55 protein-coding genes and 1 pseudogene (2 of these 56 cut by a window edge) are annotated in these 57146 nt (G+C 69.5%); 30 read left to right on the top strand and 26 right to left on the bottom strand.

What is annotated here, in order from left to right:
- The 3 genes in view from IE302_RS18325 to IE302_RS18315 are tightly spaced (each overlapping or abutting the next) and all read right to left on the bottom strand, a layout consistent with a single transcriptional unit that may run on beyond the window.
- A protein-coding gene (locus tag IE302_RS18325) for a response regulator (RefSeq protein WP_191255748.1) crosses the window boundary here: on the bottom strand, positions 1-5 show its start. Its footprint begins 658 nt before the window's first position; 5 of the gene's 663 nt are visible here — the first part of the coding sequence; it begins with the start codon at positions 3-5; the stop codon falls past the left edge of the window.
- Complete coding sequence (gene macS, locus IE302_RS18320; protein ID WP_191255747.1) at positions 2-1168, bottom strand: MacS family sensor histidine kinase; 1167 nt, start codon at positions 1166-1168, stop codon at positions 2-4. Before macS ends, IE302_RS18325 begins: the two co-directional genes overlap by 4 nt.
- Entirely contained in the window at positions 1165-2367 is a 1203-nt protein-coding gene (locus IE302_RS18315; RefSeq protein ID WP_191255746.1) for an AI-2E family transporter, read from the bottom strand. The genes macS and IE302_RS18315 overlap by 4 nt, the downstream gene beginning before the upstream one ends.
- A 279-nt stretch (positions 2368-2646) precedes the next feature.
- Between IE302_RS18315 and IE302_RS18310 the strand changes: the two genes are divergently transcribed.
- Positions 2647-3666 carry a hypothetical protein gene (locus IE302_RS18310; RefSeq protein WP_191255745.1) on the top strand — a complete coding sequence of 340 codons (1020 nt, stop codon included), beginning with the start codon at positions 2647-2649 and terminating at the stop codon, positions 3664-3666.
- Between the two features lie 194 nt (positions 3667-3860).
- The gene (locus tag IE302_RS18305) at positions 3861-7109 is read left to right on the top strand and encodes a beta strand repeat-containing protein (RefSeq protein WP_191255744.1); all 3249 of its coding nucleotides are present in this window, start codon (positions 3861-3863) and stop codon (positions 7107-7109) included.
- Positions 7110-7257: 148 nt separating this feature from the next.
- Here IE302_RS18305 and IE302_RS18300 read toward each other — a convergent pair whose 3' ends face one another.
- A complete protein-coding gene (locus tag IE302_RS18300) occupies positions 7258-8448 on the bottom strand; it encodes an ROK family transcriptional regulator (RefSeq protein WP_229907833.1) in 1191 nt (396 codons plus the stop codon).
- A gap of 90 nt (positions 8449-8538) precedes the next feature.
- On the opposite strand from IE302_RS18300, the gene IE302_RS18295 reads away from it, so the two are divergent.
- A complete protein-coding gene (locus tag IE302_RS18295) occupies positions 8539-9705 on the top strand; it encodes an MFS transporter (protein WP_229907832.1) in 1167 nt (388 codons plus the stop codon).
- Here IE302_RS18295 and IE302_RS18290 read toward each other — a convergent pair.
- Complete coding sequence (locus IE302_RS18290; RefSeq protein ID WP_191255742.1) at positions 9702-10472, bottom strand: dioxygenase family protein; 771 nt, start codon at positions 10470-10472, stop codon at positions 9702-9704. The genes IE302_RS18295 and IE302_RS18290 overlap by 4 nt on opposite strands.
- Before the next feature lie 314 nt (positions 10473-10786).
- Here IE302_RS18290 and IE302_RS18285 point away from each other — a divergent pair, with 314 nt between their 5' ends.
- Complete coding sequence (locus IE302_RS18285; protein WP_191255741.1) at positions 10787-11248, top strand: MarR family winged helix-turn-helix transcriptional regulator; 462 nt, start codon at positions 10787-10789, stop codon at positions 11246-11248.
- Here IE302_RS18285 and IE302_RS18280 read toward each other — a convergent pair.
- Positions 11224-11595, bottom strand: a complete 372-nt coding sequence (locus tag IE302_RS18280) for a VOC family protein (protein WP_191255740.1) — start codon at positions 11593-11595, stop codon at positions 11224-11226. The two genes, IE302_RS18285 and IE302_RS18280, sit on opposite strands and share 25 nt — an antisense overlap.
- A gap of 84 nt (positions 11596-11679) precedes the next feature.
- Here IE302_RS18280 and IE302_RS18275 point away from each other — a divergent pair, with 84 nt between their 5' ends.
- Positions 11680-12639 carry a helix-turn-helix transcriptional regulator gene (locus IE302_RS18275; protein WP_191255739.1) on the top strand — a complete coding sequence of 320 codons (960 nt, stop codon included), beginning with the start codon at positions 11680-11682 and terminating at the stop codon, positions 12637-12639.
- 84 nt (positions 12640-12723) lie between these two features.
- Positions 12724-12966: a MarR family winged helix-turn-helix transcriptional regulator gene (locus tag IE302_RS18270; RefSeq protein ID WP_229907831.1), complete on the top strand. Its 243-nt coding sequence runs from the start codon at positions 12724-12726 to the stop codon at positions 12964-12966.
- 1 nt (position 12967) lies between these two features.
- On the opposite strand, the gene IE302_RS18265 is transcribed toward IE302_RS18270, so the two are convergent.
- On the bottom strand, positions 12968-14155 hold the full coding sequence (locus tag IE302_RS18265) for a serine hydrolase domain-containing protein (protein ID WP_191255738.1): 1188 nt from the start codon (positions 14153-14155) through the stop codon (positions 12968-12970).
- 65 nt (positions 14156-14220) lie between these two features.
- On the opposite strand from IE302_RS18265, the gene IE302_RS18260 reads away from it, so the two are divergent.
- Positions 14221-15102 carry an aminoglycoside phosphotransferase family protein gene (locus IE302_RS18260; protein WP_191255737.1) on the top strand — a complete coding sequence of 294 codons (882 nt, stop codon included), beginning with the start codon at positions 14221-14223 and terminating at the stop codon, positions 15100-15102.
- Between the two features lie 56 nt (positions 15103-15158).
- A pseudogene (locus IE302_RS18255) lies at positions 15159-15704 on the top strand (FAD-dependent oxidoreductase); the annotation flags it as partial.
- 6 nt (positions 15705-15710) lie between these two features.
- Here IE302_RS18255 and IE302_RS18250 read toward each other — a convergent pair.
- Complete coding sequence (locus IE302_RS18250; protein WP_191255736.1) at positions 15711-16304, bottom strand: TetR/AcrR family transcriptional regulator; 594 nt, start codon at positions 16302-16304, stop codon at positions 15711-15713.
- 91 nt (positions 16305-16395) lie between these two features.
- Between IE302_RS18250 and IE302_RS18245 the strand changes: the two genes are divergently transcribed.
- The 5 genes from IE302_RS18245 to IE302_RS18225 are packed head-to-tail and all read left to right on the top strand — an operon-like array spanning position 16396 to position 19384.
- The gene (locus IE302_RS18245; RefSeq protein ID WP_191255735.1) at positions 16396-17010 is read left to right on the top strand and encodes a DUF3159 domain-containing protein; all 615 of its coding nucleotides are present in this window, start codon (positions 16396-16398) and stop codon (positions 17008-17010) included.
- 46 nt (positions 17011-17056) lie between these two features.
- Complete coding sequence (locus IE302_RS18240; protein ID WP_191255734.1) at positions 17057-17653, top strand: TetR/AcrR family transcriptional regulator; 597 nt, start codon at positions 17057-17059, stop codon at positions 17651-17653.
- A gap of 2 nt (positions 17654-17655) precedes the next feature.
- Positions 17656-18435 (top strand): alpha/beta fold hydrolase, encoded by a 780-nt coding sequence (locus IE302_RS18235; protein ID WP_191255733.1) that lies wholly within the window; start codon positions 17656-17658, stop codon positions 18433-18435.
- A gap of 60 nt (positions 18436-18495) precedes the next feature.
- Complete coding sequence (locus IE302_RS18230) at positions 18496-18996, top strand: TetR/AcrR family transcriptional regulator (protein WP_191255732.1); 501 nt, start codon at positions 18496-18498, stop codon at positions 18994-18996.
- Positions 18997-19009: 13 nt separating this feature from the next.
- Positions 19010-19384 (top strand): hypothetical protein, encoded by a 375-nt coding sequence (locus tag IE302_RS18225; protein WP_191255731.1) that lies wholly within the window; start codon positions 19010-19012, stop codon positions 19382-19384.
- Here IE302_RS18225 and dnaB read toward each other — a convergent pair whose 3' ends face one another.
- The 12 genes from dnaB to IE302_RS18165 all read right to left on the bottom strand — a co-directional run bounded on the left by dnaB (position 19385) and on the right by IE302_RS18165 (position 30464).
- On the bottom strand, positions 19385-21997 hold the full coding sequence (gene dnaB, locus IE302_RS18220; protein ID WP_191256272.1) for a replicative DNA helicase: 2613 nt from the start codon (positions 21995-21997) through the stop codon (positions 19385-19387).
- Positions 21998-22473: 476 nt separating this feature from the next.
- Positions 22474-23271 carry an ESX secretion-associated protein EspG gene (locus IE302_RS18215; protein WP_191255730.1) on the bottom strand — a complete coding sequence of 266 codons (798 nt, stop codon included), beginning with the start codon at positions 23269-23271 and terminating at the stop codon, positions 22474-22476.
- Between the two features lie 97 nt (positions 23272-23368).
- The gene (locus IE302_RS18210; protein ID WP_191255729.1) at positions 23369-24718 is read right to left on the bottom strand and encodes a PPE domain-containing protein; all 1350 of its coding nucleotides are present in this window, start codon (positions 24716-24718) and stop codon (positions 23369-23371) included.
- 3 nt (positions 24719-24721) lie between these two features.
- Positions 24722-25321 (bottom strand): DUF3558 domain-containing protein, encoded by a 600-nt coding sequence (locus IE302_RS18205; protein WP_191255728.1) that lies wholly within the window; start codon positions 25319-25321, stop codon positions 24722-24724.
- Entirely contained in the window at positions 25321-25731 is a 411-nt protein-coding gene (locus IE302_RS18200; protein WP_191255727.1) for a hypothetical protein, read from the bottom strand. Before IE302_RS18200 ends, IE302_RS18205 begins: the two co-directional genes overlap by 1 nt.
- A gap of 164 nt (positions 25732-25895) precedes the next feature.
- Complete coding sequence (gene rplI / locus IE302_RS18195) at positions 25896-26351, bottom strand: 50S ribosomal protein L9 (protein ID WP_005168124.1); 456 nt, start codon at positions 26349-26351, stop codon at positions 25896-25898.
- 12 nt (positions 26352-26363) lie between these two features.
- Complete coding sequence (gene rpsR / locus IE302_RS18190; RefSeq protein WP_005168122.1) at positions 26364-26612, bottom strand: 30S ribosomal protein S18; 249 nt, start codon at positions 26610-26612, stop codon at positions 26364-26366.
- 80 nt (positions 26613-26692) lie between these two features.
- Positions 26693-27199, bottom strand: coding sequence for a single-stranded DNA-binding protein (locus IE302_RS18185; RefSeq protein ID WP_005168120.1), 507 nt, complete (start codon positions 27197-27199; stop codon positions 26693-26695).
- Positions 27200-27216: 17 nt separating this feature from the next.
- Positions 27217-27537, bottom strand: coding sequence for a 30S ribosomal protein S6 (gene rpsF / locus IE302_RS18180; RefSeq protein ID WP_016338288.1), 321 nt, complete (start codon positions 27535-27537; stop codon positions 27217-27219).
- A 102-nt stretch (positions 27538-27639) separates the two neighbouring features.
- Entirely contained in the window at positions 27640-28521 is an 882-nt protein-coding gene (locus IE302_RS18175) for a hypothetical protein (RefSeq protein ID WP_191255726.1), read from the bottom strand.
- A gap of 118 nt (positions 28522-28639) precedes the next feature.
- Positions 28640-29539, bottom strand: a complete 900-nt coding sequence (locus IE302_RS18170; protein ID WP_191255725.1) for a hypothetical protein — start codon at positions 29537-29539, stop codon at positions 28640-28642.
- A gap of 124 nt (positions 29540-29663) precedes the next feature.
- Positions 29664-30464: a hypothetical protein gene (locus tag IE302_RS18165; protein ID WP_191255724.1), complete on the bottom strand. Its 801-nt coding sequence runs from the start codon at positions 30462-30464 to the stop codon at positions 29664-29666.
- 175 nt (positions 30465-30639) lie between these two features.
- On the opposite strand from IE302_RS18165, the gene IE302_RS18160 reads away from it, so the two are divergent.
- The 3 genes from IE302_RS18160 to IE302_RS18150 all read left to right on the top strand — a co-directional run bounded on the left by IE302_RS18160 (position 30640) and on the right by IE302_RS18150 (position 32549).
- On the top strand, positions 30640-31419 hold the full coding sequence (locus tag IE302_RS18160) for a deoxyribonuclease IV (RefSeq protein ID WP_191255723.1): 780 nt from the start codon (positions 30640-30642) through the stop codon (positions 31417-31419).
- Positions 31420-31654: 235 nt separating this feature from the next.
- Positions 31655-32170, top strand: a complete 516-nt coding sequence (locus tag IE302_RS18155) for a hypothetical protein (RefSeq protein WP_191255722.1) — start codon at positions 31655-31657, stop codon at positions 32168-32170.
- Between the two features lie 43 nt (positions 32171-32213).
- Complete coding sequence (locus tag IE302_RS18150; protein ID WP_191255721.1) at positions 32214-32549, top strand: hypothetical protein; 336 nt, start codon at positions 32214-32216, stop codon at positions 32547-32549.
- Here the strand turns inward: IE302_RS18150 and IE302_RS18145 are convergent.
- Together IE302_RS18145 and IE302_RS18140 are read right to left on the bottom strand one after the other, a co-directional pair.
- Positions 32506-34062 carry a glycosyltransferase family 87 protein gene (locus tag IE302_RS18145; protein ID WP_191255720.1) on the bottom strand — a complete coding sequence of 519 codons (1557 nt, stop codon included), beginning with the start codon at positions 34060-34062 and terminating at the stop codon, positions 32506-32508. The two genes, IE302_RS18150 and IE302_RS18145, sit on opposite strands and share 44 nt — an antisense overlap.
- 17 nt (positions 34063-34079) lie before the next feature.
- On the bottom strand, positions 34080-35168 hold the full coding sequence (locus IE302_RS18140) for an ROK family transcriptional regulator (protein WP_191255719.1): 1089 nt from the start codon (positions 35166-35168) through the stop codon (positions 34080-34082).
- A gap of 71 nt (positions 35169-35239) precedes the next feature.
- Here IE302_RS18140 and IE302_RS18135 point away from each other — a divergent pair, with 71 nt between their 5' ends.
- The gene (locus IE302_RS18135) at positions 35240-36274 is read left to right on the top strand and encodes a Gfo/Idh/MocA family oxidoreductase (RefSeq protein ID WP_444541944.1); all 1035 of its coding nucleotides are present in this window, start codon (positions 35240-35242) and stop codon (positions 36272-36274) included.
- Between the two features lie 85 nt (positions 36275-36359).
- Here the strand turns inward: IE302_RS18135 and IE302_RS18130 are convergent, their stop codons facing one another.
- The 3 genes from IE302_RS18130 to IE302_RS18120 form a co-directional block, all read right to left on the bottom strand.
- Positions 36360-38903, bottom strand: a complete 2544-nt coding sequence (locus IE302_RS18130) for a transglycosylase domain-containing protein (protein WP_191255717.1) — start codon at positions 38901-38903, stop codon at positions 36360-36362.
- A 156-nt stretch (positions 38904-39059) separates the two neighbouring features.
- Entirely contained in the window at positions 39060-41468 is a 2409-nt protein-coding gene (locus IE302_RS18125) for a transglycosylase domain-containing protein (RefSeq protein WP_191255716.1), read from the bottom strand.
- A 490-nt stretch (positions 41469-41958) separates the two neighbouring features.
- On the bottom strand, positions 41959-42372 hold the full coding sequence (locus IE302_RS18120; RefSeq protein ID WP_191255715.1) for a DUF5318 domain-containing protein: 414 nt from the start codon (positions 42370-42372) through the stop codon (positions 41959-41961).
- Positions 42373-42619: 247 nt separating this feature from the next.
- Between IE302_RS18120 and IE302_RS18115 the strand changes: the two genes are divergently transcribed.
- The 3 genes from IE302_RS18115 (at position 42620) to IE302_RS18105 (ending at position 44922) form a co-directional block, all read left to right on the top strand.
- Positions 42620-43165, top strand: a complete 546-nt coding sequence (locus IE302_RS18115; protein ID WP_005168208.1) for a PadR family transcriptional regulator — start codon at positions 42620-42622, stop codon at positions 43163-43165.
- A 62-nt stretch (positions 43166-43227) separates the two neighbouring features.
- A complete protein-coding gene (locus tag IE302_RS18110) occupies positions 43228-44310 on the top strand; it encodes an inositol-3-phosphate synthase (RefSeq protein WP_191255714.1) in 1083 nt (360 codons plus the stop codon).
- A 165-nt stretch (positions 44311-44475) separates the two neighbouring features.
- Positions 44476-44922 carry a MauE/DoxX family redox-associated membrane protein gene (locus IE302_RS18105; RefSeq protein ID WP_191255713.1) on the top strand — a complete coding sequence of 149 codons (447 nt, stop codon included), beginning with the start codon at positions 44476-44478 and terminating at the stop codon, positions 44920-44922.
- Here IE302_RS18105 and IE302_RS18100 read toward each other — a convergent pair.
- Positions 44888-45523: an HAD family hydrolase gene (locus IE302_RS18100; RefSeq protein WP_191255712.1), complete on the bottom strand. Its 636-nt coding sequence runs from the start codon at positions 45521-45523 to the stop codon at positions 44888-44890. The genes IE302_RS18105 and IE302_RS18100 overlap by 35 nt on opposite strands.
- A 77-nt stretch (positions 45524-45600) precedes the next feature.
- On the opposite strand from IE302_RS18100, the gene IE302_RS18095 reads away from it, so the two are divergent.
- The 10 genes from IE302_RS18095 to IE302_RS18050 all read left to right on the top strand — a co-directional run.
- Entirely contained in the window at positions 45601-46071 is a 471-nt protein-coding gene (locus IE302_RS18095; RefSeq protein ID WP_191255711.1) for a MarR family winged helix-turn-helix transcriptional regulator, read from the top strand.
- Complete coding sequence (locus IE302_RS18090; protein ID WP_191255710.1) at positions 46061-47278, top strand: MFS transporter; 1218 nt, start codon at positions 46061-46063, stop codon at positions 47276-47278. Before IE302_RS18095 ends, IE302_RS18090 begins: the two co-directional genes overlap by 11 nt.
- A 96-nt stretch (positions 47279-47374) precedes the next feature.
- Positions 47375-49423: a PhoX family protein gene (locus tag IE302_RS18085; RefSeq protein ID WP_191255709.1), complete on the top strand. Its 2049-nt coding sequence runs from the start codon at positions 47375-47377 to the stop codon at positions 49421-49423.
- Between the two features lie 178 nt (positions 49424-49601).
- Entirely contained in the window at positions 49602-51704 is a 2103-nt protein-coding gene (locus tag IE302_RS18080; RefSeq protein WP_191255708.1) for a PhoX family protein, read from the top strand.
- 135 nt (positions 51705-51839) lie between these two features.
- Positions 51840-53492 (top strand): DUF7850 domain-containing protein, encoded by a 1653-nt coding sequence (locus IE302_RS18075; RefSeq protein WP_229907830.1) that lies wholly within the window; start codon positions 51840-51842, stop codon positions 53490-53492.
- 86 nt (positions 53493-53578) lie between these two features.
- Positions 53579-53821, top strand: a complete 243-nt coding sequence (locus IE302_RS18070; protein WP_229907886.1) for a type II toxin-antitoxin system Phd/YefM family antitoxin — start codon at positions 53579-53581, stop codon at positions 53819-53821.
- Positions 53818-54078, top strand: a complete 261-nt coding sequence (locus tag IE302_RS18065) for a Txe/YoeB family addiction module toxin (protein ID WP_191255706.1) — start codon at positions 53818-53820, stop codon at positions 54076-54078. Before IE302_RS18070 ends, IE302_RS18065 begins: the two co-directional genes overlap by 4 nt.
- A 60-nt stretch (positions 54079-54138) precedes the next feature.
- On the top strand, positions 54139-54756 hold the full coding sequence (locus tag IE302_RS18060) for a class I SAM-dependent DNA methyltransferase (RefSeq protein WP_191255705.1): 618 nt from the start codon (positions 54139-54141) through the stop codon (positions 54754-54756).
- Positions 54757-54809: 53 nt separating this feature from the next.
- The gene (locus tag IE302_RS18055) at positions 54810-56537 is read left to right on the top strand and encodes an arabinofuranosyltransferase AftB family protein (protein ID WP_191255704.1); all 1728 of its coding nucleotides are present in this window, start codon (positions 54810-54812) and stop codon (positions 56535-56537) included.
- A gap of 9 nt (positions 56538-56546) precedes the next feature.
- Positions 56547-57146 carry the 5' portion of an SDR family oxidoreductase gene (locus IE302_RS18050; RefSeq protein ID WP_191255703.1) on the top strand. It continues 87 nt past the right edge of the window, so the window shows 600 of its 687 coding nt (coding positions 1-600); the start codon lies at positions 56547-56549; the stop codon falls past the right edge of the window.

Genomic DNA, 57146 nt, shown 5'->3' with positions numbered 1-57146 from the left:
GTCATCGCTTTCCCCTCGCCGCCACTGGAACCTTGACTTCCCATTCCGTGCCCTGGCCCGGCGCGGTGTCCAGGGCGACGCTTCCGCCCAGATCCCGCACGCGCCCCTTGATGGACTCCGCGATACCTAGATGTCCCTCGGCCGCCGCTCGTTCCAACACCCCTTGGGCGATTCCCGGGCCGTCGTCGCGGACGCTGACCACGACCTCGGTGCCGAGGTCCTCCAGCAGCACCCAGGCACGCGCCTCGTCACCCGCGTGTTTTTCGACGTTCAGCAGCGCCTCGCGCGCCACCGCCACCAGTTCCGCGGTCACGTGCTCGGGCAATTGAACCTCACCGGCGGGCGTCGAGACCTGCACCGACGGCGTCGCGAGCAGCTGCAACGCGGACCGCAGGTCGGTGGTCCCGTTCTCGCTCGGATGCGTCGGCTCGGTGGTGACCAGCGCCCGCAGCGCGATCTCCTGCTCACCGGCCAGCTTCGCCAGTTCGGCGGCCTCCCCGCCGAACTCGGCGCCGCGTTTGCGCACCCGCGCGAGCACCTGCAGGACGCTGTCGTGGATCGAGCGGGCGAGCCGTTCCCGTTCGGCCGTCGCGGCCTCCATGCGCAACGCCCTGGTCAGCGCGTCGGCGGACCGGCGGGCCATGGTCGCGGCCAGCCCGATCACGAATCCGCTCGCGGTCAGCAGGAAGCCGTCCCGCGCGACGTCGACGTCGAACCGCCAGCGCACCAGCCCGGTGACCACCGAGACCACCAGCCCGGCGAGGACCCCGCCGACAGCGCCGAACCGCGTCCCGGCCGCCGCGGGCGGCACCGCCGCCCACACCGTCGTGATGAGCGGGGTGTTGGCGTCGAACTGCGCGGTGGTCAGGATCCACGCCGACGTGAACATGAGCGCGACGGTCAGCGCGAGATCGATGCCGACCAGCCACGGCCAGCGGCTCGACGGCCGCGCGTAGAACACACTGCTCAGCACCGTCCACACCGTCATCACGCCGAACGACGTCCACGCGAGCCACTTGTTCGCGTAGCCGTCGTAATGGACGACGAACGATCCCAGCGCGAAGAGCAGCGTCGTCACGCGAAGCACGATCACCCCGCGCCACAGCGGGGTGGCGGGGTCCCGCGTGCCGAGCGCCGAGACCGCTCGCCAGAGCGGGGTGTCCGTCATGACTTCGCTTCGGACTCTTTCTCTTCCCCGGGATCGTTCGGGGTCGCCGCCTGATCGCGCAGGACGTCGATCTCCGCCGGATCGGGATCGTGTTCGTGCAGCAGCGACCGGATGCCCGCGTTGAGCACCGCGAGCAGCGGCACCGACAGCAGCGCGCCGGCGATCCCGGCGGCGACGAGACCGGCGGTGATCGCGAGCACCACGGCGAGCGGGTGCAGCTTGACCGCGCGGCCCAGCAGGATCGGCTGCAGCACGTGGCTCTCCAGCTGCATGACGCCGATGACGATGGCCAGCACGACCAGCGCGCCGACGACCCCCTTCGTCACCAGGGCGATCAGCACCGCGACCGCGCCCGCGATCACGGCGCCGATGATCGGGATGAAGGCGCCGAGGAAGACCAGCGTCGCCAGCGGGATCACCAGCGGCACCCCGACGATCGCCAGCCCGATGCCGATGCCGACCGCGTCGACCACGGCCACCGCCGCCGTCGCGCGCACGTAGCTGACCAGCGACGCGAACCCCCGGCGCCCGGCGACGTCGATCCGGTTGCGCACCCGTCCCGGCACGCCGCGGACCAGGAACGACCAGATCTGGTCGCCGCCGGAGAGGAAGAAGATCAGGATGAACAGCGTCAGGATGAAGCCGGTGACGATCTCGCCGACCGTGGTCGCCGTGGTGAGCGCGGTGGTGGTGATCGACGCCTGGTTGTTCTGCAGGAAGCTGATCGCCTGGTTGATGAACTCCTGGATCTGTTCCTGACGCAGGTGCAGCGGCCCGTCGATGAGCCAGCCCTTGATCTGGTTGAGGCTCTCCGTCAGCTGTTTCTGCAGCTCCGGCAGACCGGAGGAGAACTGCGCGACGACGAACGTCAGCAGCCCGCCCAGCACCGCGAGCCCGGCGATCAGCACTATCCCGGCCGCCAGCCCGCGCGGGAACTTGATCGCCTGCAGCTTGGAGACGGCGGGCGCGAGCAACGCGGCGAGCAGCAGCGCGATCGACAGCGGGATCACGACCACCGACAGGTAGCCGATCAGGAACACGATGACGTAGAGCGCGGCGATCACCACGATGAAGCGCCACGACAGCGCCGCGCCGATCCGCAGGCCGCGGGGCACGAGGTTCGTGACGTCTTCCGTGGACTCGGAAAGGAACGGGTTCGAGGGGTCGAATTCCGGCTGTTTGCGCCCTGGCTCGCTCACGCGCTCACCGTATCGGTCCGAGCCCGGGTTTCTTGAACATTCCGGGCAACGCGTACGCGTCGAATTAGCCCGATGCGACGCTTGACACATCGTCCGCCGGTCGACTCCGGAGTAACCCGGTCCCGCCTGCCTTGATCACTGATCGTGATTTCGAGCTACACCGTGTGTTCTTCACACGATCGTGCCATCAAGGCGTTGCTGGCTCGCTTTGACCTTCCGCCCTTTGCTTACCTCGGTCCCGCAACCGATGAACGGCACACCGAAGCGACAGGAGACCGAGTGACGAACGCGGCGAAGAACGAGGGGCGGGGCGCGGCGCGCTTCGGCCGTCTCGCTTCGCGTGCGCTGTTCGTCCTCGGCGGCGCCGTCGCCGGTTCCGCCGCCGCTTGGGCGGTTTCCGGAGCTTCCGCCGCGGCCGATGTCATCCCGTCCGCGCCGATGGTCAACGCTCCCGACACGAGCGTCACCCCGGTCACCGACGCCACCACGGCCGGTCTTTCCGATGTTTCCCGCGGCACTTCGAAGTTCACCGGCGACGTCGCCGGTGCCGTGTGCGGCGAGAACCACCAGGACGCCACCACGTGGTCGATGCCGGAAGGGTCCAAGACCTCGACGGCGAAGCGCCACTGCGGCGGCGAGATCCGCGCCGACGAGCACGAGGTCTCCGACCGCGTCAGCGACGCGGTCACCGACTTCGCGGACACCTCGGTGGTCACCCCGGTCAAGCGGACGCTCGGCGCCGTCGAGCACATCGTGCGCAAGCCGCAGGACACCCGCCAGGTACTGGACGAGACCTTCGCCCCGTCGCCCGATTTCGGTCGCGGGGTCTGGGACCTCCTCGACCCGCACGGCCACGGCGGTCTCGTGCCGGAGCTTCCGGTCAGCGGCGGCCCGGTCGACCCGAAGTCCCCGCTGGAGACCGGCGGCGCCGGCGACCAGGTCACCGACTTCGCCCAGCTGGCCACGACGCAGTTCCCCGCTTCCGCCGAGACCCTCCTCCCGATGCCCGCCCTCGTGCAGCAGCAGGGCGCGTTCGACCAGGACGAGGACTCTCCTTCGCGTGACGGACACGGCGACCTCCCGCGTCCGCTCACCCCGGCGCCGCTTCCCGTCGCGCCGTCCATCCCGACTGTCCCCGGTGGCGGCAACGCCCCCGGTGGTCACCTCGACGGCTTGACCCACGGCGTTCCCGCCTGGCTCGTCGCCGCCGTCGAGCGTTCCCTGACCGGCTACACGCTGGCAGGCACGCGGTACATGCCGCTCACCCCGGGCTCGCAGCCCGGCGTCACTCCTGACTGAACACCTCCCTCCGCGGGGTAGCCGACGCGCCTCACGCCTCCCGATTCCGGGCTTGGCTTCGCGTCCGCTCCTGAACCCCCGCGAAACGGCGGTGCGCTTTGTCGCGCCCGCACTCTTTCCACCCCCCTCTGGCGCCTGTTCGAAGGCGCCTCCTCAGACCCGAAAGGGAACCCGAAATGAAGGAGAACAACCCCATGCAATCCTGGGCAAAGCGCGGACTCCAGACCGCGTTGGTCACGGGTGGGCTGTTGATGCTGGGCACCGGCATCGCCTCGGCTGACGAACAGGTCAACCCCGACACCCCTGCCTCGCCGCTCGACGCGAACGTCACCGTTCCCATCGAGATCGACAACAACGCCGTCGGCACGCCGCTGGGCCAGGCCGACCTCCCCGGCTACAAGGGTGAGGTCAGCACCAAGGCCGTCACCAAGCCCGTCTCGGACGCGCTGGACTCGGCTTCGTCGCCGGGCAGCAGCAGCGACGGCATCGGCGGAGGGCTGCCCAAGCTCTCCGACAAGGGCGCCGTCCCCGCGCCGCTGGCCGCCAAGGACTCGGCCCGTCAGGTCAGCGGTGGGCTGACCAGTGGTGGGTTCACCACCACGGACGACATCCTCAAGGGCAACAAGGTCGTCGGTGACGTCGTCGTCCCAATCCAGATCGTCGACAACGCCATCGGCGTGATCGGTGACGCCGAGGTCGAGGGCGGCAGCCACCAGCAGACGTGGTCGCACAACCAGGACGTCGAGACCACCGGTGAGGACTCCAGCCTCGCCGGGAACGTCGTGTCCCTGGACTGGGCGCTGCCCGTGCAGATCGCCGGGAACGGCGGCGGGCTCGCCGGCGGCACCGGTCGCGTGGTCGGCGGTTCCGCCAGCCAGAGCACCACCGAGACCGGCAACATCACCACCGACGGCGAGGGCTCCGCTCTCTCCGGCAACGTGGTGGCCGGTCAGTTCGCCACCCCGGTCCAGGTCACCGGCAACGCCGTGTCCTGGATCATCGGCAACGCCAACAGCTCCGGCTACGAGGCCGAGACCGACGCCACCTCCGGCGGCTGGGTCGAGACCGACGGTGACGACTCCGCCCTCGGCGGCAACGTCGGCGCGGTGCCGATCGCCCTCCCGGTGAAGGTGAACGACAACGCGGCGGCCGCGCACGGTTCGCTCGCGAACTCGAACAGCAGCTCCGCTGCGGACGCGCAGGCCGGCGACACCACGCCCGGCTGGAGCAACGTCCCCAGCTACGTGCAGACCTCCGGCGAGGACTCGGCCGTCGCGGGTAACGCGATCGTGCCGCAGACCGCGGACGTCGCGAACGTCGGCGGCGTGGCCGCCAGCTGGGTCGGCCTGGCCAACACCGGCAAGGACGGCGGCACCAGCCACTCCAGCGTCGTCGACGCCGGTGGCTTCGTCAGCTCCGAGGGCGAAGGCTCCGCGGGCGGCGGCAACATCGTCGACCCGGCCGTGGCGGCCCCGGTCGAGGTGACCTGCATCGCGGGCACCTACATCGGCAACGTGTCCTCCACCTCGTGCGAGAACACCGTCGACGCGAACGCCGGCAACGGCAGCCACACCACGGGTGACGACTCCACCCTCGCGGGCAACATCGTCAACACCCAGGCCGCGCTGGCCCCCGAGGTCTACGGCGTCGGTGGCTCGCACATCGGCCAGGCCGTCGCCGAGGCGACCGAGACCAAGACCGTGACCGCCGGCGGGTACGACGGCACCACGGGCAACGACTCGTCCGGCTCGGGCAACATCGTCCAGGTCCCGGCCGCGGTTCCGGCCGAGGTCTTCGGTGTCGGTGGCTCGTTCATCGGTCAGGGCTCCGGCTCGGCCGACGAGACCAAGGTCGTCTCCGGTGGCGGCGGCGGGAACACCGCCGACGACAACGGCTTCCTCAGCTCCAACCTGGGCACCGTGCCGGTTTCGCTGCCGGTGCAGGCGTTCGGGATCGGTGGCGCGTTCATCGGTCAGGGCCACGGTGGCGCCGACGGCGACACCACCTCCAACGCCGGGCACGACGTCCACGCGACCGGTGACGGTGGCGCGGGCTCGGGCAACCTGGTCTACGGCCCGGTGTCCCTGCCGGTCCAGGCGCACAACTTCGCCGCGGTGCTCGGCGGGATCGCGTCGGGCGAGGGCTCGAACCTGACCGACTCGAACGCCGGTGGCGACGCCACCGCGAACGGTGACGAAGGCGCCCTGGCGGGCAACATCGTCCAGACGCCGGTCGGCGGCACCGTCCCGGTGACCGGCCTCGGCGCCGCTGCGGCGGGCATCGCCAAGGGCACCAGCGTGAACGACGTCATGTCGTCGGCGGGTGGCGACGCCACCACCACCGGTGACGAAGGCGCGGTCTCGGGCAACATCATCGGCGCGCAGGCGCTGCCGATCGTGCCCGTCACGCACGACGCGGTCGCGGCCGCCGGTATCGCCGACGCCGTCGGCTCCGACACCGTCGACGCCACCTCGGGTGGCGACGTCGAGACCTCGGGCACCGAAGGATCGCTCTCGGGCAACATCCTCGACATCCCGGTCGCGGCCGTTCCGGAGGTGTTCGGCGACGCCATCGCGGCGGCCGGCGGCGTCTCCGAGACCGACGCGGACAGCATGATCGACGGCCAGACCGGCGGCGACAGCATCACCGACGGCAGTGGAGAGGCCCTGTCGGGCTTCAACTTCCACCACCCGCTGGTGTTCTCGGTTCCGCTGAACGAGCTCGAAATCCCGGTGCTGGCCATCGCGGACGAGAACTCGGACGACTCCACCGAGATCAACGACGAGGAGTACACCCGCGCCTTCACCGACACGGTGGGCTCGGAGATGCCGATCGACGCGGTGCCGACCCTGCCCTTCGGCGCTCCCGCGCTGAACGGTGCCGGCGCCCTGCCGTCCACCCCGGCGATCGGTGGCGCCCGCGCCGACGGTCCCCAGCTGGGTGGCCTGCAGGCCGGTCTGTCCTCCCTGAAGGGGCTGACGGCTCTCCCGACGCAGATGCCGAAGGCGGACCTGCCCGAGCTGCCCGGCACCCCGGCGCTGCCCGGTGTCCCGGCCCTGCCGAAGACCCCGGCCCTGCCCGGTGACGACGCTCGTGCGGACGCCCCGAAGGTCGCGCAGCTGCCGACCCTCCCGGCGCTGAACGGCCTGCCCACCGTCGGCAAGCTGCCGGTGCAGCTCCCCACGGCCGGCGCCCTGCCGACTGCGGGCACCCTGCCGGTGGCCCTCCCGACGGCCGGCGCCCTGCCGACCGCGGGTGCGCTCCCGACCGCCGGCTCGCTGCCGGTGCAGCTGCCCACCGCGGGCACCCTGCCGGTCGTGAACAGCACCCCGGCGATGCCGACCGCGCAGGTCCCGGCTCTGGCGAACGTCGACTCGTCGCCGCTGAGCATGTTCCAGCGTTTCATCGGCACCCTGACCGGCAAGAAGTTCCACACCATGTGAACCTGCCAGTCGGCTAGCGCCACTGAATGAACCGAAGCGGGCCCGGGAGTCACTCCCGGGCCCGCTTCCTTTTGTGTTCCGCCCCCGATCACGCGTGTGCGCTCTCCAATCACGCGTGTCGTCCGTCTGATCACGCGAGATCGCCGTTTCAGCCCCTCGGGGTGAACAGCGCGTCCTGGGCCGCGCCCATCGCGGTCAGTACCGCGCCCTCCAGCACCGCGCCGCCGCCGACGGTCCCCGCCCGCACCTCGGTCCGCAGCGGTGAGATCTCCGAGATCCGGCGGCTGACCCGGGCGGCCAGCGCGTCGCCGCCCGCGCGGCCGATCTCGCCGCCGAGCACGAGACAACCCGGGTCGAGCACCGCGGTGACCGCGGCCGCGCCGATCGCGATCCGCTCCGCGACGATCTCCAGGAACTCCTCGGCGCCGGCGTCGATCGCATACCCGATGGCCGCTTCGGCCGCTTCGGCGTTGTCGGCCGACGAAGCGGGGATGCCGTGTTCGCGGGCGAGGTCGCAGATCGCGGCGCTGCCCGCCAGGGTGTGGAAGCCGCCGTCGCAGTCCGTCGCCGTCGGGAGCCGTCCGGGTCCCAGCATCGGCAGGAACCCGATCTCGCCCGCGCCGCCCGACGCGCCCCGCCGCAGCGAACCGTCGAGGACGACGGCCGCGCCGACACCGAAGCCGAGCCACAGCAGGACGAAGGTGTCGCGGTCGCGGGCGGCGCCGAGGCGCTGTTCGGCGGCGGCGGCGAGGTTGACCTCGTTCTCCAGCAGTACCGGGACGCCCAGCCGTCGCCGGAGTTCGTCGACGAGTTTCCCGTGCCACGCGGGCAGTCCCCCGGCGGGCCGCAGACCGCCGGTCGCCGGGTCGACCAGACCGGGCGCGCCGACGGCGATCGTGTGCAGCGCGGTCGCGCCCGCTTCGGCGGTGGTGGCCTCCAGCAGGGCGATCGCCCGCTCGACGGCCATATCGGTGTCGACGTCCAAAGCGAACGGCACCGAGGCCTCCGCCCTGGTCTGCCCGAGCAGGTCTGCGACCGAAACGGCCATGCCGTGCGTACGGACGTCGAGACCGGCGAGGTACGCGCGGTCGGCGACGATGCCGTACAGCTTCGCGTTCGGCCCGCGGCGTTCCGCGCCCGCTTCGCCGACGATCTCGATCAGCCCGGCGTCCTGAAGCCGTTCGACGAGGTCCGCGACGGTCGGCCGGGAGAGCCCGGTCAACGTCTTGAGCTGGGTGGCCGTCAGCGCGCCCTCGCGTTGGAGCAGGTCGAGGGCGAGCCGGTCGTTGATGGCCCGCGCGGTGCTCGGGGAGGCGGACGGCATCCGGATGACACTCACCGTTGGATCCTCCCAGAATTAATTATCAGGTTCCCTTCCTGATAGTTTACGCTCACACCGTCGAGTCGTCTCATGGACCTTGGGGGCCCAGTGACCAACACAGTGGAAACCGTCGGCGCGCCGTCACGACGGGTGCGGCAGGCGCGGGTCGCCATCGCCGCCGTCTTCGCCGTGCACGGCGCGGTGACCGGCAGTTTTGCCACCCGGATCCCGTGGATCCAGGAACACGCGGGGATCAGCGCGGGCCAGCTCGGCCTCGCGCTCGCCTTCCCCGCGATCGGTGCCTCGCTGACCATGCCGCTCGCCGCGCGGATCGGGCACCGGCTCGGCGGCAGGCTGGGGCTCCGGCTGCTGCTGGCGTACTGGACGCTGGCGCTGATCCTCCCGTCCCTGGCGGGAAACCTCTTCACCCTGTGCCTCGCGCTGTTCGTCATGGGCACCGCGGCCGGTACCTCGGACGTGCTGATGAACGCCCTCGGCGTCGACGTCGAGGAGAAGATGGGCAAGTCGGTCATGTCGGGGCTGCACGGCATGTGGACCACGGGCGCGCTCGTCGGTTCCGCCGCGGGCACGCTCGCCGCGCACGCCGCGTTGGACGCCCGGATCCACTTCCTGATCGCGTCCGCCGTGCTCACCGTCGCCGGAGCGCTCCTCTGCCAGGGCGTGTTCGACGTCCGCAGCGCGCCCGACGAGAATCCGCCGCCTAGGTTCGCGCTGCCGCCGAAGTCGGCCGTGATCATCGGTGCCGTCGCGTTCTGTGCCGTCTTCGCCGAGGGCGCGAGCCTCGACTGGTCCGCCGTCTACCTGCGCGACGTCCTCGACACCTCGCCGGGTATCGCGGCGGCGTCGACCACCGCGTTCACCTGCACGATGGCGGCGGCCCGGCTCTCGGGTGACGCGCTGGTCCGGCGCTTCGGCTCGGTCAAGACCGTCCGCACGGGTGGCGCCTTCGCGACGGCCGGTGGGCTGCTCGTCGTCTTCGCCGCCCATCCGGTGATGGCGATGGCCGGGTTCGCGCTGATCGGGCTCGGCGTCTCCGTCGTGGTGCCGCTCGCCTTCGCGGCGGCCGGACGCAGCGGGCCGACGCCGAGCCAGTCGATCGCGGGCGTCGCGACCATCACCTATTCGTCGGGTCTCGTCGCGCCGTCGCTGATCGGCGGGATCGCCGACCTGACGTCGCTGACGGTCTCGTTCGGGGTGGTCACGCTGCTGGCGCTCGGTCTGGTGGCGGGCGCCGGCGTCCTCCGCTCCCGCTAGTCGAACTGGAGGGAACGCTTGGCGAGGCCGTGCCAGTAGCCGTCGATGACGGTTTCGCCTTTCCCTTCCGAAGAGCTCGCGCCGAGCGAGACGAACAGCGGTGCGAAGTGCTCGATCCTGGGGTGCGCGAGGGCCGCGGCGGGGGCCTTGTGCTGGAAGTCCAGCAACGCGTCGAGGTCGCCGTGGCGCAGGGTCTCCGCACCCCAGTGGTCGAATTCGCTCGACCACGACGGCGGCGTCCCGTCGGTGCCGTCGGTCTGGCCCAGTGCGCTCAGGTTGTGGGTGAAGAAGCCGCTGCCGATGATCAGCACGCCTTCGTCGCGCAGCGGCGCGAGCTTCCGGCCGAGGTCGAACAGCTCGCGCGGGTCCAGCGACGGCATGGACACCTGGAGCACCGGGACGTCGGCGTCCGGGTACATCTCCACGAGCGGGACGTACGCGCCGTGGTCGAGGCCGCGGTCGGGCGCGTCGTGGACCGGTGTCTCCGGTGAGCGGAGCAGTTTCCGTACCTTGTCCGCCAGCTCCGGAGCGCCGGGTGCGGCGTATTTCACCTGGTAGTAGTGCTCGGGGAAGCCCCAGAAGTCGTAGACCAGCGGCACCGTGGTGGTGGCGCCGAGGGACAGCGGTGCCTCTTCCCAGTGCGCGGAGACGACGAGGATCGCCTTCGGCTTTTCGAGGTCCGCCGACCAGCCGGCGAGCTGGCGGGTCCAGGTGGCGTCGTCGGCGAGCGGCGGCGCTCCGTGGCTGAGGTAAAGCACCGGGGTCATGTCAGCTCCAGTTGTTTGAACTTTCAACTACCAGGATAGACGACGTCGCCCGGTTCCGCGTTATTCCCGGGCGAGGTTCGCCGCCATCCGCTCCAGCACGGCGACCGTCGTCCGGTACTCGTCGTCGCTGATGCCGTCCGTCGCGCGCTTGCGGAACTCGTCGACCTTGGCCTTCAGGCGCAGGTGTACCTTCCGGCCGGCTTCGGTCAGGCCTGGTGAAGGTGGGCGAACCAGAATCCGATGGGCTTCATGGATACTCCTTCATGTAGACGGCAACTACATGTAAAAGTACATGCACTTGGTGAGGATGGGCAATGACGGACGCCGTGGCCGACGTGGAACGCGCGATGATCGCCATCCGGCGGAGCCAGGCGAGGCGGTCGCTGTCGAAACTCGCCCGCGACCGCGCCGAAGCGATGCCGGACCAGGCGATCCAGGGACTCCTCGACGCCGTCGAAGCGGCCGAGGAGAGCGGCGAACCGGGCACCGTGACCAGCCTCGCGGCGGCCCTGACCATCGACCAGCCGCGCGCGAGCCGTCTGGTCGCGCGGGCGGTCGAGGGCGGTTTCCTCCGGCGTGAAGCCGATCAGCGCGACGGCCGCCGCGCCGTCCTCGTGCTCACCGAAACCGGCCGTGCCGCGGTGACGCGCATGCACGAATTCCGCCGTTCGGTGTTCGCCGAGGCGATGGCGGACTGGCCGGACGAAGACCGTCGCGAGTTCGCCCGGCTGCTGACCTCGTTCGTCCGGAACTACGGCGCGCTCGGCGTGAAGTAGTTGACGAGGTTCCCGTCGGGGTCGCGGAACAGCAGGGACCGGTTCCCCCACGGCATCGTGGTCGGCTTCTGGACGATCTCGGCCAGGTCCGCCAGCCGCTCGTACTCCTTGTCGACGTCCTCGACCCGGAACTCGAGGATCGCGGTCCGGTTCGATTCGGGCACCGCGGCCGCGCCGCCGAACAGGGTCATCGTCTCGGCGCTGCCGATCGCCAAGGTGCACGACGGGCCGGCGATCTCGGCGAACTGCTCGGCGCGCCACCGCGCGTCGAGGCCGGTCGCCTTCTCGTAGAACCCGGTGAGGCGGGCGACCTCGTGGGTGATCACGCGGACGGAAACGAACTGCATGGCTGGTCCTTTCGATGCCGGAAAGCGGGGCATCGGCCACGCTAGGAGCAATACCGGGCAAGATCCGCCCGGTATTCTGAGGCGGTGACCAGGCCCATCGCCCGCGTGCTCGCGCTGCTGGAGATCCTCCAGAGCGGCGGCACGCGCACCGTCGCCGAACTCGCGCGACGGCTCGACGTCGACGAGCGCACCGTCCGCCGATACGCCGAGCACCTCCTCGACCTGGACATCCCGGTCCGTTCGGTGCGCGGCCGGTACGGCGGCTACCGCCTCGCTCCCGGCTACCGGATGCCGCCGCTGATGCTCACCGACGAGGAGGCCTTGGCGGTCCTGCTCGGCCTGGTCGCGGGACGGCGGGCCGGGCTGATCACCACGTCGGTCGCGGCCGTCGAGAGCGCGGTCGCGAAGGTCCGCCGAGTACTTCCGGAAGCACTCGGCCGACGGCTGGACGCGCTGCTGGAGACCGCCGACTTCACCTCGCCCGCCCGGCGAACCCTGTCGGCCGAGGCCGAGGTGCTGCTCACCGTCGCGGAGGCGGCGCGGGACCGGCGCCCGGTCGGGCTCGCGTACCTCGCCGGACACGGCGGCGCCAGCGAACGCGTGGTTCATCCGTACGGCGTCGTGGCGCACTCCGGACGCTGGTACCTGACCGGTTTCGACTCGGCCAGCGGCGAGGTGCGCACCTTCCGCGTCGACCGGATCAAGGCGGCCGAGGCGCGGACCGGGACCTTCGAGACGCCCGATGGCTTCGACCCGGCCGAGCGAGTGCTGACCGCGTTGGCCGAGACGCCGCACCGGCACGACGTCTCCGTGCGGATCGAGGCGACGCCCGAGCAGGTCCGCGCCGTCTTCCCACCGTCCGTGGCCGTCCTGGAAGCGGACGGCGACGGGGTGCGTACCCGGATCCGGGCCCAGCGGCTGGACTGGATCCCGCCGCTGCTCGCCGCGCTCGATCGGCCGTTCGTGATCGAGCGGCCCGGCGAACTCCGCGACCTGGTCAGCGCGCTGGCACGACGGCTGGCGGAGCGGGCTCGGGAAGGGTGAGCGCCGAATGCGCCGGCTCGACCGCGTCTTCGGGCAGGGACGACAGCCGGCGCAGCACGGCATTGCGCTGCTCCAGCGCCTCGGGTGTGCTCGGAACGGCAAGGGCTGGTCGTCCGGGTCGCGGACCCGGACGACCAGCGAGCGCGCCTGATCGAGCTGACGCCGGAAGGGAAGGCGCTCCCCGACCGGTACCTGCGGACCATCCTCGGCTGGTTCGGCGACGCGATGGCCGACTGGTCGGCGGAGGACCGCAAGACCTTCGGCAGCCTCCTCGACCGCTTCGTCGACGACCTCACCTCGCGGCTGACACACCTCGAGGAGGAGTAGCTCACTTGTCGCAGAACACTGTCCTGACCAGCTTGTTCAATGCCGCCGGGTACGACGGCACCGGGTCGTTCTCGGGATCGCCCGCGGTGATCGACCCGGTCAACGTCCTGCTGCCGTCGGGCGTGCTGTACATCAGCGCCCCGTAGCCGTTGTTGCTGCCGTTGTGGTTGAGGATGACGCCGCAGCCTGGGCCCAAGTCCTGCGAGAACTGCCCGAGACCGTAGAAGCCGTAAAGGCTTTCGCTGCCGGGGTGGGTCTTGCGCATCTCGGTCATCAGCCAGGCGGGGAGCAGCTTGCCGTTCTGCAGTGCGGAGAAGTAGGTCTGGAGATCCTTCGTCGTCGAGATCATGTCCCCGGCACTGGAGATCCAGGACGGGTTCTGGTGGGTGACGTCGATCGTCTTCTTCTGACCGCCGTCTTCGTACTGGTAGTAGGCGTGGGCGTACGGCTGGGGCATCCCCGGCCAGGCGCCCGGCGACAGCGTGTCACGCAGCTTCAGCGGTCGCAGGATCCGCCGGTCCAGTTCGGTGGCGAAGGGGCGGCCGGTGAGCTTCTCGACCAGCAGCCTGGCCACCACGTAGTTGGTGTTGGAGTAGTCCCACCGCGCGCCCGGCTCGAAGACCGGCGACTTGGACACCGCCAGCCGCACCAGTTCCTCGGGCTGGTAGGTGTGGAAACGCAGGTCCACCCACTCCTTGCCTGCCCACGGGATCCCCGGCGTGACCGTCCCGTCCGGGTTGTACTGGCCGGTGTGGTTGAACAGCCCGCTCGTGTGCTGCAGCAGCATCCGGACGGTGATCCGCGAGTCCAGGCCGAACTGGGGAAGGAACCCCGCGACCGAAGTGTCGAGCTCGATCCTGCCCTCGGCCACCAGTTGCAGCACCAGGGTCGCGGTGAAGTTCTTCGTGGTGCTGCCGACGCGGAAGTGCCCGTTGGTCGGCGGTTTCGCGGTCCCGCCCAGCTCGCGCACCCCGGCGCTGCCGGTCCATTCGCCCCGCTCGTCGCGGACGCGCAGCTGCATCCCGCCGAATCCGGCGTCCACGAACTCTTGCATGGTCCGCTGCAAATCCGGGCGTGCCGGTGCGGCGGAGGCCGTCGGCACGGCCACCCCGGTCAGCAGCGCGGCCGCCAGCACGGTGGCGCCGGCCCGGCGGACGATGTTCTTGGTACCCCTCAGTGATGTCCTCATGGCGACTACGTTCGCGGGCCGCGCTGACACGAGGCAGTCACGACGCTGACATGGGAGCCTCGATCATGGGCGAGTTCAGGTACGAGCGGGATCTGGTGCGGGCGTTGCTGCGGGATCAGCATCCGGATCTGGCGGAGCTGGAGCTCCACGAGGTCGAAGGCGGCTGGGACAACCAGCAGTGGCGTCTCGGGCCGGAGCTGGCCGTACGCCTGCCGCGCACCGGGCGCGCCCCGTCGCTTCTGCGCACCGAGCAGAAGTGGCTGCCCGTGCTGGCCGAGCGCCTGCCGCTGCCAACGCCGGTCCCGGTGCGCGTCGGCGAACCCTCGGATCTGTTCGAGCACACCTGGACGATCACGCGCTGGGTCGACGGCGAGCCGGCGGACCGCGCGCCGATCACTCGCACGGACTCGGCCGGGGCGCTCGCGGGTTTCCTCAGGGCGTTGCACCGGCAGGCGCCCGCGGACGCGCCGGTCAGTTCGACCCGCGGACTGCCCCTGGCTTCCCTGCGGGACGGGTTCAACGGTTCGTGCGAAGCGGTCGCCGACGAGGTGGACACCGAGCACACGCGGGAGATCTGGGAGAAGGCCGTCGCGGCGCCCGCGTGGAACGGGCCGCCGAGCTGGCTGCACGGCGATCTGCATCCCGCGAACGTGATCGTCCGCGTGGGGACCCTCGCCGGGGTGATCGACTTCGGCGACCTGTGCGCGGGCGACCCGGCGACCGATCTGTCCGCCGCCTGGATCCTGCTGCCCGACGGCGCGGCGAGCCGGTTCTTCGACGGCTACGAGGTCGCGGACGACGCGACCATCGCACGGGCCCGCGGCTGGGCCGTCCTCCGCGCGCTGAACCTGATCGCCATCGGGCGCAACGGCAGGCTCGGTCTCCCCGGGGGCAAGCCGACCTGGGAACCGGCGGGCCGGGCCGCGCTGGACCGCGCGTCAGCGTGAGAGACGGGCTTCGATGCCGTCGAGCAGGCAGTCGAGCCCGATCCGGAAGGTCTCCGGTCGGCCGGGGCACCTACTGGGTGCTCGGCGACGGACTTGCCCTGGCGGCGCAGCGCAACGGCGACGGCCGCGTCCGCATCGGCGTCAGCTTCCACGGCACGGCCGAGGACTGGTTCGAAACCAGCGGGATCCCGTTCGACGACCCGGCCGCCGCCCGGGCACGGCTGATCGAACTGCTCCCGGGCTGGGACGCGCGGATCCTCGCGCTGATCGAGGCCTGCGACGACACGGTCGTGCCGCGGTCGGTCAGCACGCTTCCGATCGGCCTGACCTGGGAGCCGGCGCCGGACGTCACGCTGCTCGGCGATGCCGCGCATCTGATGCCGCCGACGGGAGAGGGAGCCAACATGGCCCTGCTCGACGGCGCCCGGCTCGGCCTCGAACTGGCCGCGCACCCGGACGACTTCCCCACGGCCGTCAAGGCGTACGAACGCGAGATGTTCGAACGCGCCGGCGCCGCCGCCCGGATGTCCGCGCGGGTCCAGGAACTCCTGACGGCACCGGACGCCGCCCGGAAGATGCTCGCGTTCTTTCAGCCGGGCTGAGGCCGGTCACCCGGTCAGGCAGTGCTGCACGAGCGGGCCGAACGAGGCGACCAGGTCGTCGACGGACGCCGAGGCGATCGGCTCGACGCGCACGATGTACCGCGCCACCGCGAGCCCCAGGATCTGGACGTTGACCATGCCCGCCCGCAGCGCGGCGTCCGGCGTGCCGAGCAGGGCCGCGACCCGGTCGGTGATCTCCCGGTCGATGAATTCGCGCAGCAGCGCTTCGGATTTCGGATCGGTGGGCGCCGACCTGGTCAGCATGACCAGCGGCGGGCGATCGGACTTGTCGAGGTTCTCCAGCAGCGTCCGGACGACGCGTTCGCCGAGGCCGCCGAGGTCGCCGTCGAAGAGCGACTCGATGGCGGGCGGGACGTCTTCGGACAGGTCGATCACGGCACTGAACAGGCCCTGTTTGGTGCCGAAGAAGTAGAACACCATCGCCGGGTCGACCCCCGCCGCGGTGGCGATCGCCCGCACGGTCGTGCCGCTGTACCCGTTCCGGTCGAACAGTTCGCGGGCGACCTGAAGGACCCGTTGCTTGCTCTCCGCGCCGGACCGCCACCGGCCCGGACGACGGTGTTCGTCGTGCTCTGTCATGGTCGCCGGAGCCTAACATCCATTCTTCATCACCTGGTGGAGTTTTCCCGTAGTGTGTTCTTCATCGGGCGATGAAGAATGGAGTGGGCCGATGGGGCTCGACATGCTGACGCGGAAGTCGTTGTCGTTGTTCAGCGCGGTGGGCGGCTGGCGCACGGTCGCTGAAGGCGTCGCGTCACGAGCGCTGTTCCTCGTCGCGTACCTGGCGACCGGGAAGGTGCTGACGTCCGCGCTGATCACCGTCGGCGGCGTGCTCGTGTTCGCCGTCGTGCGGCTGTGCACCGATCGCAAGGTCTGGCAGCCGGCGATCGGGCTGGTCGTGGTCGGCGTTTCCGCACTGCTCGCCGGCAGTTCCGGGCAGGCCGCGGACTTCTACCTGACCGTGGTCGTCACGCAGACCGGCGGCGGGGTGCTGTTCCTGCTGTCCATGTTGGTGCGGTGGCCGGTCATCGGGGTGGTGATGGGTGTGGTGCGCGGCGAGCGTTCCGCCTGGCGGCGCGACCGCCCGCGACGGCGGCGCTATCACCTCTGCACGGCGGTCTTCCTGGCGAAGTTCGCCATCGCGGCGGCGGTCCTGCTGCCGCTGTACCTGGCCGGAACGGTGGTCCCGCTCGGCATCGCCGCCACGCTGCTGGGCGGGGCGCCCGCGGCGGGCGTCTGCGTCTACCTGTGCTGGCGGATCCTGCGCGAGCGTGTGGTGGCGTAGGCTATGAACGAAAGACCAATCTGTTCATAGGTGCACAGGAGTAGGTATGCCGACCCCGTTCAGTGCCGAGGACCGCGCCCGGATCACCGAGCTGCTCCTGGACGCCGGACGTGACCTGTTCGCCGCGCAGGGCCTGCGCAAGACCTCACTGGACGAACTCGTCGCTCCCGCCGGGATCGCCAAAAGCAGCTTCTACGCCTTCTTCGACTCCAAGGAAGCGCTGTACCTGGAGCTGATGCTGCGGCAGGCCCCGCGGCTGCACGAACACCTGGCGGAGGTGCTGGACGAGGCCGAGAACGCCCGCGACGCCCTCGGCGGTTTCCTGCGCGCCACCGTGCGGATGCTGGACGACAACCCGCTCTACCGGCGGCTCGTCACCCATCCCGAGGAGATGCGGGCGGTAGCCCGGCGCCTGGGCCCGGACGAGATGGCCAGGGCGGAGCGGATGCTGCCGCTGCCCGGGTTCCTGGAGGCGGCCAGGGGCAAGGGGCAGCTCATCGAGGTCGACGACGACGAGCTGATCGGGGTACTCCAGGCCGTCCTGCTGCTGCCCATGCATCGCCAGGACCTCGGCGAGCAGCGCTACCCCGCCGTGCTCGACAGGCTCATCGACATAGTCGCCTCAGGACTGACCAAGGAGTGACCGTGCGCGAAGGGGTACTGGCCGGAGGCGCCGCCTACCTGGAGTTCGGAACGGGAAACCCGCTCGTGGTCTTCCGTGCGGTGCTGCCGGATTCGGCCAACCCCACGGGGGCCGCCCGGTGGGCGGAGGCGCGCTCCCTCAAGCCGCTGGCCGCGCGCTTCACCGTGCTGACGGTCGGCCGCCGTCCCGGGCTCGCACCCGGCGTCACCATGGCCGATCTCGCCGCCCACCACGCCGAGGAACTGCGGGCCCGGTTCGACCGCCCGGTGGACGTACTCGGTCTGTCCACGGCCGGGTGCCTGGCGCTGCAGTTCGCCGCCGACCATCCCGGCTTGGTGCGCCGGCTGGTGGTCGGGGCCGCGGGCCCCCGCCTCGGACCGGACGGCCGCCGCGTCCAGCGCGAGTACGCGGACCTGCTGGCCGCCGGGCGATACCGGTCCGCGGCGATGGCACTGGCGCCCACGGTCGCGGACTCCCCGCTCGGACGGGCCCTGATGGCCGGTCTGCTGGGGCTGACCCCGAGCCGCCCGGCGGATCCGGGCGGCATGGTGGCCATGCTGAGGGCCGAGGACACCTTCGACATCGAAGACCGCCTCGGCGAGATCACCGCGCCCACGCTGGTGATCGCCGGTGGACGGGACGCCCTGTACCCGCCCGGGCTCGCCGAGCGGCTGGCCGACCGGGTGCGCCGCGGCGATCTCAAGATCTACGAGGGACGGCGGCACCACACGGTGATGACCGATCGCCGGTTCGGCAAGGACGTCATCGACTTCCTCGGCTAGCAGCCTTTTGAGGAACGATCGTTCTTGACTGATCGTTCCTCAAAAGTCTATCGTCGTGCCATGGGTAGGCGAAGGGCGTTCGACGAGGACGAGGTGGTGCGCGCCGCCGTGGGGTTGTTCGGTGGCCGCGCGTACGACGGGGTGTCCATCGACGACCTCGTCGCCCACCTCGGCGTGCACCGCAACAGCCTCTACAAGACTTTCGGCAGCAAGCGCGGCCTCTACCTGATCGCCCTGCGCCGCCACCTCGCCGACGACGTCCGCCCCTTGACCGAGGCGCTCGCCTCGGCATCGGACGCCGCGGCCGCGCTGCGGCTCGTCACGTCGGCCGACCTCGGGCTGCTGCTGCTCGCGGCGGTCGAACGGGCACCGGCCGACGAGGAGGTGGCCGCCGAGGTGGCCGCGGCGTTGGCCGCCGTCGACCAGGCCATCGCCGACGCGCTCGGCGTCTCCATCGCCCTGGCCGCCGCCCTCACGGCGGCCGCGCTGGGCATCCGCCTGCGCGGAAACCCCGGCGGGGTCGGCGACGCGCTGACCCAACGCCTCGATCCCCTCGACTGACAAGGAAACAGACATGGCACTGGTCACCATCGACGGCGGCGAACTCGTTGTCGTGATCGAAGGTCTCGACAAGCTCTGGGCCCTGAAGAGCAGGCTGTCCATCCCGCTGGCCAACGTCCGCGGCGCGACCGCGGACCCCGGCATCACCGCCGACCCCAAGGGAATCCGGGCGCCGGGTGCCCACGTGCCCGGCGTGATCACGGCGGGCACGTTCCACCTCGACGGCGAAAAGGTCTTCTGGGACGTCAAGGACGCGTCGAAGGCCGTCGTGATCGAACTCGCCGACGAGCGCTACACCCGGCTGGTCCTCCAAGTCGACGACCCGCGCGCGACCGTCGCGCTGGTCGAGGGCGCCCTGCGCGGAGGCGCTCCCTCGGCCAAGCGCTGACTAGTCGTGTGACAGGTCGACGAAGCGGCTGTAGTGCAGCTGGTGCGCGACGGTGATCGTCGCCGTCGGCCCGGCACGGTGCTTCGCGATGATCAGGTCCGCCTCGCCCGCCCGAGGGTCGTCCCGCTCCCAGGCGTCGGGCCGGTTGACCAGGATGACGAGGTCGGCGTCCTGCTCCAGCGAGCCGGACTCACGGAGGTCGGACAGCATCGGGCGTTTGTCGGTCCGCTGCTCGGGACCACGGTTCAGCTGGCTGATCGCGATCACCGGGACCTCGATCTCCTTGGCCAGCAGCTTCATCTGCCGCGAGAACTCCGAGACCTCCTGCTGCCGGGACTCGACGCGCTTGCCCGAGGTCATCAGCTGGAGGTAGTCGAGGACGACGAGCTTGAGGTCGTTGCGCTGCTTGAGCCGCCGGGCCTTCGCGCGGATCTCCATCATCGTCATGTTCGGCGAGTCGTCGACGAACAGCGGCGCCTCGGAGACCTCGCTCATCCGGCGCGCGAGCCGCGTCCAGTCGTCGTCGGACATCTTTCCACCGCGCATATCCGCCAGGCGGATCCGCGCTTCGGCCGAGAGCATGCGCATGACGATCTCGGTCCTGCTCATTTCCAGCGAGAAGATGACGCTGGTCAGACCGTGTTTGATGGACGCCGAACGCGCGAAGTCCAGCCCGAGCGTCGAGTTGTGGGTCGGGACCATCGATCGCCCGGCCAGGTACAGATGGTCCGGCGCGTCGACTTCCACGCACCGCACCGGAACGGACGGTACGGGGCGGACGTCCACGATGTAGCGAAGATGCGGGCGGACGCGGACGTTGGTGAGGCGTTCCTTCTGCAGCAGGTGCTTGCGTTGCAGCCAGAACACCCGATCCTGGGTGGTGAAGCCGAGGATGTACGCCGTAGAGGTCTCCTCGCTGCGCCCCTTGACCTTCTTGGTCGTGAGCGAACAGCGGTAACCGAGGCTGACGATCAGTTCCCGGGTCTGTTCGGCGAGCACCTTGTTCGTCACGACGAACTGGACCGCGCCGGAGTGGTTCACGGTGCCGTCGGTGTCGAGCAGCCCGGCCAGCAGCGCACGGCGTTGTTCGACGGACGCCCGCAGGTAGTCCACGGGGATGTGCTTGTCGCCGAGAACGCCCAGCGTACGGAGAATCGCCTGCACGCTGCCGTGTTCGTTGCGGCAGGCCTGGCAAAGGCGCATCCCCGACGACGGGCGCCCGCAGTCGGGGCAGGTCGGCGCGGGCACCGGAGCACTCTGGAAACGCACCTTGCCGCCGCAGGAACGGCCGCACGTCCGCACCTGGGAGGTTTGGGGAAGGAACGGTTCTCCGCAGACCTCACAACGCCGGTATTCGACCGGATCCGGGGGAACCAGCCGCAGGGTGTACGACAGTTCGCCCCGTCGTTCCACCAGAAGCCCGGCTTCCGCTTCCAGATAGCAGATGATCTCCGGGTCCGCCGTGGTGAAGCGCGCACTGGCCGAGTGGCCGTCTCCCAGCCAGGCTCCGAGCGCGTAGGGGTGCAGCGGGAGATCGCGCTCAGGCAACTGCAACGGAGCCGTGGTGCCGATCGAATGGTTGGCGCGCCGATCCGCGGTATCGCACCGCAGGGTGGCCGCCAGCTCTTCCGTCGTCCGCACCGCCGGACCGCTCGTCGAACGGCGGGACGCCCTCGTGTCGGTCTGCCATTGGTGTTCCGCGTCCGCGAGGATCACCGTGCCGTCCGAGAACTCGACTTCGTAGCAAGGCCTGCCGTTCATGACCTCGGTCGCGGCGACCACCGTCGTCGGACGGCCGTTCGCGCCGATCAGCCTGTCACCGGGCTTGACCTCGCCCATGGTCGTCCAGCCGCCGGGAGTGGCCAGCGGGGTGTCCAGCGCGAGCGCCTTCCCGACACCGGGACGCGCGGCGACGATGATCATCTGGCCGGGGTGCAGGCCGTTGGTCAGATCGTCGAAGTCGGCGAACCCGGTCGGGATGCCCTGCGACTGCCCACCCCGCGACGCGATCGCGTCGATCTCGTCCATGGTCGGCTGGAGCAGCTCTTCCAGCGCGACGTAGTCCTCGCTGGTGCGCCGCTCGGTGACGTCGTAGATCGCGGCCTGCGCGCGGTCGACGACCTCGTCGATGTTCGCGCCGTCGGCCGCGGCCGCGCCGTAGCCGTACTGCACGATCCGCGTGCCCGCCTCGACGAGGCGCCGCAGCACGGCCTTCTCGGAGACGATCTCCGCGTAGTACCCGGCGTTCGCCGCCGTCGGCACCGTCGCGATCAGGGTGTGCAGGTACGGGGCGCCGCCGACGCGGCCGAGTTCGCCGCGGCGTTCCAGTTCGGCGGAGACGGTGATCGGGTCGGCGGGCTCGCCGCGCCCGTAGAGGTCGAGGATGACGTCGTAGATCGCCTGGTGCGCCGGCCGGTAGAAGTCGTCGGGTCCGAGGGCTTCGATGACGTCGGCGACGGCGTCCTTCGACAGCAGCATGCCGCCGAGCACGGACTGCTCGGCCGCGATGTCCTGTGGCGGCTGGCGGTCGTACTCCCCGCCGCGCGGACCGGGGTCACTGGGACCCGGGTCGGAATCCGCGTACGTCGGATTGCGGTCGTCGGTCAGCGCCACCGCTGCTGCCACCTCCTCAAGACATCGAACACGCGTTCGATTATGCCAGATTTTCCCCGGTCACTCCGCCTGCGCCCGCCGGCCGCCCTCCCCAGGCCCCCGGCGCTCCCCTGCGTCCACCTCCGGGCCGGAAGAACACCACGGTGTGTACCCGCCCGGCGGGCACGGTAGGCCCCCCGAAAGGACCAGCGCAATTTCGCCTGGGGACCGCCCTGTGGATAACCTGGGGATGACTGCGGGCATCCCTTCACAGGTGGCCCGAAGCCTGTGTACAACTTGTGGGCAACGCTGGGATGGTCTGACAAAAGCGCTGGTCAGAGCCTGTGGAGAGACTGTGGAGAACTTTATTCAACTCGCGACGGCGTGTCGGGCAAAACACGTCGCTCGGCGTGTCGCACGGGGGCGCACAGGGGTGCCCTGTGGATGAATGCCACGGAGAGTAGAGGGTTGACCCGGTGGGCTGAACGGCGCGGAATTCAGGACGCGAACAACCTGCCCTGTGCGCTCCGTAGTCGTTCGCCGAGAACCTGCTGGTCGGCGGGTGTGAAGGCGATCCTCGGCTCGCCACTTCCCGGTATCTCCTCGGTCAGCCACCGGCCCTCGGACGTATCGATGTAGTTCACCGGGCGTTCGATCCGCTGCCGCGCGCCGCTCCGGCCGCGAGCGGCGACGTACAGGCTGCCACTCCCCAAACGGCGTAACGCGAGAATGCGGCGAAGCTCGTCCGCCTCCTGGCTGCCGGCGCTCTGGCGGCCGCTGCGGAGCACCTCGAAGCCTTCATCCTGCGCCGTCGACGACGCGCGCGAGGTCTCGACCTGACTCTTCGGGACGGCGACCGGCCGCCCGCGTCCCGGCGCGAGCTTCGGGATCTGGTCGAGGAACTCGGTGAGCAGTTCTTCGGGCCGCACCGAAGCGAGCGCGACGCCGTCGTGCTCGCTGTGGCGGGCGAGGACGAAGCCCTCGCCACCGGCGCTCCCGGCGAGCAGGGTGAAGCTCAGCGCCTTGCCCTCGAACCCGCCGTCGACCCAGCCGTAGTACTCCAGCGACGGCCTGGCGATCGCTTCGAGCGTCGCCTTGAACCCGGGGTGCAGGCCCCGTGCGCCGAAGAGCCCCTGACTCGCCAGCTCTTCGTTGGTCCGCTCGTCCTCGGCCCGCTGCGCCTCTTCGCCGTACCAGGTCGGGGTTTCCGACAGGATCGTGTGCGGCTCACCGCCCCGGCGGCGGATCAGCGTGATGAGGGTGCCGGTCGTGATCGTGACCTGCTTGTCCAGCACCGGAACTGCCCCCTAGTCGTTCTTGTCCGTCCAGCCCGGAACGAGACAAGCCGGGCGCGGCCCCAATCTTGGCACGCGCCCGGCCTGGATGTTCGTATTACTCCCCGATCACCGGCGGTGCGGTGAGTTCGTCGGTTCCGAAGATCTCGTTGGGGTCGTCGCCGACCAGGAACTTGGCGCTGCGCTCCTCGTCCTCGCCGCCCTTGCCCTTGGCGCCACCGGCTCCCATACCGCCCATGCCGCCCATCATCCCGCCGGCGCCGCGGCCCGCTCCGGCACCGGAACCGGCACCACCGGCGCCGCCGCCCATGCCCGCGCCGCCCATCGCACCCGCGCCGCCGGGCATGGCCGCGCCGCTGCTGCCGCCGGGACCGAACCCGCCGCCACCGGGGCCGAAGCCACCGTCCGGACCGAAGCCGCCCGCACCCGGGATGTCGGTACCGCCGAAGCCGCCGCCACCGCCTCCGCCACCACCCGGGCCGAAGCCGCCGGCACCGGGGATCTTCGGCGGGGTGTAGCCGGACGCGCTCGTCCCGTCGTCCCAGGACGGCGGCTTGTAATTGCTGCCGGGGATGTTCGGGTTGTACTGCCCGCCGGGCAGGTTCGAGCCCGGCAGGTTGGACCCGGGAAAGTTCGATCCGGGCAGGTTGCTGCCCGGCAGGTTGGACCCCGGCAGGTTCGAACCCGGCGTGCCGATGCCCGGAATGTTCGCCCCGGGGACGTTCGGCATCCCGCCGGGCGGCATCGAACCGGGCGGCGTCGAGATGCCCGGCATGCCGTTGTTCCCGTTGCGGTCGCCCTGGCCGTTGCCGTCCTTGTCCTTGTCTTTGCCCTTGCCGCCGCCGCTCACGTCGACGTTGGTCTTCTGCCCCTCCATCTTGTTGTAGGTGGGCAGACCCTTGCCGTTCTCGGAACTGGCCTTGAAGTACTCGTTGAACGCGTCGACGTTCGCCTGACCCTTGGAGTTGTAGTCCCGGATCGCGCGGTCGGTGTCGGTGGTCCACGGGGTGACGGAGTTGAGCAGGTTGTTCTTCGGCGGGTCCTTCGGGACCTGCTGCACCTTCGCCTTCACCGTGGTGAACGCGGTGTTCTGCTCGCCGAGGTACTTGTCGGAGTCCACCAGCTTCTTGCCGGAGTCGTCCATCCACGCCCGCAGCGGATGCGCGCCGGACTGCTGCGCGGCTTCGGCGCTCTTGCCGGTCCAGGCGGCGTCCATCTCCTTCGACAGGTTGTCGATGGTGGTCAGCCTGTCCTGGTAACCGGCCTTGAGCCGGGTCGCCGCGGCCTGCCCCTCCTGGATCGACCCGGTACCCGGACCGGTGACGATCTTCTCCCAGATGTTGTAGCAGTCGATCTTGCGATCGCCGCCCGACGCTTCGAAGTCGCCGGATTTCGTGGTCGCCAGGTTGTAGGCCGAGTACCCGGCGATGATCGGCAGCAGGAACATGCGTCAGCCCTCCTTCAACGTCTGGATCATCGCTTCCCCCACTTTGAGCGCGACGGGACACGGATCGCTCGCGCCGGGTCCCCTGTCGTACTGCACCAGGATGTTCACGGCCAGCTGGTCGGTCACGCCGACGAAGAGACCGCACTTGCCGTTCTTGCGGTGGTCGAGCGACGCGGCGTACACCGCCGGGTAGCCGCTGACCTCGGTCGGCTCGAAGTACTCGTCGTTGGCCTTCGTGTCGTAGACGTCGCTCAGGCCGTTCTTGTTCGCGAGGACCGGGCTGATGTCGATCTGATTCAGCTTCTCGTCGGCGGCGAAGAGCGAACAGCCGGGCCCCGCGCTCGTGGTCCCGCGCTCACCTTCGCCGAGCCCGAGCTCGGATCGCTTCGCCGCGGAAAGCGCGGCGCAGGCGTCGCTCTCGATCGAGGAGGTCTTCAGGGGATTCGACACCTTCGGCGCGGAGCCGGACGAACCGCTCGACGCGCTCGAGGAACCGGCCCCGGTCGTGTAGGACGGCTCCGAAGAGGCCGTGCCGTTCTTGGTGCCCGAACAGCCGGCGACCAGCGCACCCGCCGCGACGAGGAGAACGAGGGAACGGCGCATCACACGGCCTTGTGCTTGTTCAGCGAGGCCTGCGTCTCGGCTTCGTTCGTGGCGATCTTCTGCTTGGCGGCGGTCAGCTGATCGATGTAGTTCTGGACGTAGTCCTGCATCTTCTGGTTCTGCTCCAGGAACGCCTTGCCCGAGGGGTTCGCCAGCTTCTCCCAGTCGCCGCTCGCGAACTCCTTGCCCGGCGCCTTGACGTTCGCCATCAGGTTGGCGTCGCGGTAGTCCTTCTTCAGCTCGGCCTGCAGATCGGTCCATTTCTTGATGATGCCGTCGATCTTGTCCTTGTCGAAGCTGAACCCGCCGCCACCCCCGCCCGACGTCGAAGGCGGCCTGTCCGGGTTCGCCGGCGCGGACACCGTGACCTTCTCCTGCCGGTTCTGCTCGGCGTTGCTGTCGTAAGCCATTGGCTCCAGATCCCCTTTGAGTCCCCGTACCTCGACGTCGAGTCTCGATAATGCCCTGATCCCCCGTCAAGCCTAAGACGTAGCCCGCCCCGATGGGGTTCCGCGTAAAGCAAAGGGCGGGACCTCTCCGCGATGGAGACGTCCCGCCCTTTGCCGAAGCGGTGTTACTTGGCCTTGACCTCGAGCCGCACGTCGACGCGGACGTCGGGGTGCAGGCGGGCGCCGACCGAGTGCTTGCCCACGGTCTTGATGTGGTCCTTCAGTTCGATGACGCGCTTGTCGAGCAGCGGGCCACCCGCGGCCTTGATCGCGTCCACGATCTCGGCGGTGGTGATCGAACCGAAGAGCTTCTTCGAGCCCTCGGCCGCCTTGCCGCTCAGCTGGATGGCGCCGAGGCCCTCCAGGGTCGCCTTGATCTCCTTGGCGTGGTCGAGGTCGCGGATGCGACGGCTCTCCTGCGCCCGCTTGATCGTGCGCACGTTCTTCTCCGCGCCCTTGGTGGCCACGATGGCGTAGCCGCGGGGGAGCAGGTAGTTGCGTGCGTAGCCGTCCTTGACCTCGACGATGTCGCCGGGCCCACCGAGGTTGGCGACGTCGGTGGTGAGAATGATCTTCGCCATTGACGTGCCTCCTTAGCGCGCGGTCGAGGTGTAGGGCAGCAGCGCCATCTCACGCGAGTTCTTGACCGCGATGGCGATGTCACGCTGGTGCTGGCTGCAGTTGCCGGTCACGCGACGGGCACGGATCTTCCCGCGGTCGGAGATGTACTTCCGAAGCAGGTTGGTGTCCTTGTAGTCGATGTTCTCCGGACGGCCCTTCTTCTCGGCCTTGCAGAACACGCAGACCTTCTTCTTGGGCTTGCGGATGGGTGGCTTGGCCACGGTAGTACTCCTGGATTTCTACGTAGTGGTTGTCTCGAGGCGTCTCGCGGAGCTTTCGCCCGCGGTGGACGCGGTGCCTGTCAGAAGGGCGGCTCGTCGGAGAAACCGCCGCCACCGCCGCCACCGGCGGGCGGGGCGGAACCCCACGGGTCGTCGGCGGGCGGGGCGCTCTGGCCACCACCGCCGCCACCACCGAAGCCGCCGCCACCGCCACCGGTGCCACGGCTGACCTTGTTCACCTTGGCGGTGGCGTAGCGCAGCGACGGGCCGATCTCATCGACCTCGAGCTCGACGACGGTGCGCTTCTCGCCTTCCTTGGTCTCGAAAGACCGCTGCTTGAGGCGCCCCTGCACGACGACTCGCGCGCCACGCGTCAGCGACTCGGCGACGTTCTCGGCCGCCTGGCGCCAGATGTTGCAGCGCAGGAACAGGGCCTCGCCGTCCTTCCACTCGCCGGACTGACGGTCCAGCGTGCGCGGGGTGGACGCGACGGTGAAGTTCGCGACCGCCGCACCGGAAGGGGTGAAGCGAAGCTCCGGGTCGGACGTGAGGTTGCCGATCACCGTGATGACGGTGTCTCCAGCCATCGGGAAAGTCCTTCGGCTCAGGCCTTGGCGGCGGCGGTCGCGGCGCGCTTGATCTCGCGGCGCATGACCTTGGTGCGGAGCACGGTCTCCTGCAGCGAGAGCTGACGGTCCAGCTCCTTGACCGCTTCCGAAGTCGAGTTCAGGTCGAGGAGCGCGTAGATGCCCTCGGCGTGCTTCTTGATCTCGTACGAAAGGCGGCGGCGGCCCCAGACGTCGACCTTCTCCACGCTTCCGCCCGAAGTACGGATCACGTTGAGGAAGTTGTCCAGGGTCGGGGCGACCGTACGCTCGTCGAGCGTGGGGTCGAGGATGACCATTACCTCGTAATGGCGTGACACAACCACTCACCTCCTATGGGCTCGCGGCCACGGACTGTCCGTGGCAGGAGGGTTTGTCCAGGTAAGCGTACCTGGCGGCGTTCGGCGCTCCGGAAACGGGCGTCAGGAGACGCGGCGCAGGACCCAGGTGCGCACCAGCGCGGCGGTCACGCCGGCGAGCACGAGCACCGCGAGCAGCATCGGGAGCTGGACGTCGCCGCCGGGCATGCCGTCGGTCGCGAGCGCTTCGGCGTTGCCCGCGTTGCGGACGTCCGGGTTCGGCCCGGCCTGGCCGTCGGTGCCGTACTGCGGGGCGCCTTCACCCGGGAGCGGGCTGTTGGCCGGGTACCGCACACCCGGCGCCACCGCGACACCCGGCTGCGCGACCGGCAGGTTGCCGTAGTCGCGCGGCGGGGCGTAGCCGGTGCCGTTGCTGCCGCCGGGGAGCAGGTTCGTGGTCGACGGGGCGCCGTTCGCGGCTCCGCCGGTGCCGCCCTGCTGCGGGGCGGTGGTGCCCGGAGCGGGCAGCGTAGGGGCGACGTAGTTCGTCGCGACCGTGGTCAGCCCGCAGCTTCCGGTGACCTTGTGCTCGATGCTGTTCAGCGTCTTCTCGGGGTTGAACCCGAGGCCCCAGGACTTGGTCTCCTTGACCGCCTGCCGCACGGCCGCGCCGATCGCCTTCGCCTCGACGGTGCCGCCCGCCGCCTGCGGGACCGTGCCGATGTCGATCCTGTTGACCTTGGCGATGTCGTTCGCGGCGACGTCGTAGAGGGCGAGCGTGCCCGCTTCCTTCGCGCCCGCCCGGACCAGTTCCTTGACCGAGGAGCCGGTGATCGCGACGGTGTCGCCCATCCCGCCGTTGACGGTGCCGCTGCACGCGTTGGCCAGGGTGGTGGCCGCCGACGCGGTGCCCGCCGTCAGGAGCGCGCCACCGGTGACCATGGTCGCGAGTGCGGTGACGGTGAGCGCCTTGCGGGTGGTCTGCCAGATGGTGGTCTTCCGCACGAGCGCGATCCTCCGGGTCGGTGGGGGCGTGGGGCAGTGCACCTGGTTTTCACCAGCGGGAAAAACACTGCCAACGGGGATAACGAGGGAGTGACCAGAAAGATACTAGGCGGTAGGACTAACTTGTAGCGGCCATTCGGCGGAGGACCCAGGTGCGGACCAGCCCCGCGCTGACTCCGGAGAGTGCCAAAACGGCGATCAGCAGCGGCAGTTTCCCGTCCTGAGTGAATCCATCGCTCACGCTCGGTAGCGCTTCGGCTTGTCCCGCATTCTGGATGTCCGGGTTTCCGGCGGTGTTCTCCCCCTCGGCGGCGATGCCGAACTGCGGCGCGTAACCCGGGATCTGCCCGCCGTACCGGATCCCCGGCGACGGGCTGAAGAGACCGGCCGTCGCCATCGGGATGGAGCTGTAGTCGCGCATCGGGGCGTAACCCGTGCTGATCCCCCACGGCAGACCGCCGAAGTTCGGGGTGAAGGTGCCGGGCAGCAGCGGGCTGTTCGCCGCCGGGATGCCGGGGCCGGTCGCCGGGTTGCCGCCCTGTCCCGGGGTGCCGCCGGGGCCGCCCGTCTGCGGGTTGCCGCCGGGTGTGCCGGGAGCGGGCTTCCCGGGCTGGGGCTGCGTGCCGGGGGCGGGCTTGCCGCCGCCGGTGAGTGCCTGGGTGGTGCCGGTGACGGCGCCGTTCAGCGCTTCCGCGGCGGGTTCGCCGATGACCGGGACCGGCGCGACGACGGCGTTGACCACGGTCACCGTCACCTTGCAGACCGTGCCGAGCAGCGCGTTGATCGTGCCCGTGAGCACACCGGAGACCGGACCGGCCTGTCCGAGGTCGAGAGGGATGCCGAGCAGCGGCGTCTTGCCGAGGATCTTGTCGCCGGGTTTGGCGGTCACCGAACCGCCGCAGGTGGCGGTCTTGGTCTCCGCGGCGGCGGCCGTGCCGGGCATGGCGAGGGCGGCCGAGCCCGCGAGAATGAAGGCCGAGGCACCCAGGGCGGTCGCCCTCCGTGTCCGTTCGCGCATGCCTTCGACTCCTCCGTCGTCGGGATCACCTACCCGCATAACGACGCTAATGGAGACGAGTAACGCCCGCTCACTCGAAGAGGTCAGGCATTCGAGTGGAAGCGGGCGTCACCGAGAGTGAAAGTCAGGCTGCCTTGCCTCGCAGCCAGGCGCGGACCAGAGCCGCGGCGACGACGGCCAGCGCCAGCACCGCGAGCAGCAGCGGCAGCTTGGCCGGGGTGATCGGAGCCTGGACGGCCTGCGCGTTGCCGGTGTCCTTTTCGTCGACGGTGGGCGGCGGGACCTCGCCGGGGATGATCTCGGTGATCACCGGCGCCTGGACGAAGCTGCCGGGAAGCAGTGCGGCGTTGCTGATGACACCGGCGATCGAGTCGCCGCCGATACCAGTGGAGGAACCCGGGCCGCTCTCGACCGGGAGTTCGGTGCCCGGACCACCGGGCTGACCCGGGCCCGGCTTCGGGGGCTGAGGCTGCGGCGGCTCAGGGTTCGGCGGCTTCGGAGTCGGGGGCTTCACGATCGGCGGCACGTCCTCGGTGACGCCCTGGGTCAGGTTCCCGACCGCGTTCACCGTGCCCTGCGCGGGCTCGCAGACGCCCTGTGCGACGAGGTCTCCGACCGGGTTGTCGGTCAGGCCGGTCGCCTTGACCACATCGCCGACCGGCAGCGAGAGCAGCGGCTTCCGGCCCTCGGCGGTCTTGGCCTTCGAGTCCAAACCGACCGTCAGGGCTTCAGGCGAGTTGATCGGGGCGCCCGCGTCGAGAACGAGGCCGTCGGCGGTCTTCCCGTTCTGCAGTGTCGACGCGCATTCGCCGGAAAGGGTCGGATTCGGCTCCTCGGCGGCCATCGCGAACGTCGGGAACGCGAGCCCGGCCGAAACCGAGAGCGCGAAACCCAGTGCCGTGATCCGCCCGGCAGTCTTCCCCATCGAGTTCGTCCTCCGCCCCTCAAGACCCAACGCGGTTTTAACGGAACGCGCTCACGCTACCCCACGAGCGTGACGACCTGGGCCGCGCAGGGGAGAATTCGTCAGGTATAGCTCCGCCTTCCTCCCCACCACCGCCCTCAACGGAGGAGCTTCGCTCCGCGTAGATTCCTCCAACATGAAAATCGGTGCCCATGTCCGCGACGACGATCCCCTTTCGGCGGTCGCCGAACGCGAGGCCGAGGTCCTTCAGTTCTTCCTCTCCGACCCGCAGGGCTGGAAGGCTCCCAAACCCCACCCGCACGGCGAAGCGATCAAGGAATCGCCGGTCGAGGTGTTCATCCACTCGCCTTATCTGATCAACGTGGCGTCGATGAACAACCGCATCCGGATCCCGTCGCGGAAGAACGTCACGCAGCACGCGAACGGCGCGGCCGAAATCGGCGCGAAAGGCCTCGTCGTGCACGGCGGTCACGTCGGTTCGGCGGAAGACGTCGAAGAAGGTCTCGTCAACTGGCGCAAGCTTTTCGAGCGGGAACAGGAAAAGGGCGGCTTCGCCGTGCCGATCCTGATCGAGAACACCGCCGGCGGCGACAACGCGATGACCCGCGACCTCGATACGATCGCCCGGCTTTGGGACAAGATCGGCGAATTCGGTGCGGGCTTCTGTTTCGACACGTGCCACGCGTACGCGGCGGGCTGGGACCTGACCGAGGCGGTCAAGAAGGTCAAGGCCATCACCGGCCGGATCGACCTGGTGCACCTCAACAACTCGCGCGACGAATTCGGTTCCACGCGGGACCGGCACGCCAACGTCGTCGGCGGCGACGGCACGATCGACCCCGAGGTGCTGGCCGCGGTCGCGGCCGAGGCGGGCGCGCCCGTGATCGTCGAGACCCCGGCCGACGGCCAGGCGGCCGACATCGCCTACCTCCGCGAACGCGTCGCCTCCGCCTGACCCCCTCTCGCATTTCGTCCTCTGAATGCGTGCATGACGCATTCAGAGGACGAAATGCGTCAGTCGTCGTCGCGCGTCCGGCCTCGCATCTCGGGGCGCGCGGCGCGAACCGGCGCCAGAGGGAACGCCATACCGCGCAGGCTACCCAGGCGGGAGGCCGTTCCCTCTCCGGCGGGAGGGCCGGACGCGCGGACCGCGAGAGGCTCGTCCAGGAACACCGACCTGGAGGGAACTCATGAACATCAAGGCGAAGATCACCACCGCGGCCGCACTCGCCATCGCGGCGACGACGCTGGGGGCGGCACAGGCGACGGCGGCACCGGAGCGGCCGTCCGGTTCGGTCGTGGTGGGGTCGGCGGGCGGTCCGCTGACGTTCCCCGGCTACGACAACGACCCGGTCCGGTTCGATTTCGCCGCGTTCGGCGAACCCGGCAAGTCCTCGGGCCGGTTCCACGTGAATCACGTGACCAAGGACGGCAAGCTCGTCGCCGACTTCGACGGCAAGATCGATTGTGTCGCGCGGGCCGGAAGCCTCGCCATCCTGACCGGCGTGATCGAACGCGCCGACATCCCGGGCCTCCCGATCACCGTCGTCGGCCGCCGGGTCGGCTTCTCGGTCCAGGACGAGCCGCGCGGTCACGACCGGATCGGCTGGAGCTGGGCTTACGGCGGCATCGAGCACGACGTCCTGCCGTGCACCGGCCCGGTGCCGTTCTTCCCGACGAGCACGGGCGGCTACGTCGTCCGCTAATCGGCTTGACCCTCACGTGGCGGGAGGGTCGAACCTGGTCCGCATGAAGAACAGGACCGTGTACCGGGCGGAGGACGGCGAGCACGTCGGCTACGTCGCCCCCGCCATGGACACCCGTTGGCAGGCGTTGACCGTTTTCGGCTACCCGCTCGGCGGGCCCGCCGCTTTCGACGACTCCGTCGCGTTGCTCGAAGCCGAAGGTCTGGCCGTCCTCGCCGACCGCTGGTCGGTCAGGCACGGCGAGGACTGGCTCACCTGCCGTCTCGTCGAAACCTCGCCCGAAACGGTCGTCGTCCGGATCGAGGACTTCGGCTCCGACGACTTCGGCAAGCACGTCAAGCTGGAGCGTCCTGGGCCGGAGGTGCTGAAGCGCGCTTGACGGCGCGTACCGGGCGCGCATCGGGGGCGCCGTCGAGGAAGCCACCCACCGGGTCGTCGTCCCCGGCGAGGCGGACGGGGTCTGTGCGCGGCTGGTAGATGTCACGGATCACCAGCGCGCACAGGCCCAGCACCGCGAGGTCGCGGACGACGACGGTGCCGAGGAACCAGTCCTCGGGCAGGCCCTTGTGGTCGACGCCGAGGTAGTACATCATCCGCGGCGCCCAGACCAGCGCGTCGATGATCATCCAGCCGAGCAGCAGCCGCCAGCGCGGGATCGCGAGCACCGCCAGCGGCACCAGCCACAGCGAGTACTGCGGGCTCCACACCTTGTTGGTCAGCAGGAACGCGGCCACCACGAGGAAGGCCAGCTGGCCGAGCCGCGGGCGGCGCGGCGCGGTCAGCGTGACGTACCCGATGCCGGCGCAGGCGGCGAGGAACAGCACCGCGACGACGACGTTGAGCACGACCGGGGTCTGGCCCGCGGTGAGTTTCCCGTCGAAACCGGCCCAGCCGGACAGGTGGGAGACCACGTTGTACAGCGAGTCCGGGTCCATCGGGCGCACCGTGTTGAGCCGGAAGAACTCCCACCAGCCGGTCGGCGCGGCGAGCGCGAACGGGACGTTGACCACCACGAACGTCGCCGCGGCGAGTCCGGCGGTGAGCGCCCACTGTTTGACCTTGCCCGCGCGCAGGCACAGGAAGAACAGTGGGATGAGCAGGAGCAGCGGATACAGTTTCGCCGCCGCGCCGAGGCCGAGCAGGAATCCCGCGACCTCGGGCCTTCGCCGGGCCCAGGCGAGCAGCGCGGTCGCGGTGAACGCGGTCGCGATGGCGTCGAAGTTGGTGAAGACGTGCACCAGCGCCAGCGGCGCTATCGCCACCAGCACCGCGTCCCACGGACGGCGTTTCAGCGATCGGCCGGTCGCCCACACCGTGACCAGCCAGGCCAGCGCGAGCCAGAGCGCCGAGATGTTGAAGTAGACGGCGACCGGGAGCGCGCCGGGCAGCCAGCCCGATTCCGCGACCGACAGCCAGGCTTCGGCGAGCTTCGCGTTGATCCACTGGAACAACCCGGTCGCGACCGGGTACTCCATGTACCGCGTCGTCTCCTTCGCCGTGCCTTCGTCCTCGGTCCACGAAGTCACGTAAGGGAAGGTGTCGGGATCGTTCAGCCGCTCGGAGCTGTAGAGCGGGATGATGTCCGAGTAGCACATCGCGACGAACGGGCGGCCCGCCCGCCAGTCGAGCTGATGGGTCCCGGATTCGTCGGTGTACTCCTGGATGCAGGACGCCTTGCCGAACCACGAGAGCAGCAGCGCGAGGCAGGCCAGCAGCAGCCCGACCCGCTGCGGCGACCAGAACCAGTGCCGTCCCACGGCCGCGTGTTCGCCGAGCGGCCCGCCGATCGGCCGGGAGGCCGCGGCCACGAGCGGTTCGTTCCAGCTCGGGATGACCCGCTCGCCGGGAGTGAGGGAGAGCGGAGCCTCGGGCTGGGTCGTCTGGTCGGACACGTGGCGGATGTTAGCGCCTAACCGGGTGACCACCCGGTGATATCGCCGCTGTCGTAGAAGCCGGCGAGTACCTCGGCCGCCGCGCCGAACGCGACGACGTCGTCGCCCATCTCGTCGAGATCGACCTGGATCCGTTGCCAGTGCGGCAAAGGCAGGAGTTCGCGCAGCCGCGCGGCGACCGTCTCGCGGTACACCTCCGGCTCCGCGCGAACCGAACGCCCGGTGAGCACGACACGTTCGAGGTCGAGGACCTGGACGAGGTCGGCGAGCCCGATCCCGAGCAGCCCGGCCGCCTCTTCGGTGGTCGGCGCCGCGTTGTGCAGCACCTCGACGCAGCCGCGGCGCCCGCACGCGCACCGCGGCCCGTCGAAGGCGAGCGTCGTATGCCCGAACTCGCCCGCGTTGGTCCGCGGCCCGCGGTACACCCTGCCGTCGATCAGCAGGCCGACGCCGATCCCGGTGCCGACGAGCACGACGGCGGTCGCGGCCTGGCCGCCGTCGGGCCAGTGCTGGGCGAAGGCGGCGGCGTTGGTGTTCTTGTCGAGCCGCACGGGCAGTCCGGTGCGTTTCGCGAGCAGGTCGCGCAGCGGGACGTGGTGCCAGCCGGGCATGTTCGTGGCGTCCCGGACCACCCCTTCGTGGTGGTCGAGCGGTCCGACGGAGCCGACGCCGAGGCCGAGTACGCGTTCACGCACGACACCGTCGAGGAGCGCTTCGGTCGCGTCGCCGATCGCGAAAACGGCCTGGTCGGGGGTGAATCCGGGGGTCAGCGGCCCGCCTCGCGACGCGATGATCTTCCCGGTCAGGTCGGTCGTGAGCACCCGGTAGTGGTCCCGGTCGAGCTGGGCGCCGAGCGCGTACCGGGCGTCCGCGCGCACCCGCAGCAGCGTGCGCGGTTTGCCGACCCCGGCCGCGGGCTGGCGTTCCTCGTCCAGCAGGCCGGCGTCGAGCAGTTCGGGGACGATCTTCGAGACGGCCTGCTGGGTGAGCCGGGTGCGTCCGGCGAGCTCGACGCGGCTGAGGCCGCCCGCGCGCAGGATGTGCGTGAGCAGCAGCGCCCGGTTGTGCTGGCGCAGCCCGCGCAGATTGACCCCGGTCTCCGGCATAGCGGGCATCCTGCCATGACTGGCTGATTACGCAACACTGTTGTTTAATGGAAGGCATGGCTGACTTGCGAGTGGGGATCTTCGGATACGGCACCGGTGGGCGCGTCTTCCACGCCCCGCTGGTCGACGCGACGCCGGGGCTGACCCCGGCCGCCATCGTCACCTCGAATCCGGACCGGGTGGGGCAGGCCAGCGCCGACTACCCGGCCGCGGACGTGCTGCCGGACGCGGACGCGTTGTTCGCGAAGGCGGACGAGCTGGACCTGGTCGTCATCAGCACGCCGAACCGCACGCATGTCCCGCTGGCGCTTCGGGCGATCGAGGCAGGTCTGCCCGTCGTCGTCGACAAGCCCTTCGCGCCGACGGCGGACGAAGCGGCGAAGGTCGTCGAGGCCGCGAAGGCCGCGGGCGTCGGCCTGACGGTGTTCCAGAACCGCCGGTTCGACTCGGACTTCCTCACCGTCCGGAAGGTCCTCGACGCGGGCAGCCTCGGCGACGTCTTCCGCTTCGAGTCCCGCTACGACCGCTGGGTGCCGAAGCCGCGCGACAACTGGCGCGAGTTCGGCGACCCCGCCGAGGCGGGCGGGCTGCTCTACGACCTCGGCGCGCATATCGTCGACCAGGCGCTGCAGCTGTTCGGGCCGGTCACCGAGGTCTACGCGGAGGTCGACAAGCGCCGCGCCGGGGTGTCCGTCGACGACGACGTGTTCGTCGCCCTCCAGCACGCCGGCGGCGTGCGCTCGCACCTGTGGGCGTCCGCGCTCGCGGGGACCCGGAACCCGCGGTTCCGCGTGCTCGGCGACAAGGCGACGTTCACGAAGTACGGCCTCGATGTCCAGGAGCCGCAGATCAAGGACGGGCTGCGGCCCGGCGATCCCGGCTGGGCCGTGGAACCGCCGTCGGACGCCGGCGTGCTCGGCGTGAACGAAGACGTCGAGACCGTGCCCACCGAGGTCGGCCGCTACGAGGACTTCTACGCGCAGGTGCGCGACGCGCTCCTCGGCAAGGGCGAGTTCCCGGTCGATCCCGCTTCCGCCGTCGAGGCACTGCGGGTCATCGAAGCCGCTCACCTCTCGGGTGCCGAACGGCGCGTCGTCACCCTCTGACCCGGGGGCTGAAGGGGACTTTCCCCGCATAGGACGTAGCAAAGGGGCCCTTCGCCGCATGACATGCGGTGAAGGGCCCCTTCAGCTATCCGTTGTCGTCGCCTCTGCCCCCGCCACCCCGGCCGGGACCGTTGCCGGTGCCTTCTTCTCCGTTGTTCTCACTGGAGGAAGGCGGGTTCTTCGAGCTCGACGGCGGGTCTTCCTCGTTCCGCGAGGAAGAGGGGCCGGTCGACGGGCCCGTGGACGGAGTACCGGTCTGGTCCGGGTCATCGCCGTCCTCGGGCGGGGTCTGCGTCGACGGGACCGTGTTGCTGTCGTCCCCGCCGATGATCTTGACCTTGTCGAAGCGCTCCGCCTGCTTCCCGTTCAGATACAGCGAAACGAACTTCTGCCAGATCGGCCCGGCGATCGTCGAACCGAAGATCGACTTGCCGTTCTTGCCCTTCAGCGCCTTGTCGCCGTCGCCACCGACCCACACCGCGGCCGAGATCGACGGCGTGTAGCCGACCATCCAGGTCTGCGAGTTCGCGTCCTTCGCCGAGGCGGGCTCACCCGCCCGGTAGGTGTGCTGCTGGGTCCCCGTCTTGCCCGCGCACTCGTGGCCGTTGGGGCACTTGAGCTTCGAGAACGGGATGACGCCCTTGAGCGACTCGGTGACGTTGCCCGCGATCTGCTTGCTCTTGTCGGAGTCGTCGGAGAACGCCGGCTTCGCCTCCTCGGGAGCCGAGTACGCGGCCTCGTCCTGCGAGTTGGTCACCTTGGCGACGAAGTGCTTCTCCCGCCGCTGGCCATCGCCCGCGAAGGTCGCGTACGCGGCGGCCATGTCCACCGGGCTGATGACCGTCTTGCCGCCGCCGAGCGCGATGTTGTTGTCGGCGAACAGTTCGGCGGTGCCGTCGGGGGCGGGTTTGACCCCGGCGTCCTTGGCCGCCTGCGCCACCGGCCCCGGCTTGGTCTGGTTCACGACCATGTCGTAGAACACCGTGTTCGCCGACCGCTGCATCGCTTCGGACACCGTGCACTGCGCCGAACACGAGCTGCCGGGACCGGCGTTCCGGATCGTCTGCTTCCCGAACTGCCGGTTGTTGGACCCGTCGAACGTCGAGTTGATGCCGCCCTTGCCCAGCTGCATGTACGCGGTGAGGTCGAACGGCTTCATCGACGACCCGGGGTTCTGCGGCGTGTTCGCCCAGTCGCGCCCTCTGAGGTCCTGGCCGTTGGGTCCCTTCACGATGGTCTGGCCGCCGTAGTACGCCTTCACACCGCCGGTCTTGGGGTCGACGGCGACGAGCGCGTTGAGCAGGTTCTCGTCGGTCTGGCCCTTCATCCCTTCGGCGACAGCCTGCTCGGCCGCGGCCTGCGCCTTCGGGTCGATGGTCGTGTAGACCTTGTAGCCGCCCCGGTAGTAGACGTCGTCGGTGATGCCGTTCGCGGCCAGTTCTTCCTTGACCTTGTCGCGGATGAACGGGTTCACCACCCCGGCCTGCTGCTTGTCGGTCTGCGGCACCGGCGTCGGGAACTGCAGGTTCGCGCGGTCCGCGGCGGAGATGAACTTGTTCTCCACCATCCGGTTCAGCGCGACGTTCCAGCGGTCGTTCGCGACCTTCGGGTTCTCCGAGCGGCCCGGCTGCTGGATGAGACCCGCGAGCAGCGCCGCCTCGGAGGCGTTCAGCTCACCGGCGGGCTTGGCGAAGAACGCCTGCGCGGCCGACTCGATCCCGTACGCGCCGCGCCCGAAGTAGATGATGTTCAGGTACGCCGAGATGATGTCCTTCTTCTCGTACGTCTGGTTCATCTTGAAGGACTTGGCGAGCTCGGTCCATTTACGGGTGAGCGACGATTCGTCGTCCCCGCTGGCGACCTTGATGTACTGCTGGGAGATGGTCGAACCACCGCCCTTGCCCGCGGTCACCTGGTTGTAGACCGCGCGCAGGATGCCGCCGATGTCGAAACCGGAGTTGGTCTCGAAGGAGGCGTCCTCGGTGGCGATGACGGCCTTCTTGACGATGTCCGGGATCTGCTCCGGCGTCAGGATGTGCCGGTTGCCACCCTTGGGGACGTCCTTGCCCATCTCGGTGTTGTCGGCGTAGTAGTAGGTCACCGCCTGGCCCTGCGTGGCCGCGACCGATTGCGGCGACGGGACGTCGACGGCGAAGTAGGTGATCACGAACGCGATCGCCGGGACCACGACGAAGAGACAGAACAGCGCGAGCAGCACCCGCCGGATCCGTCTCCACCGGCGCTTCTTGCGCTGGGCCGGGGTGAGGATCGGTTTCCCGTTCTCGTCGGTCTCAGGACCGTGCTGCTCGTCCTCGTACTGATCGTCGTAACGGTCGTCGTAGCCGCGGTCCGCGGTGCCGTTGTGCTCGTGATGCGTGATGAGGTCCGGTTCGTGCTGCGGCGCGACCGGTGGCCGCTGCGGACGTCGCGGTGGCGGTTGCTGCTGCTGGGGCGGCCCTTGCCGTTGCCATGGCGCCTGCCCTGGACCCTGCGGACCGGGACCCTGTCGTTGCCCGTAGCCCGGAGGAGGTCCTCCGGCGGGGCGGCGGGGCGGTCCGGCCGGGCGTTGCGGACGACGGGCGGGGTCAGGGTCCTGACCTGGCCATCCGCCGTGGGGATCGTCGTTCACTGGGACGTCCTCCGAACCTTCCGTGGGTGAGCGCGGTCCTGCGGTCGCAGGTCTCCTTTGTATAAGACGTGTCGGATCGGTTCAGGTTCACCGACGCGAAGAAAAAAGGTGTGCCGGGCCAGTGCCCGGCACACCTCGTTCAGCTGCTCCGCCCGGTCATCCCGGATCCTGGCCGTTCGGGAACAACGGATCCGAAGTCCCCGGTCCCGGTCTGGTCGGCTTGGTGGGCTTGGTCGGTTTCGTCGGCCAGCCGCCGGTCTCCGTCGGCTCCGTCGGCTCGGTGGGAATCGTCGGCGTCGGGGTGGTCGTCGGCGTCTCGGGCGTGCTCGTCGTCGGAGGCGGCGGCTTCGAGACCGTCGTCGTCGGCACCGCCCTGGCGTCCTTGCCGATCGGCTTGACGTTGTCGAACTTCTCCGTCGGCTTGCCCGTCAGGTACCGGGACATGAAGTCTTCCCAGATCGGGCCCGCGATGGTCCGGCCGTAGATCGGCTTGCCGCTCTTGTCGTGCAGCGGCTTGTTGCCGTCGCCGCCGACCCACACCGCCGTCGAGATGCTCGGCGTGTAGCCCACCATCCAGGTCTGCGCGTTGCGGTCGCGGTAGCTCGCCGGGTCGCTGTCCTTGAAGTCGTACTGCTGCGTCCCGGTCTTGCCCGCGCACTCGTTGCCCTTCGGGCACTTCAGCTTCGAGTACGGGACGACCTCTTCGAGCGCGTCGGTGATGTTGCCGGCGATCTGCTTGCTCTTGTCGGCGTCGTCACTGAAGGCGGGAGCGCCCTTGGGGGCCGTCTCGTCGAACTCGACCTCGTCCTGGGAGTTGGTCAGCTTGGCGACGAAGTGCTGCTTCTGCCGGACGCCCTCGCCCGCGAAGGTGGCGAACCCGGCCGCCATGTCCTCCGCCGTGGTCACCGTGCGACCACCGCCGAGCGCGATGTTGAGGTCGGGGTAGAGGACCGATTTGCCGCCCTCGTCCTCCGTCCGCACACCGGCTTCCTTCGCGGCCTTCGCCACCGGGTCGACCTTGGTCTTGTTGATCACCATGTCGTAGAACACGGTGTTCGCGGAGACCTTCATCGCCTCGGCGACGGTGCACTGGGTGCCGCAGTTGGAGCTTTCGCCCGCGTTCCGGATCGTGCGGTAGTTGCCGCCGCCGGCGTCGAACTTCCGGTTGTTGGACCCGTCGAAGGTCTCGCCGAGGCCCTTGCCCATCTTGAGGAACGCGGCGAGGTCGAAGGCCTTGAACGCCGAACCCGGGTTGTGCGGGACGTTCGCCCAGTCGTGCGCCTGGACGTCCTGGCCCTGGTCGTTCTTGACCCAGTCCGGGCCGCCCCAGTAGGCGACCACGCCGCCGGTCTTGGGATCGACCGCGACCAGCGCGTTCAGGATGCTCTCGTCGGTCTGGCCCTTCATCCCCTCGGCGACGGACTCCTCGGCCATCTTCTGCGCCTTGGGATCGATCGTCGTGGTGATCTTGAAGCCGCCCTGGTGCAGGCGGGCCTGGTCGTAGCCGCGGGCTTCGAGTTCGTCGATCACCCGGTTGCGGATGTGCAGGCTCAGCGTCCCGGCGTCGTCGGCCTTCGCCTGCGCCTTCGGGATCGGCTTCGGGAACTGCGCGGCGGCCCGGTCGGCCTGGGGCAGCCACTTGTTCGCCACCATCTGGTCCATCACGAAGTTCCAGCGCTTCTGCGCGTACGCCTCGTTCTCGGACTTGCTCGGACCCTGGATCAGGCCCGCGAGCAGGGCCGCCTCGGACGCGCCGAGTTCCTTGGCCGGCTTCTTGAAGTAGGCCTGCGAGGCCGCTTCGATGCCGTTCGCGCCGCGGCCGAAGTAGATGGTGTTGAGGTACGCGGTGATGATCTCCTCTTTGGACATCTGGTTGTTCATCTTGAAGGATTTGGCCAGCTCGGTCCATTTACGGGTGAGCGTCGGTGCCTCGTTGGCCGTGGCCTTCTTGATGTACTGCTGGGAGATCGTCGAACCGCCGCCCTGGCCGCCGGTCACGTTGTTGTAGACCGCGCGCAGGATGCCGCCGACGTCGAAGCCGGAGTTGGTCTCGAACGACGAGTCCTCGGCCGCGTACACGGCCTTCTTCACCGCGTCCGGGACCTCGCCGGGCTTCAGCAGGTACCGGCTGCCGCCGCTGGCGGGTGCGATCTTGCCCATCGGGCTGCCGTCGGCATACATCAGCGTGATCGGCTGGCTCTGCTGGCTCGCGATGCTTTCCTGCGACGGGACGTCCACCAGGAAGTAGGTGATGACGAACGCGATCGCGGGGACGACGACGAACAGGCCGAACATCGCGTAGAGGACCCGGCGGATGATCCGCCAGCGACGCCTCTTGCGCTGCTTCGGCGTGAGGACCTTCTTCTTGCCGTCTTCCTCGTCCTCGGCGGGCTCGTCGTCGTACTGGTCTTCGCCCTCGGCGCCGAGGGCGGTGCTTTCGTGACGATCGTCATAGCGATCGTCGTACGGGTCGTAGCCGTACGGGTCTTCGGTGCCGTTGTGCGCGTGGTGCGTGATGAGCTCGGGCTCGCGCTCGTACGGCTCCGGTTCGACCGGCCGGACCATCGCGGTCGCCTGGTCGTCGGGGGCCGGAGGACGGCGATTCCCGGGCGGGGGCGGCGGACGGTGACCGACGGCACCCTGCTGGGACCGCTGCTGAGGCGGGCGGTTCCCGGGCGGCGGGGGTCCCTGCCTGCGCGGGGGCATGCCGTTGGGGCGGCGCGGGGGCGCGGGGCGGCGCGGTTCGTCGTCGGACGGCCATTCCGGGCCGCCGCCGTCGCCACCAGGCCACTGGGGATCTACAGGGCGTGGAGCCGCGGATCGTGACGGTGCCGAGCGGGTGGTGCCGTTCGGAGGTGTCCGGCGCTGGGGGCGGCGCGGGGGTTCCTCGCCCGGCCAGCCGGGATCGTCGGTTTCGCCCGGCCAATGGGCACGGCGAGGTGCATCAGGCTCCTGGCCTGGCCAGGAGCGATTGCGGTCGTCGTTCACGAATGGGCCTCCCAGACCGGCGCTTCGGGGGACGCCGCTCTGTGCTCAACTGCGTTTTCGATACCTGTCACTGACCCGCTGTCCTCTGTGACCGGGTCCGTGGCCGGGTGCTGCCCGGGTCTCCTGTACCGAGGACGTAGGACCGCACCAGGTGGTTCCAGTGACAGCTCCGGCAGACCTCGACCTCGTAGACGGTGAACTCGGCGAAGTGCCCGTCCATCCGTACCAGTTCTTCGGGTGTCTTGGCCGATCCGGCGACGTGCTTGAGCTCCTCGCCGTACACCCAGGACACCAGGGTCAGTTCCTCCCGATGACAGACCGGGCAGTCCTGCTCACCTGGTCGTCCGTGGAATTTCGCGGCCCGCAGGAGGTACGGGCCCGCGTCGCAGACGTCGTATGTGCCGACCCGTCCGGAGTGGACGCCCTTGAGCAGCGCGCGCCGCTGTAAGGCGTAGTCCACGACCTGCCGCTGGTTTCGCACGCCAACAGAGTACGGGCTCTTGCTGTGTGGTCCACGCCCCGTTCTCGGCGGGACGGTGCGTACGCGATCGGACACGCCGAAGATTCGATAACTCTCCGGTGAATTTCGTCCGGTTCCGAGGCGCTCGATCGGGGTTAGCTACACCACTTCGATGTATCGGCGCGATATAGTGGGCCGGTAGGTTGACCGAGCCGGTCTCGGTGGCCAACGCGACCGGTCGCGGTTTGTTCCCGGAAGGGGGTGCGGTGTGCTCGAGCTCGCGATCTTGGGGCTGCTGCACGAGACCCCCATGCACGGTTACGTGCTGCGCAAACGTTTGCATGAGACGCTCGGGATGTTCCGGACGTTCTCGTACGGCTCGCTGTATCCGACGTTGCGTCGGCTGCTCCGCGCCGGTTACCTCGTCGAGGAGCTCGAAGAGGTGGAAGACCGGGCATGGGCACGCCGGGGCAAGCGCGTGTACAAGCTCACCGCCGAGGGCAAGGAACGGTTCGCCGAACTACTCGGCGACGCCGGCCCGCAGACATGGGACGACGAAGGCTTCGGCGTCCACCTGGCGTTCTTTTCGAGGACACCGGCCGACGTCAGGATGCGAATCCTGGAAGGCCGTCGTCGTCGGGTCGAGGAACGCCGAGAAGGACTTCGGACGGCAATGGCGCGGGCCGAGGAGAAGATCGACCGCTACACCCGTGAGCTGCACCGGCTCGGGCTGGAGTCCAGTGAGCGGGAGGTGCGCTGGCTCAACGAGCTGATCGCGCACGAACAGGCCGAGCAGCGCGGACCGGAGACCTGAGGCGCTCTCCGGGACCGCTGCGGATTACCTACAACTGTTGGACTAATGAAGGAGAAACCGGCATGGGCGAGAACCGCCGCGTTCGGGTGGCCATCGTGGGCGTCGGCAACTGTGCGGCCTCGCTGGTCCAGGGCGTTCAGTACTACCGCGACGCAGATCCCAGCACCCGCGTGCCCGGTTTGATGCACGTCGTGTTCGGCGAGTACCACGTCCGCGACATCGAGTTCGTCGCCGCGTTCGACGTGGACGCCAAGAAGGTCAGCCGCGACCTGTCCGAGGCGATCTTCGCCAGCGAGAACAACACCATCAAGATCGCCGACGTGCCGCCGCTGGGCGTCACCGTGCAGCGCGGTCACACCTACGACGGGCTCGGCCGCTTCTACCGCGAGACCATCGAGGAGTCCGACGAGACCCCGGTCGACGTGGTCGCGGCGCTGCGCGAGGCCGAGGTCGACGTGCTCGTCTCCTACCTGCCGGTGGGTTCCGAAGAGGCCGACAAGTTCTACGCGCAGGCGTGCATCGACGCCGGTGTGGCGTTCGTCAACGCGCTGCCGGTGTTCATCGCCTCCGACCCCGAGTGGGCGGAGAAGTTCCGCGCGGCGGGCGTGCCGATCGTCGGTGACGACATCAAGTCCCAGGTCGGCGCCACCATCACGCACCGCGTGCTGGCGAAGCTGTTCGAGGACCGCGGCGTCCAGCTCGACCGGACGATGCAGCTCAACGTGGGCGGGAACATGGACTTCCTGAACATGAAGGAGCTGGAGCGGCTCGAGTCGAAGAAGATCTCGAAGACCCAGTCGGTCACCTCGCAGGTCGACCGCGAGCTCGGCAAGGGCAACGTCCACATCGGGCCGTCGGACTACGTGCAGTGGCTCGACGACCGCAAGTGGGCCTACGTCCGGCTGGAGGGCCGCGCGTTCGGTGACGTGCCGCTGAACCTGGAGTACAAGCTCGAGGTGTGGGACTCGCCGAACTCGGCGGGCATCATCATCGACGCCGTGCGCGCCGCGAAGATCGCGAAGGACCGCGGCATCGGCGGCCCGATCCTGTCGGCTTCCTCGTACTTCATGAAGTCGCCGCCGGAGCAGTACGACGACGCCACCGCGCGCGACGAGGTCGAAAAGTTCATCGCCGGCGAGGCGTGAGTCCCCGGTAGCTCGAAGGTCATGAAAGGGCCGTTCCTGACGTTTTTCGTCAGGAACGGCCCTTTCATGACATCCCGGGCCGGCCCCTTCGTCTCCCCCTACGGCGCCACAGCGGTCCTCCTTCGGAAGGATTCGCGGCCGCTCCGCCCACGGCATCGTGGCGCCATGAACAAGACGGTGATCCTGGTGGCGCGCTACGTCGTCGCCGCGGTCTTCCTCGCCTACGGTGGGCTGAAACTGGCGGGCGGTCAGTATTACTACGGCGACTGGTCCATGACGAAGGACACCGTCCGGGGGCCCGGCCTGGTCTGGGCCTTCTACGGCTACTCGCCGGTGTACGGACGGATCACCGGCCTGTTCGAGTTTCTGCCCGCGCTCCTTCTGCTGTTTCGGCGCACGACGCTGCTGGGGGCGATGGCCCTCTTCGCGGTCGGGCTGAACGTCACGGTGATGGACTTCGCCTTCGGTTTCCCGCTTCCGGCGTGCCTTCTGGTGCTGACCTGCACCCTGCTGTGCGGGCTGATCCTCGCCGGCGACCTGCCTCGTCTGCGGAAGGTCTTCTGGGATCGCCCGGCCGCTAAGCCGGAAGCAGTGCCGCCGGCAGGTCCGTGATCGTCCCGACCACGGTCGTCTGCGCCAGCACCGCCGGATCCGGCGGGAAGTGCGGGTTCGGCACCGCGTACACCGTCATCCCCGCGGCCAGCGCCGCGCGCAGCCCGTTCGTCGTGTCTTCCACGGCCGCGCAGTTCTTCGGCTCCGCGCCCAGCAGCTCGGCCGCCTTCAGGTACACGTCGGGTGCCGGCTTCCCCGCTCCGACTTGCTCGGAGGACACCGCCGTCGGCACCGGCAGCCGCGTGATGTCCAGGAACGCCTTGATCAGCAGCGGCGGCGACGAGCTCGCGATCGCCACCGGCCAGTGCTTCGCGACCTCGCGCACGACGTCCGGGCCGCCCGGGATGATCGGCGGCTTCTCCGCGTAGCGTCGCGCCATCCGCTCGATCACCACCTGCGCGACGTCCGCCGGGCGGAGCTGGACGCCCAGGTCGTGTGCCAGGTAGGCGGCCCATTCCGGGGTGCTCATCCCCTGCATCGCCCTGGTCGACTCGTCGCGCCAGGTGCCGTTGAACTCGTGGACGACGGCCCGGCGGACCTCGTCCCACGTCGTTTCCGAATCCACCAGGACACCGTCGAGATCGAAGATCACCGCTTCCACACCTTCAACCCTAGGGGTTGGCACCCTGTACGGCAGATTACTTAGCCATGCTCAGTAATTTTAGTTAGCATGGCTAAGTGACCACGAAAGTCGCCGATCTCGCGCACCGGCTCCGCCCGCTGGTGTTCCGGCTGTACTACCTCGTCCGCCGGGAGACACCGCAGGTGCAGCTCACCCTCACCCAGGGTTCGGTGCTGTCGGAACTGCTGAACGGCGGCCCGCGCCGGATGAGCACGCTCGCCGACCTCGAACGGGTCCGGATGCCGACGATGACCGACGTCGTCCGCCGTCTCGAACGGCTCGGACTGGTCAGCCGCCGTCCCGACCCCGCCGACGGCCGGGCCGTGCTCGTCGAGGTCACCGAGGTGGGACAGCGCTTCCATCGCCAGTTGATCGTCGCCAGGGAGGAATTCCTCCGCGAGCGGCTCCTCGAACTGGACGAGCACGACCGCACCGCGATCGAAGCCGCGCTCCCCGCCCTCACCAAATTGCTGCGGCAGGAAATTCAGGAAGACAAGAAGGAGGAACTGATCCGCGATGAGCGCTGAGTCCCACTCGAGCCTGTTGGACGCCCTCAAAGGACAGCCCAAACAGGTATGGATCACCGCGTTCGCCGCGGTCATCGCGTTCATGGGCATCGGGCTGGTCGACCCGATCCTGTTGTCGATCGCCGAAGGCCTGCACGCGACGCCGTCCGAAGTGACCCTGCTGTTCTCCTCCTACCTGGGTGTCCAGGTGGTGGCCATGCTCTTCACCGGCGCGATGAGCGCCCGCTTCGGCGCCAAGCGGACGGTGATCACCGGTCTGTCGCTGATCGTGCTGGCCACCGCGCTGTGCGCCGCCGCCGGCTCCATCGAGCAGCTCGTCGGGCTGCGCGCGGTCTGGGGCCTCGGCAACGCCTTCTTCATCGCGACCGCGCTGTCGGTGATCGTCGGCGCCGCCGCCGGCGGCCAGTCCGGCGCGATCCTGCTCTACGAAGCCGCGCTCGGGGTCGGTCTCGCGGTCGGCCCGCTGCTGGGCGCCCTGCTCGGCAGCATCTCCTGGCGCGGCCCGTTCTTCGGCACGGCCCTGCTGATGGCGGGCGCGCTGGTGCTCTGCGCGGTCTTCCTCCGCAAGGACGCCCACGAGGACCGGCCACGCATCCGCCTGCTCGACCCGATCCGCGCCCTCAAGCACAGCGGGCTGCTGCGCACCTCGATCGGTTCCGCCCTCTACACCGCGGCGTTCTTCGCCGTCCTCGCCTGGTCGCCGTTCGTGCTGGAGTGGAGCGCGGTCGCGGTCGGCCTGGTGTTCTGCGGCTGGGGCCTGTGCGTGGCGGTCGCCGGTGTGGTCCTCGCCCCGCGGCTCGCGGCGAAGTTCGGCGAGCGGCACGCGACCGTGCTGGCCGTGCTCGCCTACGCCGTCCTGCTCGCGGTGATGCTGGTGCCGAGCAAGCCGGTGCTGGTGGCCGCGATCATCGCCTCGGGTCTGGTGTCCGGTCTGCTCAACACGCTGTTCACCGGGATGGCGATGTCCATCAGCGACGCTCCCCGGCCGGTGGCCAGCGCGGGCTACAACTTCCTCCGCTGGATGGGCGGCGCGGTGGCCGCGACCCTGGTCGGCCACGTCGCCGAGTGGTTCGGCTCGCCGCACGCGCCGTTCCTGGTCGCCGCCGTGCTCTGCGTGCTCGCCGGTGGACTGCTCGCCGCGCGCCGCACCAAGCCGGACGAGTACCGGGTGCCCGAGGAGGCCGCGCTCGTCGGCGAAGAGTTCTGATCTGTACGGAAAGTGAACAAAGCACCAACGGGGGGTTTCCTCCCGTTGGTCCTTTGTCTAGCGTCGACCTCCCGAACTGCCTGACCGGAGGTCCGCGTGAAGTTCCTTCCGTTGCTGGCCGGCCACTCACCAAGCCGGGCTTCAGTGACCTGTACCTACCGCTGTGGCGACGCGTGCTTCCACGACGCGCCGAACACCTCGGACAACCCCACCTTCGCCGAGGTGCTCGGCGCGGTGAGCCGTCGTGGCGCGTTGAAGGCGACCGCCGTCGTCGCGCTGGCCGCCGGGACACCGGTCGCACTCGCCGGGCCCGCGGCCGCCGCGCCAACGGGAAACGGCAGGCCGAAGCCGCCGCCTGGCACGGACTACCAGCGCGTCCAGCCGAACACGCTCGACGCCGTCGTGGTGCCCGAGGGCTACGAGCAGGGCATCGTGATCCGCTGGGGTGACGCGGTGCTGCCGGGCGCGCCGGAGTTCGACTTCGATCACCAGACCGCCGAGGCGCAGGCGAAGCAGTTCGGCTACAACTGCGACTTCGCCGCGCTGCTGCCGCTCGATCGCTGGGGACTCTCCTCGCTGCTGGTCACGAACCACGAGTACACCTCGGAAGAGTTCATGTTCCGCGGCTACGACCGCGAGAACCCGACCGAGGAACAGGTCAAGATCGCGTGGGCGGCCCACGGTCTCACCGTCGTCCAGGTGTCGCGCGGACGCGACACCGGGCACCTGCGGCCGAAGATGTCCCGCTACAACCGCCGGATCACGCTGCACACCCCGTTCAAGGTGACCGGTCCGGCGGCGGGTAGCGACCTGCTCAAGACCGCCGCCGATCCCACCGGCACGGTGGTGCTGGGCACGATGAACAACTGCGCCGGCGGCGTCACGCCGTGGGGCACGATCCTGTCCGGCGAGGAGAACATCAACCAGTACTTCGGGAACGCCGACACGGTGACCGATCCCGTGGCGCGCAAGCGATACGCGCGCTACGGCATCAAGGGCACCGCGACCACCCGGAAATGGGAGCGGTTCGACGCGCGCTGGGACATCGCCAGGGAACCGAACGAGGCCCACCGGTTCGGCTGGGTGATCGAGCTGGACCCGAACGATCCCGACAGCACCCCGGTCAAGCACACGCATCTGGGCCGGTTCAAGCACGAGACGGCGAACATCCGCGTCGCCAAGGACGGCCGCGTCGTCGCCTACTCCGGTGACGACGAGCGCTTCGAGTACATCTACAAGTTCATCTCCAAGGGCCGCATGAAACCGGGCGACAGCGCGCATGCCCGGCGGCACAACATGACCCTGCTCGACGACGGCACGCTCTACGTCGGCAGGTTCACCGGCGACAGCCCGGCCGCCGAGATCGACGGCACCGGGAAACTGCCCAGTGACGGCGAATTCGACGGCAGCGGCGAATGGATCCCGCTCGCCTCCGGCAAGAAGTCCTTTGTGGACGGAATGACCGCCGACGAGGTGTACGTCTTCACCCGCGAGGCCGCCGACCGCGTCGGCGCGACCAAGATGGACCGCCCCGAGGACATCCAGGCGCATCCCCGCACCGGCCGGATCTACTGCGCGCTCAGCAACAACGTCGAACGCGGCAACCCCGGCAAGGAAGGCGCCACCGAACCCAACCCGCGGCTGAACAACAAGCACGGTCAGGTGCTGGAGTTCGAGGAACGCCGAGGGGACGCGCTCGCGCTGACGTTCAGCTGGCGGCTGTTCCTGGTGTGCGGCGATCCGTCGTCGCCGGACACCTACTTCGCCGGGTTCCCCAAGGACCAGGTATCGCCGATCTCCAGCCCGGACAACGTCGCCTTCGACAAACACGGCAACCTGTGGATCTCCACCGACTCGGCGGGCGCGCTCGGCATCAACGACGGCCTGTACTCGGTGCCGCTGGAGGGCCGCAACCGCGGGGAGCTGAAGCTGTTCCTCACCGTGCCGCGCGGCGCGGAGACCTGCGGCCCGATCGTCGAGGAGAAGATCGTCACGGTCTGTGTCCAGCATCCGGGTGAAGTCGACGGGGCGAATGCCGACAAACCGGCCTCCCATTGGCCCGACGGCGGCGAAAACCAGCCCCGTCCGTCGGTGGTGGCGGTCTGGAAACCCGGCAGGCACGGCCTGTCGGACATCGGTTCTTAGTCGGTAAGCAACGATCTAGCAGTACTTTTCGTCGATGGCGCGCCGCCGGTCCGGCAGCGCGCCATCGCTCGTTCGCGCGCTGTTCACCTTCTGGCCAGGACCGGCTCTCTTTGGTCGCTTAACGTCACGGCGTTCCCCCGACTGGACTACGTGTACCCACCGCGAACATGGAGGCCCTGTGTCCTTCGAGCCTCAGCGGCTCCTGCCGTTGATCACCTCCCACCCCGGCGGCCGCTCCGCGGTCACCTGCGAGTACCGCTGCGGCAACGCGTGCGCCCACCCCGAGCCCAACACGTCGGACAACGAGTACTTCGGCGACGTCGTCAAGAACATGCTGTCCCGCCGCGGCGCGCTCAAGGCGAGCGCCGTGCTGGCGGCGGCCGCCGGTGGTTTCGCCGCGCTGTCCGGCACGGCCGCCGCCGAGACCCCGGCCGCCGACGTCGCGGCCGCGGGGCACGGCAAGCCGGGCCGCCCCGGCCGTCCGGTGCCCGGCACCGACTTCGAAGCGGTGCCGCCGAACAAGCTCGACGCGGTCACCATCCCCGAGGGCTACGACCAGCGTGTCGTCATCCGCTGGGGCGACGCCGTCGAGTGGGGCGCGCCGAAGTTCGACTTCCACAAGCAGACCGCGGCCGCGCAGGCCAAGCAGTTCGGCTACAACAACGACTTCGTCGGCCTGATCCCGCAGGACCCGCTGGGCATCCGCAACCTGCTGGTGGTGAACCACGAGTACACCACCGAGGTCCATATGTTCCCGGCCGACCAGTACGACCCGGCCAACCCGACCGAGGAGCAGGTCAAGATCGCCTGGGCCGCGCACGGTCTTTCGGTCGTGCAGGCCTTCCGCGACCCGATCGGCGGCGCGCTGCGCGCCGTGCCGAGCCCGTTCAACCGCCGCATCACGCTGAACACCGCCTTCGAGGTGCGCGGCCCGGCGGCCGGTTCGAAGTTCCTCAAGACCTCCGCGGACCCGACCGGCCGCAAGGTCTTCGGCACGCAGAACAACTGCGCCGGCGGCGTGACCCCTTGGGGCACCGTGCTTTCCGGTGAGGAGAACGTCAACCAGTACTTCGCCAACGCGGCGAGCGTCACCGACCCGGTCGCGGCCGCGCGCCTCAAGCGGTACGGCTTCTCCGGCGCCGGGACCACCCGCAAGTGGGAGCGGTTCGACAAGCGCTGGGACCTCGCGCAGGAGCCCAACGAGGCCAACCGGTTCGGCTGGGTCGTTGAAATCGACCCGAACGACCCGAACTCGACGCCGGTCAAGCACACCGCGCTCGGCCGGTTCAAGCACGAGGCCGCGAACATCAAGATCACCAAGGACGGCCGCGTCGCCGTCTACTCCGGTGACGACGAGCGTTTCGAGTACATCTACAAGTTCGTCTCCAAGGGCAAGTACAAGCCGGGCAAGAGCGCGCACGCGCGCCGCCACAACTCGGCGCTGCTCGACGACGGCACCCTGTACGTCGCCCGCTTCACCGGCGACAGCCCCGGCGAGATCGACGGCACCGGGAAGCTCCCCAAGGACGGCGAATTCGACGGCGTCGGCGAGTGGATCCCGCTGGTCTCCGGCAACAAGTCCTTTGTGGACGGTTTCACCGCCGAAGAGGTCTACGTGTTCACGCGCCAGGCCGCGGACAAGGTCCAGCCGACCAAGATGGACCGCCCCGAGGACATCGAGCCGAACCCGGTCAACGGCCGGATCTACGCGGCGCTGACGAACAACAGCGACCGCGGCGCGGCGGGCAAGGCGGGCGTCGACGAGCCGAACCCCCGCGTCAACAACCGCAACGGGCACGTCCTGGAATGGGACGAGGACCGCGGCGACTCGGCGGCCACGAAGTTCTCCTGGCGGCTGCTGCTGGTCTGCGGTGACCCGAAGACGGCGGACACCTACTTCGGCGGCTTCCCGAAGGACCAGGTCAGCCCGATCTCCTGCCCGGACAACGTCGCGTTCGACCGGCACGGGAACCTGTGGATCTCCACCGACGGCAACGCGCTCGGCTCCAACGACGGCCTGTTCTCGGTGCCGGTCGACGGTCCGGAACGCGGGCACGTCAAGCAGTTCCTCTCGGTGCCGGTCGGCGCGGAGACCTGCGGCCCGGTGGTGACCGACCACCTGGTGCTCGTCGCCGTGCAGCACCCGGGCGAGAACGCCGCCAGCTCGGCGAACCCGACGTCGCACTGGCCGGACGGCGGCACCACGCAGCCGCGGCCGTCGATCGTGTCGGTGTGGAAGAAGGGCCGCTGGGGCCAGGTCGGCCGCATCGGCGTCAAGTAAGGCCATGACCGGGACGCCGCTGCCGTGGGAAGACGGCAGCGGCGCCCCGGTCACTCTCGGTTCTGCCTGATCGGGGCCCTCGACGACACGGTTCAGCGATTACGGAACCGGAACCGGATAACTAGCTTCAGCCCTGTGAAAAGGGCACTGGTGTTGATGACCGCCGGAACACTCCTGCTGGCCGCGGGCGCTTTTCCCGCGCGGGCGCAGGCCCCGGACATCCCGTCCGGCTGCACCGGCGGGGCCGCGCCGAACCCGAGCGTGGAGCAGGGCAGCCCGCCCACCGGGTACACGTTCAACCCCGCCGCGCCGGTGCCCGCCGGCACGCCGAAGAGCAAGCACCCGCGGCTGTCGACGGCGGGCGGCTATCAGCAGGACGGCGGCAAGTACGCCCTGATCTCGACGCCGGACAAGATGGTCAGCACCGCCTACGCAGCGATGAGGTTCGTGCCCGGCGCCGTCTACACGCTGACCGATTGGACCGGCACGAACGACGTCAACCTCCGGCGCGCGGACGCCGTGCGGGAGACGGGACTGCGGTTCTACAACGCGTCGAACAAGGTCGTCCTGGAGAACAAGCTCAAGGTTGCGCACGCCGTCGAGACCGACGGCAAACTGGCGAGGCAGGACTTCCCGTCGTCGATCGCCCCGCCGGCGGCTAGCTCGGTGAAGTTCTTCGCCGCCACCGACCACAACTGGGTCATGTGGGACTGCGTCCACCTGCGGATCGACTCGTTTTCGGTGAAGGCGGAGGTGCGGGATCCGGCGAGCGGCGCCTGGGGCGCCACGGCCACCCTGGAAGCGGGCACCACCGCGAACTACCGCTTCACGGTGACCAACGACGGCACCACGACGCTGGCGGCGGTCAAGGTCGACGACCCGTACTGCGACGCGCAGCCCGCGCCGATCGCGACGCTCGACGCCGGCAAGTCCGCGACCGTCACCTGCGACCACAAGAACGTCACCGAAGCGGACAACGGTCACGTCAGCACCGTGACCGTCTCCAGCGGCACGCTGCCGAAGAAGACCTCGACCACGACCATCAAGGTCACCCCGCCGCCCGCGATCGACGAGATCGGCGAGTTCGCCTGGAACGACGTCGACCGCAACGGCCTGCAGAACGACGGCGAGCCGGGCGTCCCGGGCGTGAAGGTGACCTTGAAGGACGCGTCGGGCACGGCGCTCGGCACGCTCACCACGGACGCCGCCGGCAAGTACCGCTTTACGAAGCTGAAGGACGGCATCTACCAGGTCTGCTTCGACATCAGCGCGCTTCCGCCCGAGTTCGCGGGCTACACCTACACGGCGAAGGACGCGGGTGACGACGCGAAGGACTCCGACGCCGATCCGACGTCGGGCTGCACGGCGACCACCACGGTCGGCCCGAAGAAACGCCAGGACCTGACGCTCGCGGCGGGTCTCAACGCGCCGATGAGCAAGCTGGGCGATTTCGTCTGGCTGGACAAGGACGAGGACGGCCTGCAGGGCCGCGACGAGCTCGGCGTCCCGGACGTGAAGGTGACGTTGAAGGACGCTTCGGCCAAGGAGGTCGGTTCGACCGTGACCGGGCCGGACGGGCGGTACTCCTTCGGAAGCGTGCTGCCGGGCTCGTACCAGGTGTGTTTCGACGCCGGGGCGCGGCAGCTGACCCGGGCGGGCGCCGCGCAGTACAACGGCACCGATTCGGCGGCGGATCCCGCGACCGGATGCACGCCGGTGGTCAAGCCGGGCGTGCCGGAGGACCTGACCAGGGACGCGGGTCTGATCGAGCCGTCGAATCCTGTGTGACCCACGGCCTAACCGGCACCCTTGTGACTATCACTCCTTCGACGTACAATATTCTGTACGTCGAAGGGAGGGTGCTAGTGAAGACCATGAGCTACTCCGAGTCTCGAGCGAAGTACGCCGAGACGCTCGACTCGGTGGTCAACGACCGGGAAGAGGTCGTGATCACCCGCGCCGGGCATGAGCCCGTCGTGATCGTGTCCCTGGACGATTATCAGTCGCTCAAGGAGACCGCGTACCTGCTCCGCAGCCCGGAGAACGCGCGGCGATTGATCACCGCGATCGAGCGACTGGAGTCGGGCGGCGGAACACAGCACGAACTCGTTGAATGAAGCTGATCTGGGACGAAAACGCCTGGGAGGACTACCTCTGGTGGCAAACCCAGGACCGGAAGGTGCTCAAGCGCATCAATGACCTCATCAAGGATGTCGTGCGCAACGGCAATGAAGGCATCGGGAAACCTGAACCGTTGAAACATGGGTTCCAGGGCTACTGGTCGCGCCGGATCACGGACGAGCACCGACTCGTCTACAAGGTCGCCGAGGGTGAAATCAGATTCGCTGCCTGCCGGTATCACTACGGGAAATAAAGGACGTCACCTCGAGATGACGTCCTTTATTGTCGGTGGGTGGCGCTAGCGTCGCCCACCGTGACCTCCCATCTCGATGCCACCCGCGAGTCCTACGACACCGTCGCCGAGGACTACGCGGTCCGGGTCGGACAGCTCTTCGACCAGGAGCCGATCGGCCGCGCGATGCTGGCCGCGTTCGCCGAGCAGGCGCGCGGCCCGGTCGTCGACGTCGGTTGCGGGCCGGGCCATGTCACCGCCTACCTGGCGTCGCTCGGTCTCGACGTCGCCGGTGTCGACTTGTCGCCGAAAATGGTCGAGATCGCTCGTCGTCAGTACCCTGACCTGCGGTTCTCCGTAGGTTCGATGACCGCCCTCGACCTCCCCGACGGCGAGCTGGGCGGGCTCGTCGCCTGGTGGTCGATCTTCCATTTGCCGCCCGAGCTCCTTCCGGCGGTCTTCGCGGAGTTCCGCCGTACGCTCGCGCCCGGCGGTCGCCTGCTGGTCGGATTCCACGTCGGCGACGAGCGGCTGAGCCCGGAGACGGCGTATGGCCACCCGGTCACCTACGACGCCTACCTGCTGGAACCCGGCAGGATCGCCGACCTGCTCGGTCAGGCGGGTTTCGAGGTCACCGCGCGGCTGGCCATGGAAGGGAGGCAGCGACCCCAGGCCTGTCTGTCCGCCCGCGCGGTTTGACTCGCGGGCCGAGGGCCTGATCTCCTTCGCACGCAACCGAGCCGGGCGGAGCCATGACGCAGACGAACACGACCACGGGCGAGAACACGCCCGACTGGCCTTCGCGCGCCTGGTTCCGGCGGCCGTCGACCTGGACGTGGTTCGGGTTCGGCCTGGTGCTGATGGTCTACGCCGACCTTGCCTGGCGCCGCCGCTGGATGAGCGACGACGGGCTGATCGTGCTGCGGACGGTCCGCCAGATCCTCGCGGGCAACGGGCCGGTGTTCAACATCGGCGAGCGGGTCGAGACCAACACCAGTCCTTTGTGGACGGCGGTGCTGAGTGTCCTCGGGCTGATCCCGGGCGTGCCGCTGGAATGGATCTCCGTGGTGACCGGGCTGGTCTTCTCGGTCGCCGGACTGTTCTTCGGCCTGGACGGCGCGCGGCGGCTCTACCAGCCGCTGGCGTTCCACGGGCTCGCGCCCGCCGGGGCACTGGTCGTCTGCGCGCTGCCGCCGTTCCGCGACTTCGCGACGTCCGGGCTGGAGACCGGCCTGATCACGTTGTGGTTGGGCGGTACCTGGTGGCTCCTCGTCCGCCATTCGTCCACAATGGATGATCTGCGCACCTGGCCGGTCGCCCTGGTCGCCGGGTTGGGGCCATTGGTGCGGCCGGATCTCGCGCTCTTCAGCGCGGTCGCCTTGGCGGCGCTGCTCGTGCTCTCGCGACCGGGACTTCGCCGCGCGGTGGGCCTGCTGGCCGTGGCGGCCGTGCTCCCGTTGGCGTATCAGGTGTTCCGGATGGGCTACTACGGTCTGCTCACGCCGAACACCGCGTTGGTCAAGGAGGCGTCGGAGGCGAACTGGGCCCGTGGCTGGGCGTACCTCGTCGACCTCGTCCAGCCGTACTGGCTCTGGCTCCCGCTGGTGTTCCTCGCGGCCGCCGTCGTCACCGTCGCGTCCACTGTGGACAAAACCTTCGCGGTGCTCACCGCGGTCCCGGTCGTCGGCGCGGTGCTCCTCGCGGCGTACGTGACCAGGGTCGGCGGGGATTTCATGCACGGGCGCATGCTGCTTCCGGCGCTGTTCTGCCTGCTGCTGCCCGTGCTGGCCCTGCCGGTGACGAGGCTGACCACGGTTTTTCTGGTGGGCGTCGGGATCTGGGCGTTCGTGGCCGCCGGGTCGCTTCGCCCGCCGTACTCCACCCAGCCGCGTGCCGTCGGCATCACCGACGAGCGGTCGTATTGGTCGAGGTCGACGGGGCACGAGTATCCGATCCTGGCCGAGGATTACGCCGGCCATCCGTTGATGCCGTCGACGCTGGACGCCATCCACGGTGTCGACGGCCCGGCGGTGCTGGTCCAGGACTACGCGACCAGGCGCTGGTACGCGTACCCGACGGATCGGCCGTACGTGACCGTCGCCGCGGACAGCATGGGCGCGCTCGGCTTGCTGATCCCGCTCGACATGCGGCTGCGTGACGGTTACGGCCTCGCCAACCCGCTCGCCGCGCATTCGACGGCGCTTCCCGACGGCAGGCCCGGTCATCAGAAGTGGCTGCCCGCGGTGTGGGAACTGGCGAATTCGGCGCGGCTCCCGATCGCCGAGGGCGGCCCGGCCCGCGCCGCCGACGTCGCGGCCGCGCGGTCGGCGCTCGACTGCCCGGAGATCGTCGCGATCGACGTGTCGGTGCGGGATCCGCTGACGGCCGGACGGTTCGCGGACAACCTCATCGGGTCGTTCACGCGCGGCTCCGTGCGATTCCCCCGGGTGGCGACGTCGCCGGTCGTCTGCGGTGGCTAGCGTGGCGGCATGGCTGATCTTCCCCTCGCTCTCGTCACCGGCGCCACCCGCGGTATCGGCGCCGCGGTCGCCCGCGCGCTCGCTCCCACGCACCGGTTGCTGCTCGGCGGCCGCGACGCCGACGCGCTCGGTGAACTGGCGGGCACGCTGCCCGGCGCCCGGGCGTGGCCGGTCGACCTGACCGATGCCGAGGCGCTGGAAGCGGCGACCGCCGAATTCGGCGAACTGGACGTGCTGGTGCACTCGGCGGGCGTCGCGCGGCTCGGCACGATCGAGGCCACCACGGACGCCGACTGGCGGGCGAACTTCGAGGTCAACGTGCTCGGCGTCGTCACGCTGACCAGGCAGCTCCTGCCCGCGCTTCGCGCCGCGAAGGGGCACGTCGTGGTGATCAACTCGGGTGCCGGGCAGAACGCGCGTCCGGGCTGGGGTCCCTACGCGGCGAGCAAGTTCGCGGTCCGCGCCTTCGCCGACGCGCTGCGGGAGGAGGAGTCGACGCTGCGGGTGACGTCTATCTACCCCGGCCGTACGGACACCGAAATGCAGCAGGCGATCATCGCCGACGAGGGCCGCGCCTACGAACCGGAACGCTTCCTGCGCCCCGAGTCC

The sequence above is a fragment of the Amycolatopsis oliviviridis genome (genome assembly GCF_014654365.1).
GTDB lineage: Bacteria > Actinomycetota > Actinomycetes > Mycobacteriales > Pseudonocardiaceae > Amycolatopsis > Amycolatopsis oliviviridis.
Note: the sequence above shows the minus strand (reverse complement) of the source record. Positions and strands in the feature narration are given on the sequence as shown.

Bases quoted from the DNA above. Each gene is read 5' to 3' on its own strand.
- macS (WP_191255747.1), bottom strand. From the start codon at position 1,168: ATGACGGACACCCCGCTCTGGCGAGCGGTCTCGGCGCTCGGCACGCGG.
- IE302_RS18305 (WP_191255744.1), top strand. From the start codon at position 3,861: ATGCAATCCTGGGCAAAGCGCGGACTCCAGACCGCGTTGGTCACGGGT.
- IE302_RS18290 (WP_191255742.1), bottom strand. From the start codon at position 10,472: ATGACCCCGGTGCTTTACCTCAGCCACGGAGCGCCGCCGCTCGCCGAC.
- IE302_RS18285 (WP_191255741.1), top strand. From the start codon at position 10,787: ATGACGGACGCCGTGGCCGACGTGGAACGCGCGATGATCGCCATCCGG.
- IE302_RS18280 (WP_191255740.1), bottom strand. From the start codon at position 11,595: ATGCAGTTCGTTTCCGTCCGCGTGATCACCCACGAGGTCGCCCGCCTC.
- IE302_RS18265 (WP_191255738.1), bottom strand. From the start codon at position 14,155: ATGAGGACATCACTGAGGGGTACCAAGAACATCGTCCGCCGGGCCGGC.
- IE302_RS18260 (WP_191255737.1), top strand. From the start codon at position 14,221: ATGGGCGAGTTCAGGTACGAGCGGGATCTGGTGCGGGCGTTGCTGCGG.
- IE302_RS18250 (WP_191255736.1), bottom strand. From the start codon at position 16,304: ATGACAGAGCACGACGAACACCGTCGTCCGGGCCGGTGGCGGTCCGGC.
- IE302_RS18245 (WP_191255735.1), top strand. From the start codon at position 16,396: ATGGGGCTCGACATGCTGACGCGGAAGTCGTTGTCGTTGTTCAGCGCG.
- IE302_RS18240 (WP_191255734.1), top strand. From the start codon at position 17,057: ATGCCGACCCCGTTCAGTGCCGAGGACCGCGCCCGGATCACCGAGCTG.
- IE302_RS18230 (WP_191255732.1), top strand. From the start codon at position 18,496: ATGGGTAGGCGAAGGGCGTTCGACGAGGACGAGGTGGTGCGCGCCGCC.
- IE302_RS18225 (WP_191255731.1), top strand. From the start codon at position 19,010: ATGGCACTGGTCACCATCGACGGCGGCGAACTCGTTGTCGTGATCGAA.
- IE302_RS18210 (WP_191255729.1), bottom strand. From the start codon at position 24,718: ATGTTCCTGCTGCCGATCATCGCCGGGTACTCGGCCTACAACCTGGCG.
- IE302_RS18205 (WP_191255728.1), bottom strand. From the start codon at position 25,321: ATGCGCCGTTCCCTCGTTCTCCTCGTCGCGGCGGGTGCGCTGGTCGCC.
- IE302_RS18200 (WP_191255727.1), bottom strand. From the start codon at position 25,731: ATGGCTTACGACAGCAACGCCGAGCAGAACCGGCAGGAGAAGGTCACG.
- rplI (WP_005168124.1), bottom strand. From the start codon at position 26,351: ATGGCGAAGATCATTCTCACCACCGACGTCGCCAACCTCGGTGGGCCC.
- IE302_RS18185 (WP_005168120.1), bottom strand. From the start codon at position 27,199: ATGGCTGGAGACACCGTCATCACGGTGATCGGCAACCTCACGTCCGAC.
- IE302_RS18170 (WP_191255725.1), bottom strand. From the start codon at position 29,539: ATGCGCGAACGGACACGGAGGGCGACCGCCCTGGGTGCCTCGGCCTTC.
- IE302_RS18165 (WP_191255724.1), bottom strand. From the start codon at position 30,464: ATGGGGAAGACTGCCGGGCGGATCACGGCACTGGGTTTCGCGCTCTCG.
- IE302_RS18160 (WP_191255723.1), top strand. From the start codon at position 30,640: ATGAAAATCGGTGCCCATGTCCGCGACGACGATCCCCTTTCGGCGGTC.
- IE302_RS18155 (WP_191255722.1), top strand. From the start codon at position 31,655: ATGAACATCAAGGCGAAGATCACCACCGCGGCCGCACTCGCCATCGCG.
- IE302_RS18150 (WP_191255721.1), top strand. From the start codon at position 32,214: ATGAAGAACAGGACCGTGTACCGGGCGGAGGACGGCGAGCACGTCGGC.
- IE302_RS18140 (WP_191255719.1), bottom strand. From the start codon at position 35,168: ATGCCGGAGACCGGGGTCAATCTGCGCGGGCTGCGCCAGCACAACCGG.
- IE302_RS18125 (WP_191255716.1), bottom strand. From the start codon at position 41,468: ATGGTCCGGCCGGTCGAACCGGAGCCGTACGAGCGCGAGCCCGAGCTC.
- IE302_RS18110 (WP_191255714.1), top strand. From the start codon at position 43,228: ATGGGCGAGAACCGCCGCGTTCGGGTGGCCATCGTGGGCGTCGGCAAC.
- IE302_RS18105 (WP_191255713.1), top strand. From the start codon at position 44,476: ATGAACAAGACGGTGATCCTGGTGGCGCGCTACGTCGTCGCCGCGGTC.
- IE302_RS18090 (WP_191255710.1), top strand. From the start codon at position 46,061: ATGAGCGCTGAGTCCCACTCGAGCCTGTTGGACGCCCTCAAAGGACAG.
- IE302_RS18070 (WP_229907886.1), top strand. From the start codon at position 53,579: ATGAGCTACTCCGAGTCTCGAGCGAAGTACGCCGAGACGCTCGACTCG.
- IE302_RS18065 (WP_191255706.1), top strand. From the start codon at position 53,818: ATGAAGCTGATCTGGGACGAAAACGCCTGGGAGGACTACCTCTGGTGG.
- IE302_RS18055 (WP_191255704.1), top strand. From the start codon at position 54,810: ATGACGCAGACGAACACGACCACGGGCGAGAACACGCCCGACTGGCCT.